Source organism: Perlucidibaca sp. (genome assembly GCF_057084925.1).
In genome coordinates, this window is record NZ_JBXMRC010000003.1 from 111,512 (window position 1) to 169,182 (window position 57,671).

The window sequence follows — 57,671 nt, forward strand, 5'->3', positions numbered from 1 at the left end:
CCAGCTTTTTGGTGTCTGCGTGGCCTGAGGCTTTTGCGAAGGCAATGCTGGCATCGATGTCGGCAAAAACTTGAGCGTCGGGCACTTTGGCGACGACCTGCGACAAAATCTCGCCAATATCGGTCATTTTTGAAACATCACCTTGGCGAGCGAATAACTCCGGTGCAATGGCGTAGTAACCCATTTTTGCGAGACGTCGGCAAATATCCTTGATGTGCTCATGCACGCCAAAAATCTCTTGAATTACCACGATGGTCGGGTGTTTCCCCGGTTTGGCTGGCATGGCGCGATAGGCCGGAATATGTCCCCCCGTAACCGGAACGCTGACTTCACCGGCGACTAAGCCACGTGAGCTGGTGGTGATGGCTTGTGCCATGAGAGGAGTGGAAGCCAGCGCAAAGCCGGTCGCCAGCGAGGTCACTAAAAAGCCGCGACGACTGAGCTGATTGGAATCGGAGGCTAGGGTGTTTGTGGCTTGTTTCGCATTCGTTGCCTGAAAGTCTAAGGGCTTTAAACCGTAGTGATTGAGTTTCATGAGGGCTTCCATTAAGAGTCATAAAGTAGTACTGACAACTTAGGGCGAAGCCTCCACAAAAACAACTACACGAATAGCGCAAAGCGGGTGGCTTGCTTGCGGCGTTTGTTTTGCTAGAGTCGCCGTATCGTCAATAGAAGAAAAAAATCCCATGCTCACTCGCTTAGCTGGTTTCCTTATAGTCTCCGTGCTCATGTTGTCTGGTTTGTGGTGGTTTTGGCCGAAACCAGAGCAAGTGGTTGCCGCCGCTGATACACCGATGGCGGCTCCGGGGCTAGTGATTCAATGGCAGGTTGCTCAGGGGCAGCGCGTCTCTGGGCCGGCGAAATTTGCCGTGCGCGTAGGGGAAACCATTACGTTGGAAGTGGGCTCAGATCGAAATGACAAACTGCATGTCCACGGCGATGACCTCACGCTGCCTCTGCTTGCCGGCAAAAATATGCGCATGGAGTGGACGCCCAAGCACAGTGGCCGCTTTGAGATTGAGCTGCACGACAGTGATACTGTGCTAACACAAGTGGACGTTTTGCCGCGCTAAGCCGACTCAAACCAGAGGGATTTGAGCCAGCTGTTTTGATCGTTAGGGCGTGACGATATTGAAGCTGCCATTGGGCTGATGAAACAGTGCAAAAAACCTCACCAGATCCACTCGGCTGCCTTCAACTTGAAGGTCGTCCGAGAGCAAGGTGTCGTTGAGGCCGGCTTTGCCCATGATCATTTTTAAGTATATGTCGCGCGTCAGCTTCAGCGTAGCCGTGGCATTGGCATCAGTGCCCGAGCGGTGATGCAGCACCGCATTTTTGATCTGCAGCGCATAGCTCTCGCCACTGTCGGTAAAGACAAAGTTCACCTTCAGCACCTTGCCCTCGGCTTTGTCCGCTTTCAATCGGGCTGCCATGGCCTCGAGAAAACGCGGGATTGGCGTATTGCGCAGCAGCTCTTGCGTGCTGCTCATATCCAGAACCTTTTCCGGCTTGCCGTGGCGCAGCTCATACGCTCCCGTCAAATAGGCATCGCGCCAAGGTGCCGACTCCGATTGATAGCCCAGTTGGTCGTAGGTATGCGCGAGCAGAGCCTTGGCTTTGGCGTGACCGGGCTCGGCAAACACTAAGTGATTCAGCACTTCAGCGGCCCAGCGGTACTCGCCGGCATCCACACTCTGCTGCGCTTTCTTCAGCACCTCATCAGCGCCTCCCATGAATTCCACGTATTTTTTGGCGGCACTTTCGGGCGGCAGGGGGTTGAGGTTGGCAGGATTGGCGTCGTACCAACCGAAATAGAATTGATAGACGGCCTTAGTGTTGTGCGCCACGGTGCCGTAATAACCTCGGCTGGAGAACACGCTATTGAGGCTGGCGGGTAGCTTTACCTCCTCAGCGATCTCACGCGGGGTATAGCCCTGCAGGGCAAGGTGTAATGTCTGGTCGTGAATGAACTTAAACGTGTCGCGCTGGGTTTCCAGCAAGGCTTGTACCCGCTCTTTTCCCCACACCGGCCATTGGTGCCCGCCAATATAGACCTCAGCATCGCTAAACAGTGTGAGTGCCTCTTCCAAATAGTCACTCCACTTAAGGGCGTCACGCACTTTGGCACCGCGAAGGGTGTAGAGGTTATGCAGGGTGTGAGACGCCAGCTCAGCGCCGAAGAATGCCTTCATGTCGGGTGAATAAAAGGTCATTTCAGCAGGGGCTTCGGACGCCGGCGTATTCTGAAAAATAAAGCGCAGACCATCGATCGTCAGCTCTTGCTCCGTATGGGTAATCAGCTCAGTGGGTGCCAAAATACCTACCGTGCCATAGGCCGTGCCTTTGCCAAGACCAGTGTCGATGTGGCCGCGCGGCGTATGCGCCAGATTCTTGCCATACATGTACATGGAGCGGCGCAGCATGGTGACGCCCGCCAGCACGTTTTCGCTGGTGGCCTCTTCCATAAAGCCCGTTGGCGCGATCACACGTAATTTCTGCTGACGGGCCTGCTCTGCCGTGACAATCCCCAGCACGCCACCGAAGTGATCAACATGGCTATGGGTGAAAATCACCGCAACGATCGGTTTAGCGCCTAAGTGTTGGCGAGCGAAAGCAATGGCACGGGCGGCCGTTTCTTTGGCCGTGAGAGGATCCACAATGATCCAACCTGTGCGCCCTTCAATAATCGTCATGTTGGAAATGTCATAGCCGCGCAGCTGATACACACCGTCGCGCACCTTGAACAAGCCATGAATATTATTGAGCTGCGCCTGTCGCCACAGGCTCGGGTTCACTGAGTCGGGAGCGGGCCCTTTAATGAAGTCATAGCTGGGCATATCCCACACGATGCTGCTGCCCTCTTCGGTGGTGTGCAGCACCCTCAGCAGCGGATCGCGGGCAATGAGGCCGCGCTGAGCATCAGCAAAATCCTGCTGGTCGGTGAAGTCGAGTTGCTTGAGCACACTGGCGTTGGCCTCGCGGGTGGCGGCCGTTGCTGGCGTGTGGCCTTGGGCATCGGCATCAGATGCCAGGGGTACGTTGTCGCAGGCGGTAAGCGTGAGGGTTAGCAAAAGGGCGTAACAGCCCCGAGACATGTGTCGTACGTGATTCATGATGTTTCTCGTGTGTAGACGTAGCGGCTCAGAGGGCTGCTCGCCTTTTCTTTTTATAGTGGCCGGCTGAGACTAACCGCTTGTGGGCTAGCGGCCAAGAAAAACCCGCCGAGCGTTCACTGGGCGGGTTTCAGGTGTTTCCCGGATGGCTCCGGACTTTCATTTGGTGGAGATGGCGGGGATCGAACCCGCGTCCGCCAGCACTCTACCCTCGGATCTACATGCTTAGTCTTCTCTATTGATTTAACCCGACACGGCCCGAGAGACAGGGCATGGAAGGCGATCCTCTAGGGTTTTAGCGACGTAACACGAGGCGGGTTACGAAGCGATCCGGTATTTTTTGCGCTGACCGCCCCCGCATACCGGCATGCAAGTTTGGTCATAAGCCGGGATTAGGCGGCTAGTGCGTAGTTTTCGTCGTTTGCGACTATTTTTTTGGAGCGTTGATTTAGGAGAGACATTCCACTCTCCGCATGCACCTGCGGGCTTCATAACCAGCGTCGAAGCCATGTCATCCCCAGAGCAGGCGTAGTGTGCGCTTACGGTTGGCTATTGTCACTAGCCTTGCCGCCGACCGCTGGGTCATTTACTGTTCGTGCTCTTAAAATAAGAAGAGATGCCATGATGCGTCCATCACGTTTACTTCCATTTTCCGTCCTGAGCGCCGTTTTAGCGCTGACCGCCTGCGGTTTTGGCGACGACAGTTCATCCAGCGGCGCTGCGCCGCGCACCGGCAGCTACGATGCGCGAATCGTGCGCACGCAAATGGGCATCCCACACATCACCGCCAATGACTTCGGCAGCCTTGGCTACGGCCAGGCCTATGCCTTCGCCGAAGACAATCTCTGCGTCATGATGGAAGACTTCATCACCAGTCGCGGCGAGCGCGCCCGCTACTTCGGGGCTGATGGCAGCTATCGCATCGAGCCTAATGGCTCCGTGGCGGACAATATCTCCAGCGACTTTTTCTGGAAATTCATGCTCGATGATGCTGCTTGGCAGCGCACGCGCAACAAAACTGAGCCGCAATTTCGCGAGTTAGTGACAGGTTATGTCGCTGGTTTCAATCGCTACATCGCTGAGCTGAAAGCCGGCAAGCATCCGGGGCGTCACGCCGCGTGTGCCAAGGGCGAGTGGCTGCAGCCGATTGTCGATGCCGACATGTATCGTCGTTTTGTGCGCTTGTCGATTCTGGCCAGCAGCTCGGTCTTTGTCAGCGAGATCGCCAATGCCCAGCCGCCGGCCATCCCGCCAAGTGCCAGTGCCAGTGCCAGTGCCAGTGCCGCGCGCAGCAATGCCAAGCCAGCTCAGCGTCTGGCCTCGCTGAATGCACGAAAGCGAGCGTTGGCAAAGGCTCCGGGTCCGTTTGCCGACCTGCAGCAGAAGGATCGCTTCGGTAGCAACATGTACGCCATCGGCAAGAACGGCAGTGCTAGTGGCCAGCCGATTGTTTTTGGTAATCCGCATTTCCCGTGGCGCGGCACCGAGCGACTCTATATTTCGCATAACACCATCCCGGGCAAACTCGACATCATGGGCTCGTCGCTTTACGGCGTACCCGCCGTCCTCATTGGCTTTAATGACAAGGTGGCGTGGAGCCACACGGTATCCTCGGCCTACCGCTTTACGCTCTATGAGCTGAAGGTCAATCCGTTGAAACCCACGCAGTACCTCTACGAGGGCGGTCTGCGTGACATGACGGCGGTGCCGCTGAAGGTACAGGTCAAACAGGCGGATGGCAGCCTCAAGGAAATGACGCGCACGCTGTACAAGAGCCATTTCGGCCCGATGATTACCCTATCCGCATCGGGTGTGCCCATCCTGCCGTGGGCCAACGGATTGGCGTATACCTTGCGCGATGCCAATTACGAGAATGATCGTCTGATTAACCAGTTTGGACGCTGGAATATGGCGAAGAGCCTGGATGACTTTATCGGCTTACACAAATCCATTCTCGGTGTGCCTTGGGTGAACACCGTCGCAAGCGGCCCGAATGGCCGCGCCTATTACGGCGATGTCACGGTGGTGCCGCATGTCACCGATGCGCAAACCACTGCCTGTAGTACATCGCCATTGGTTCCGGTTATTGGCCAAGTCGCGCCAGGGTTGCCCTTACTCGATGGCTCACGCGCGGCCTGTGAGTGGGGTTCGGATGCAGATGCCCCGGTGCCCGGCATCTTTGGCGGTAAAAACCTGCCCACGCTGGTCCGCGACGACTATGTGCACAACTGCAACGACAGCTATTGGCTGACCAACCCGAAGGCACCAATCACCGGCTTCAATCGCATTATCGGCGATGAAGGTACGACGCGCTCGCTGCGCACGCGTCTGTGCATTCTGCAGGCCGAGCGTCGCCTTGCAGGCACGGATGGTCGCCCTGGCACCACCTTCACCATTCCGGTCCTGCAAGATATTGTGCTGTCCAGCCAGATTTACTCGGTCGAGATTGCTCGCAAGCAGGTGCTCGAGAGCCTGTGCACGCAGCCGCTGCTGATCGGCAGTGCCGGGCCGGTGGCCGCAGCCGATCAAGCCGCTGCCTGCGCCGTGCTGACCAAGTGGGATGGCAAAGACAATCTGGCCTCGGTCGGCAGCCATGTCTGGCGCGAGTTCTTTCGTCGTGCCGTCGGCAATCTCGGCGGCCTGCCCGTGGGGCTGCCGGCCACGCCGCTGACCAGTATCTGGCGGAATGCCTTTTCAGCCAGTGATCCGGTAAATACGCCGAACACCCTCAATACCACTAACTTGCAAGTTCAAATGGCCTTTGCTGATGGCATTGCGGCGGTGAAGGCGAGTGGCATCCCGTTCGATCGTCCGCTGGGTCAGATTCAGTATTCTGGCGTGCAGAAGAATTCGCGTATTCCCGTTTTCGGCGGTGAAGGTGACGTCGGTGCGTTCACAATTGTGTCGACACAAGGTGAGAACTTGACCAAAGAGGGCTATGGGATTGTTTACGGCAACAGTTATATTCAAACCGTGACTTGGGATGCCCAAGGTCAGCCTCACGCTGAAGGATTTATTACCTATTCGCAGTCCACTGATCCGGCCAACCCGCACTACGACGACTTCACCAAGGCCTATAGCCAGAAGCAATGGCAGAAGTTTCCGTTCAGCGCAGCGGACATTAGCAAGCAAAAAATTTCCGAGCTGCGTTTGCAGCAATAACCTGAGAACCTGATATGACCACGATCCAACAAGCCTTTGATGCCCAGCGTGACACCGCTCTGCGCCTACGCCAATCAACACTGGCCGAGCGCAAAGCGAAAATCCTGAAACTGCGTGACGCCATGCTCAAGTATCAAGAAGAAATCGTGCAGGCAGGTTGGGCCGACTTCCGCAAGCCAGCGGCTGAAGTGGATCTCACCGAGGTGCTGCCGGTCGTGGCCGAGGCTAATGATGCACTGCGTAATCTCAAGTCTTGGATGAAGCCTCAGGGCGTCTGGCCATCGCGCATGATGATGGGCACCAAGGGTTATATTCAGTACGAGCCCAAGGGTCGCTGCCTGATCGTGTCGCCGTGGAACTATCCGGTGAACCTCAGCCTCGGCCCGCTGGTCTCCGCCATTGCTGCCGGTAACACTGCCATCATTAAACCATCGGAGATGACTCCGCATGCGGCGGCCATCATCAGCAAGATCGTGCGTGAGGTGTTCGATCCCAGCGAAGTCACTGTGATTGAGGGCGATGCCCCTGTTGCGCAGGCGCTGCTGGAACTGCCTTTCGATCACATCTTCTTCACCGGTTCGCCGGCCATCGGCAAGGTCGTCATGGCGGCGGCAGCTAAGCACCTGACCAGCGTCACGCTGGAATTGGGCGGCAAGTCACCGACCATCGTGGATGAAACAGCGGACATTGAGCTGGCGGCGAAAAACATCCTCTGGGCCAAGTTCACCAATAATGGCCAGACCTGTATCGCCCCCGACCATATTTATGTGCATGAAAAGGTGCGTGGCGCTTTCGTCGATGCCTGTGCGCGTGTACTCAAGGATGTCTACGGCGCCAACCCGCAAGCCAGTGATTCGCTGGCACGCGTCGTCAACTCGCGTCATACCAGTCGTATTGGGGCCTTGCTGGAAGATGCGGTGGCGCGTGGGGCAAAAGTGCTGGCTGGCGGCCAGACGGATATGGGCGACAGCTATATCGCCCCGACCTTGCTCGGCGATATCCCGGCCGATGCCCTAATCATGCGCGAGGAGATTTTCGGGCCGTTGTTGCCGGTAATTTCATTCACCAATCTGGATGAGGTGATTGCGCGCATCAACGCCGATGCCAAACCGCTGGCGTTGTATGTCTGGAGTCGTAACGAAGCCAACATCAAGCGTGTCATGCAGCAAACCACCTCCGGCGGTGCTTGCATCAACCATTGTGTGGTGCAGTTCCTGCACGGCAATCTGCCGTTCGGCGGCGTCAACAACTCCGGTATAGGCAGTGCTCACGGCCATCACGGCTTTAAGACCTTCTCGCATGAGCGCGCTGTGGTTCGTACCCGCATTATGCTGGCGAAAATGTTCTTCCCGCCCTACACGCCGTTCACGCGCAAGCTAATTTCGATCTTCCTAAAGACGGTCTAGACACGGGTCCGCCTGCCCCGCTCGCATCTTAGCGAGTGGGGCAGGCATGGTGTCACTTAGCCTTTGTCTCTCATGATGCGGCCCTTCTCGCGAGCCCAGTCACGATTCTTTTCGGCATCGCGTTTGTCATGCAGCTGCTTGCCTTTCACCACAGCGATTTCGAGCTTGGCGCGGCCGCCGCTCCAATACATCGACAGCGGCACGCAGGTGTGGCCCTTCTGCTGAATATCGCCAATGAGGTTGTTAATTTCCCGACGATTGAGCAGCAGTTTACGCGTCCGTGTGGGGTCAGCAACAACATGGGTTGATGCCGCCAACAGCGGTGTGATGTGAATGCCTATGACCCATGCTTCGTTATTCTTCAGCAGAATGTAGGCATCGGTGAGGTTGCACTTGCCCGCGCGAAGTGACTTCACTTCCCAGCCGAGCAGACAAAGTCCCGCCTCGAACTTTTCTTCAATAAAAAACTCGTGACGGGCACGTCGATTTTGCGCGATGGTCGCAGGGGATGTTTTAGGCTTACTCATGGCGCAGGATTATAGGCGCATTGACGCGCTTGTATACGCGTCAAGCAGTGCCGACAATAGCGATCATTTCACTTTCAGGATTAACCGGAATGCGTGCGACGAATGAATCGCCAGCTTGGCAGCGTAGTGGGCAATTAGTCGCGCTGATGCTGGCATTGAGTATTGTGTTTGTGCCACTGCAAGGCGCTTCGTGGCTCTTAGTCTTAGTTGGATTTTTGCTGGCGGGTCTGCCCTTGCTGCTCGCCGAGCAGGCACTGGCGGTGCGCGCCAAGCAAGCCTCCATTGCCGGCATGCAGATACTCACTCGCGAGTCAGATGCGCCGCGCTACTGGCGCGCCTTGGCCTATAACAACCTCGCACTCAGCGTGGCCCTGAGTGCGTTATTGGCAGTGGCCAGCGGCTTGTTAGCCACACAGGCCATTCAGACACTTTGGCAGCCTGTGACGGCCACCTTGGGTTTGGCCTCTTCTGCAGTGCCAGCGGGTGGCGCACTGTGGCCGGTGATGACCTTAGTGTCAGTTCTCATCGCCTTGGGCCGCAGTTTCCGTACTGTGCCCATGGTGCTCTGGCTGGTGGTTTTTGCCGCACTGATCGCTTTGTTGCTGGCGCAAATGTTGCAACACCAAACCTTGCCGCTCACCACGGACTTGCCCATGTTGATGGGTTTGACGCAAGCAGAAGGTACGCGTGCCAGTCTCCTCGCTGGTGCACTGATGGGGGCGGCGGGTATAGGTGCAGCCGCCGCGTTGCGCGCGCAGTACGGCGCAATGAGCTCCATTGCCGCACGCTGGGGATTTGCGCTGGTCTTGGTCTTAGGTTTTCTGGCGCTTCATCACGGTAACTGGTGTGCCGTAGCGGCCCTGCTGGGCGTCACTGTCACGCAATTAGCGTTAAGTGCGAGTCTTGCGCCTGCATTTGCTGAGGCCAATGCCCGTCAGTTGCCGGCACTGGCTGCACCCGTGCTGGTAATTATTCCCGTGACCTTGTTGGCGGAGTCTATTTGGTTGTTTAGTCGTGGCGATACGTTGGCCGTACTCAGTCAGTATTTGGCCTATGCCGTGGCGTTAAATCTGTTGGTGTTGTCGCTCTACACGGGCTGGGTCATGAAGATGAGCCATCTGCGTAAGGCGGTGAATTTGCCGTCCGAGTTGCTCTACAACGTGTTGCGCATTGCCTTGCGTTGGTTGGCGCCCGTTACGCTGCTGCTGGCCGTAGCTTACGCACAGGCTTGGCTTTAATGCGCATTGAAGTCGCTTACGCCCGCCCGGATCGTCAGTTTCTGCTCGAAATGGAGCTGCCGGAAGGTGCCACGCTGAGTGATGCGGTGACGGCAGCCAAGTTGCATGAGCAATGCCCTGAGCTATCAACAGATGGACTAACGGTAGGCGTGTGGGGGCAAGTCGAGAAGTCGCCCGAAAGCCGTGCGTTGAAAGAGGGTGATCGCGTAGAAATTTATCGTGCGCTGACCATCGACCCCATGGCTGCTCGCAAGGCGCGTGCTGACAAAGTGCGTCAGCAGCGCGCCAAAGCCGGCAGTATTTAGGGCTGGATTTCTGGTGGCAGTGTAACGTCCGAGCCTGGCTTAACGGTGGTTTCTGCAGGGCGAGTATCGGCCGGAGTGATTTTGTTCTGTTCTTGGCTGGCTTGCTCGCGAACCGTCGTGTCATTCGCACGCACGGCGCTATCTTGGCTGCCGGGCAGTGAAGTATTTTTTACAGGCAAGTCGCCCGCAAGCTCCGTGCGTAACACCACGCCATCGGCAAAAAATACGCTAAAACGACGGTGCGGCACGGGGCTCAGCTTGCTTTCTTTGGCATAGGTGCCAGGAATGAAGCGATAGGTGTAATCCCACCGGCTGGGATTAAGGGTGTCGGTAATCAGCGGCGTGCCCAGAACATAGCGAACCTGCGCAGGCGTCATTCCCGCCTTAATCTGATCGGCCTGTTCTTTCGTGACGGTTTGACCTTGCACGATGTCGATACGGTAGGCGGTAAACAGATTTTTGCAGCCGCTGGTGGCGAGTGTTGCGGTGGCAACAGTCGCCAGCATTACGGCAGTCATTAGCTTTCGTTGCATGGGCCGACGGCTCCTTAGTCAAATTAGGTGTCAATGTTCGGTCAGAATCGATCTGAAATACCGGAGGCGAGTGGTAATGCCATCCTCGGTCGCGTCGCGCTATCATACGGCATCACCCGCTCAGAGATGAATTCATGTCGATCAGCAATAACGAATTGCGCAAAGCAGGTCTCAAGATTACCTTGCCTCGTGTGCGAATCCTTGAATTGCTCGAGAGTTCGCCCGTTCATCACCTCAGTGCTGAAGATGTTTATAAGGCCTTGCTTGCTGCTGGTGAGGATGTGGGTTTGGCCACTGTCTATCGTGTCCTAACGCAGTTTGAGGCGGCGGGCATTGTAGAGCGCCATCATTTTGAGGGTGGCCACTCGGTCTTTGAGTTGAAAGATGATGAGCACCATGACCACATTGTCTGCACCGATTGCGGTCGTGTCTGTGAGTTCCACGACGATGTGATTGAGGCTAGGCAAATCGCCGTGGCGGAGTCGCTGGGTTTTAGTTTGACAGGGCACTCTTTGCATCTTTACGGCAGCTGCTTAAAAGACGGCTGCTCGGGCAAGACCGGCGACTAAGTCGCCAGTCCCTCGTTCTCCACATCTAGGCCTCCAGCATGGTGGCCGCGTGTCGGCGGGTTTCATCGGTAATGGTGATGCCGCCCGACATACGCGCAATTTCTTCGATACGCTGCTCATGCGAAAGCGCCACCACAGTGCTGTGGGTATTGCCGTCACTAACGCGTTTCTCTACCCGTAAATGCTGATGCCCTCGGGCCGCGACTTGGGGTTGATGCGTAATGCTAAAGACCTGAGCGTGCTCGCCCAAAGCGCGTAGTAATCGACCAACCACTTCAGCAATGCCCCCGCCAATCCCCACATCGACTTCATCAAAGACCATGACCGGGACGGGCGAATGGCGTGCGTGCACGACTTGAATGGCGAGCGAGAGTCGCGATAACTCACCGCCCGAGGCCACTTTTGCCAATGGCCGGAGCGGCTGACCCGGGTTGGCACTGAACAGAAACTCAATGTCATCAAGCCCATGGAGATTGGGTTTGGCCAGCGCGGTCAGTGTTAACTCGAGGCGTGCATTGCCAAGGCCGAGACCATGAAGGAAGGCTTGAATTTCGTCACAAAAAGCCACGGCAGCCGTTTGACGCTGCTGACGCAAGGCGGAGGCATTATGCATAAACGCCTGTTCGGCTTCGCGGGCGTCTTGTGCCAGTTGCGCTAAATCTTGTGCCTCGCGTAGCGACTGGCACTCCGCGTGAAGTTGCTCGGCCACGTGCACAAGCTCTTGCGGCGTGACGCGATGTTTACGTGCCAGCTGATGGCAATGACTCAGGCGCTGTTCCAGTTGTTCGAGCTCGCCGGGGCTGGCGTCTAAATCGTCGAGAAAGTGGCGTAAGCCGGGGCTGGCTTCCTCTAACTGAATCAGCGCACCCTGCAAAAGCTCGACCGCGCTGCCGAGTGCGGGCGCACGATGAATGTGGCTTTCCAGGGTTTTAATGGCGCGTTGCAAGAGTCGTGCAGCCGTGTCGCCATCGCCCTCGGTCATGAGCGTGAGGGCCAATTCGCCGTCTTGCTGAAGACTGCCGAGGTGCGCCAAGGTGTCATGCCGCTGCTCTATGCTTTCGTATTCGCCCGCGCTGAGACCGAGCTGATCCAGCTCCTTTAATAGGTGCTCAACAATCTCCAGGCGCGCACTTTGGGCCGCGCCGGCGCTCTCGGCTTGTTTCAGCTTGTCGCTAGCCGTTTGCCAGTGGCGGAACTGCGCAGCCGTTTCCTTCGCCAGTTCGGTGAGGTTGGCGTAGCTATCGAGCATGTGGCGATGGCTGTCTTTACGCAACAGAGTCTGGTGTTCGTGCTGGCTGTGTATATCAATGAGTAGTTCGCCGATGTCGCGTAGATCGCCGAGCGTGGCGGGGCGGCCATTAATATAGGCGCGTGAGCGACCGTCTCGGGTAAAGGTGCGACGCAGCGTGCATTCTTCGCCTTCATCCAGCTCGCGAGCGAGCAACCATGACATGGCGGCGGGTAGGTGGCCGACGATAAAGAGCGCGCTGACATCGGCACGTTCAGCGCCGCTACGCACAACTCCGCCATCGGCGCGATCGCCTAAACAGAGACCTAGCGCATCCATGAGAATGGATTTACCTGCACCGGTTTCACCCGTAATCACCGAAAAGCCACGGGAAAACTCCAGCTCCAAGTTTTCAACAATAGCGAATTGACTGATTTTGAGCAGGCTCAGCATGGCGACGTTCCACAAATGACATGGCCTAATCATAGGTCAGGCGGGCGTGCTGCGCGACGCACTGTGGAGGAGTTTTTTTGGCCTCTCTGCATTCGACTGAAAATTCACCCTTGAAATTCATGGCGGCAATCTCCACTAGTGCAACATGGCTATAAATGATGCCGTTTGCGCATGAGGAGATTAAGAAATGACTGATTCCAGCCAAGAGCAGGGTGTTGAGCCAACGCAAGAGCCGGTCCAAGCGGCGGTAGATGCAGTGATTGAGGCAGCACCTGCGGTGGATTTAGCGGCGCGCGTCGCCGAACTTGAAGGCTTGTTGAGAGACCAGCAGCTGCGCTCGCAAGCCGAAATCCAAAACATTCAGCGTCGTGCAGAGCGTGATGTTACCCATGCGCACAAATTTGCGCTGGAGAAATTTGCCGGCAGCCTGCTGGAAGTGGTTGATAACCTCGAGCGCGCTCTGGGCTCCGTGCCCTCTGAAGAGCCGGCGGTAAAGGCGCTGCAGGAAGGCGTCAGCCTCACCCATAAATTATTCAGTGACACCCTGAAGCGATTTGCGGTGGAAGCAGTGGACCCGCTGGGCGCGCCTTTCGATCCTGAACAGCATCAAGCGGTATCCATGCAGCCTTCAGCAACGGCTGAGCCAAATACCGTAACCGCCGTCTTCCAGAAGGGCTACACCTTGTCGGGTCGCTTATTGCGTCCGGCCATGGTGGTTGTGGCCACGGCGGGCTAAGCATTCGTTTTCGGATGCGCCCTTGAAATGGACGCATCCACCCACATATCAAAAGCAAGCGGTTAAATAACCAGCGCAATTTATTGGAGAGCATCATGGGCAGAATTATTGGCATCGACCTCGGCACCACCAACAGCTGCGTCGCCATCCTCGAAGGTGACAAGGTCAAGGTCATCGAAAACTCGGAAGGCGCACGCACCACGCCGTCCATCGTCGCCTACACCGACAATGAAGTGCTGGTCGGTGCCGGCGCCAAGCGCCAGGCCGTGACCAACCCGAAGAACACGCTGTTCGCGGTGAAGCGCCTGATCGGCCGCAAGTTCAAGGACGACGTGGTCCAGAAAGATATCAAGATGGTGCCCTACAGTATCGTGGCCGCCGACAACGGCGATGCCTGGGTGGATGTGAAGGGCGACCGCAAGGCGCCACCGCAGATCTCCGCCGAAGTGCTGAAGAAGATGAAGAAGACCGCCGAGGACTACCTGGGCGAGCCGGTCACCGAAGCCGTCATCACCGTGCCGGCCTATTTCAACGACAGCCAGCGCCAGGCCACCAAGGATGCCGGCAAGATCGCCGGTCTGGACGTGAAGCGCATCATCAACGAGCCGACCGCAGCTGCGCTGGCCTTCGGCATGGACAAGAAGGAAGGCGACCGCAAGATCGCCGTCTATGACCTCGGTGGCGGCACCTTCGACGTGTCCATCATCGAGATTGCCGAAGTCGACGGTGAGCACCAGTTCGAAGTGCTGTCCACCAACGGCGACACCTTCCTAGGCGGCGAAGACTTCGACCTGCGCCTGATCGACTATCTTGCCGACGAGTTCAAGAAGGATTCGGGCATCGACCTGCACAACGATCCGCTGGCCCTGCAGCGTCTCAAGGAAGCTGCTGAGAAGGCGAAGATCGAGCTGTCGTCGTCCACGCAGACCGAAGTCAATCTGCCCTACATCACCGCCGATGCCACCGGCCCCAAGCACCTCAACGTCAAGGTCACCCGCGCCAAGCTGGAGGCCCTGGTCGAGGATCTGGTCGCCCGCACCATCGAGCCCTGCCGTGTGGCCTTGAACGATGCTGGCCTGAAAATTTCCGATATCGGCGACGTCATTATGGTGGGTGGTCAGACCCGTATGCCACTGGTACTGGAGCGTGTAAAAGCGTTCTTCGGTCAGGAGCCACGTCGTGACGTGAACCCAGATGAAGCCGTGGCCATTGGCGCTGCCTTCCAAGGTGCGGTGCTGTCCGGCGATGTGAAAGACGTATTGTTGCTCGACGTGACACCGCTGTCCCTCGGCATCGAAACCATGGGCGGCGTCATGACGGTGCTCATCGAAAAGAACACCACCATCCCGACCAAGAAGCAGCAGGTGTTCTCCACCGCTGACGACAACCAGTCGGCGGTGACCATCCACGTGCTGCAGGGCGAGCGCAAGCAGGCCGCGCAGAACAAGTCGCTAGGTCGCTTCGACCTCGCCGACATCCCGCCGGCGCCGCGCGGCATGCCGCAGATCGAGGTGACCTTCGACATCGACGCCAACGGCATTCTTAATGTCGGTGCCAAAGACAAGGCTACCGGCAAGGCGCAGAGCATCATCATCAAGGCCAATTCCGGCCTGACCGATGCCGAAATCGAGCAGATGGTGCGTGACGCTGAAGCCAACGCCGAAGAAGACAAGAAGTTCTCCGAGCTGGTCGACGCCCGCAACCAGGCTGATCAGCTGGTGCATGCCACCAAGAAAACACTGACGGATCTCGGTGACAAGGCTACGGCTGAAGAGAAGGCAGCGGTCGAAGCCGAGATCGTCAAGGTCGAAGAGGCCATCAAGGCCAACGACAAGGACCAGATCGACGCGGCGGTTGAAGCGCTCAGCAACGCTTCCATGCCGCTGATGCAGAAGCTCTACGCCGATCAGGCTCAGGCTGGCGGTGCCGAAGGTGCGCAGTTCACGGACGCTGCTGCCGGTGCCGGTCAGGCTAAGCAGGACGACGGAGCCGTGGATGCCGAGTTCGAAGAAGTGAAAGACGACAAGAAGTAAGTCTTTCAGCGACTTCACGATGCAAACGCGGGGACTTCCCCGCGTTTGCGCATCCAATCTTTGTAAATAGCAACGATTGCAAACCAGCTGAAACGGGCGCGCTGCCCCAGGGGTCAACATGGCCAAGCGTGATTTTTACGAAGTCCTCGGTGTCGCTAAAAACGCCACCGACGACGAAATGAAGAAGGCGTATCGCCGACTTGCAATGAAGTATCACCCGGACCGTAATCCGGACAATAAAGAAGCGGAAGAGAAGTTCAAGGAGGCCAACGAGGCCTACGAGATGCTCACCAACGCCGACAAGCGCGCCGCTTACGACCGTTACGGCCATGCCGGTGTCGACCCTAATATGGGTGGCGGCGGTGGTGCTGGCGGCGCGGGCTTTGGCGATATTTTTGGCGACGTCTTCGGCGATATTTTCGGCGGCGGTGGTCGTGGTGGTCAGCAACGCAGCAATCGCGGCGCTGACCTCGGCTACACCATTGAGCTGGATTTGGAAGAAGCGGTGCGTGGCACCAAAGCGCAGATTCGCGTGCCGACCATGGTCGAGTGCGAGCCTTGCGATGGCTCCGGTGCGAAGAAGGGTACCAGCGCAACGCAATGCCGTACCTGTAATGGCAGCGGCCAAGTGCGCGTGCAGCAGGGCTTCTTTGTCATGAGTCAGACCTGCCCGACCTGCCATGGTCGCGGTAAAGTGATTCCAAGTCCGTGCTCCAGCTGTCATGGCGAAGGTCGCGTGCGTAAGCAGAAGACGCTGGAAGTGAAGATTCCGGCGGGTGTGGATACGGGTGATCGCATTCGCTTAACCGGTGAAGGCGAGGCCGGTGCTCACGGCGGGCCAGCAGGCGACCTGTATGTGCAGGTGTCGGTGCGCGATCACCGCATCTTTAAGCGTGATGGTGCGGATCTGTATTGTGAAGTGCCCATTGATTTCACCGTGGCCGCACTCGGGGGCGAAATTGAAGTGCCCACGCTCGATGGTCGCGTGAAATTACGCATTCCGGATGGCACCCAGACTGGCAAGTTGTTCCGCCTCAAGGGTAAGGGTGTGAAGCCGATTCGTTCGCATGCGCCGGGTGATATGCTCTGCCGCATCGTCATCGAAACACCGGTGCACTTGACCGCCAAGCAGAAAGACCTGCTCAAGGATTTCCAGGCATCGCTCGATGGCGAAGACCGTAAGCAATCGCCGAACAAGGAATCGTTCCTGAGCGGCGTGCGTAAATTCTTTGACGAGATGACGAAATGACGCGAATCGCTGTCTGTGGCGCCGGTGGGCGCATGGGTCGTGCCCTGATAGCTGCTGTACATGCGGCCGAGGATGCGACGCTGACCGCTGCCGTCGAGCGCGCTGAGTCGTCGCTGATTGGTGCCGATGCCGGTGAGCTGGCCGGCATCGGTCGCCTCGGCGTGACGCTGGCGGGCAGCCTGGCGGAGGTCATTGACCAGTTTGATGTGGTTATCGACTTCACCGCACCGGCAGCCACTGTTGCGCATCTGGCGCTGTGCCAGGCCCACGGCAAGGCCATCGTCATCGGTACTACCGGCCTCAATGACGAACAGAAGCAGCAAGTCAGTGCAGCGGCTGCGCAAGTGCCGGTGGTCTACTCCGGCAACTACTCCGTGGGTGTTAACGTCAGCCTCAAGCTGCTCGAAATGGCCGCCAAGACTTTTGGCGACACGGTCGATATCGATGTGCTGGAAGCGCATCACCGGCACAAGGTCGATGCCCCATCCGGCACGGCGCTGATGATGGGCGAGGCCGTTGCTGGCGCGCTCGGCCGAGATCTCAAGGATGTCGCCGTCTATGCTCGCGAAGGCCACACCGGCCCGCGTGAGCGTCAGCAGATCGGCTTCCAGACCCTGCGCGGCGGCGATACCGTGGGCGATCACACCGTGTTCTTTTTCGGTGAAGGCGAGCGCGTTGAGATTCGTCATGTCGCCACCAATCGCGCTAACTTCGCCGTTGGTGCCGTACGTGCCGCGCTGTGGGCGGCGGCAAAAGCGCCGGCTCTGTACGATATGCGCGATGTGCTTAACCTAAAGTAAGCATGCATGGGGGTGTGTACCTGCAGTCAGGGTTGGACAGCGGGGCCACTTCCGCGTAAAATCGCCGCTCAAATCGTGCCTGTGCGCAACACTGCTGAAATAGGCAGCCTAAAGCGAGAAGGAGTTCCTCTTCCTCGCTTTTTTTGCGCGCACGCCTAGCCCATTACTCTGCTCGGAGGTCGGTTTGAGCCAGCCAGCCATTCTCGCTCTGGAAGACGGTAGCGTTTTTCGGGGTCGTTCCATCGGTGCCGCAGGGCAATCCAGCGGTGAGGTCGTTTTCAATACGGCCATGACCGGTTATCAAGAAATTCTTACTGATCCTTCGTATTGCCAACAGATGGTCACGCTGACCTACCCGCACATCGGCAACACCGGGACTAACCCAGAAGATGTTGAGTCGACTCAAGTCTGGGCTGCTGGCCTGATCATCCGTGATCTTCCGCTGTTGGCCAGCAACTGGCGAATGACTGAGACCTTATCGGATTACCTCGTGCGCAACGGCGTGACCGCCATTGCCGATATCGATACGCGTCGCCTGACGCGAATTCTGCGTGAAAAGGGTGCTCAGAATGGCGCCATCATCGCCGGGCCGGCCGCTGCTGCCGAAGGTGCTGTCGAGGCTGCGCTCGCTGCCGCCCGCGCCTTTCCGGGTCTGAAGGGCGCCGATCTCGCCAAGGTGGTTTCGGTCACGGACAAGTATGAGTGGACCGAAGGCAGCTGGACCCTGGACAAGGGCTATGTCACGCCAACGGCCGCCCCTCAGTTCAAGGTTGTCGCCTATGACTTCGGCGTCAAGCACAACATCCTGCGCTTGCTGGCGGATCGCGGCTGCGAAGTGACCGTGGTGCCTGCGCAAACGTCGGCAGCCGATGTGCTGGCGATGAGCCCGGACGGTATTTTCCTGTCTAACGGCCCTGGTGACCCCGCACCGTGTGATTACGCCATTGCCGCCATTGCCGAGTTCCTGAACACCGATATTCCGGTTTTCGGTATCTGCCTTGGCCATCAACTGTTGGCACTGGCTTCCGGCGCCCAGACTCTAAAGATGAAATTCGGTCACCACGGTGCCAACCACCCGGTTCAAGATATCGACTCCGGTCGCGTCATGATCACCAGTCAGAACCATGGTTTCGCGGTCGATGAAGCCTCGCTGCCAGCAAACCTGCGCGTTACCCACAAGTCGCTGTTCGATGGCTCGCTGCAGGGTATTCATCGCACCGATAAGCCCGCGTTCAGCTTCCAGGGTCACCCCGAAGCCAGCCCCGGCCCGAACGATGCGCAACCACTGTTCGACCATTTCATTGAATTGATGCAGGCCCGGAAATAAGTCATGCCAAAGCGTTCTGATATTCAAAGCATTCTCATCATCGGCGCTGGCCCCATCGTCATCGGCCAGGCCTGCGAGTTCGACTACTCCGGTGCCCAGGCCTGTAAGGCGCTGCGCGAAGAGGGCTACCGCGTCATCCTGGTGAACTCGAATCCCGCCACCATCATGACCGACCCGTCCATGGCCGACTCGACCTACATCGAGCCGATCACCTGGCAGACCGTGGCACAAATCATCGAGAAAGAGCGTCCGGATGCGCTGTTACCGACCATGGGCGGCCAGACTGCGCTGAACTGCGCGTTGGCGCTGGATAAGGAAGGCGTGCTCGCCAAGTTCAATGTTGAGCTGATCGGTGCTTCGAAAGAGGCCATCCGCATGGCCGAAGACCGTCGCTTGTTCGACCAGGCCATGCGTCGCATCGGTCTCGAGTGCCCGCGAGCCGGCATTGCTAACACCATGGAAGAGGCCTTTGCGGTTCTGGAAACCACCGGTTTCCCGTCCATCATTCGTCCGTCCTTCACCATGGGCGGCTCGGGCGGTGGCATCGCTTACAACCGTGAAGAGTTCATCGAAATCTGTGAGCGTGGTTTTGATCTGTCACCGACGCACGAGCTGCTGATCGATGAGTCGCTGATCGGCTGGAAAGAGTACGAGATGGAAGTCGTGCGCGACCGCAATGACAACTGCATCATCGTCTGCGCCATCGAAAACTTCGACGCCATGGGCGTGCATACCGGCGACTCGATTACCGTCGCGCCGGCGCAGACCCTGACCGACAAAGAATACCAAATCATGCGCGACGCCTCGTGCGCCGTGCTGCGTGAGATCGGTGTAGAGACCGGCGGTTCCAACGTACAGTTTGGTATTAGCCCGAAAGACGGTCGCATGGTCATCATCGAGATGAACCCGCGTGTATCGCGCTCGTCCGCGCTGGCCTCCAAGGCCACGGGTTTCCCGATTGCCAAAGTTGCCGCCAAGCTCGCCGTCGGCTACACGCTCGATGAACTCAAGAACGACATCACCGGCGGTCGCACGCCAGCCTCGTTCGAGCCGTCCATCGATTACGTTGTTACCAAGATTCCGCGCTTCAACTTCGAGAAGTTCCCACAGGCCGAGCCGCGTCTGACCACGCAGATGAAGTCGGTCGGTGAAGTCATGGCCATTGGCCGTACCTTCCAAGAGTCGTTGCAGAAAGCGCTGCGCGGCCTGGAAGTCGGAGTTGACGGTTTCACACCCAAACTGGATCTGAGTGATGCCGAGGCTGAAGCCAAGCTCCGTAACGAGCTGTCGAATCCGGGGCCGGATCGTATTTGGTACATCGGTGATGCCTTCCGTATGGGTCTAGGCTTGGATGAAGTCTATCGCCTGACTGGCGTAGACAAGTGGTTCCTGGTGCAAATCGAAGACCTGATTAAGTCAGAAGCTGACGTGGCCCGTATCGGCTTTGCTGGCCTGGACTACGACACGATGTGGGGCTTGAAGCGTAAAGGCTTTTCCGACGGCCGCCTGGCCAGTTTGATTGGTGTGTCCGAGAAAGAGCTGCGCACGCGCCGCTGGAGCCTGGGTATCCGTCCGGTCTACAAACGTGTTGACACCTGCGCGGCTGAGTTCGCCACCAGCACCGCTTATATGTACTCGACCTACGAGGAAGAGTGCGAAGCCAATCCGAGCAGCCGTGACAAGATTATGGTGCTGGGTGGCGGTCCGAACCGCATTGGTCAGGGCATTGAGTTCGACTACTGCTGCGTGCACGCGGCCCTCGCCATGCGCGAAGATGGCTACGAAACCATCATGGTCAACTGCAACCCGGAAACCGTGTCCACCGACTACGACACCTCTGACCGCCTGTTTTTCGAGCCGGTAACGCTGGAAGATGTGCTCGAAATCGCGGCGCTGGAAAAGCCCAAGGGCGTCATCGTGCAGTACGGCGGCCAGACGCCGCTGAAGCTGGCGCGTGCACTTGAAGCGGCCGGTGTGCCCATCATCGGCACCTCGCCGGATGCTATCGACCGTGCCGAAGACCGTGAGCGTTTCCAGCAGATGGTCGAGCGCCTGAACCTGCTGCAGCCACCGAACCGTATCGCGCGTTCGGCTGAAGAGGGCCTGCTGCTGGCCTCGGAAGTCGGCTATCCGCTGGTCGTGCGCCCGAGCTATGTGCTCGGCGGCCGAGCCATGGAAATCGTCTTCAACGATGCCGAGCTAGCGCGCTACCTGCGCGAAGCCGTGCAGGCCTCGAACGAGTCGCCGGTGCTGCTCGACCGCTTCCTCGATGACGCCATCGAAGTCGACGTTGACTGCGTCAGCGATGGCAAGGATGTCGTCATCGGCGGCATCATGCAGCACATCGAACAGGCCGGCATTCACTCTGGTGACTCTGCCTGCTCGCTGCCGCCGTACAACCTCTCGGCCGAGCTGCAAGACATCATGCGCGACCAGACCATTCGCATGGCGCGCGAGCTAGGCGTAGTCGGCCTCATGAACGTGCAGTTCGCGGTCAAGGGTCAGGATGTCTACGTGCTGGAAGTGAACCCGCGTGCCTCGCGCACCGTGCCGTTCGTGTCCAAGTGCATCGGCACTTCGCTGGCCAAGGTCGCTGCGCGCTGCATGGCCGGCATGTCGCTGGCCGATCAGGGCTTCACGAAAGAAATCATCCCGCCGTACTACAGCGTGAAAGAAGCCGTATTCCCGTTTGCCAAATTCCCTGGTGTCGACCCCATCCTTGGCCCAGAAATGAAGTCCACGGGCGAAGTTATGGGCTCCGGCGCCACGTTCGCTGAGGCCTTCCATAAGGCCGTGCTAGGCTCCAACGAACGTCTGCCGAATGGCGGCCGTGTGTTTTTGTCCGTGCGTGATTCGGACAAGGTGCATCTGCCGCGTATCGGTCGTGAATTGGCAGATTTGGGCTTCGAACTGGTTGCCACCAGTGGTACACAGCGAGAGCTGGAAGCGGCTGGCATTGCCTGCCGTCGCATCAACAAGGTCACCGAGGGCCGTCCGCATGTCGTCGACATGCTGAAGAATGGCGAGATCAGCTTCATCATCAACACCACCGAAGGCAAGCAGGCGCAGCAGGACTCGTTCTCGATCCGCCGCAGCGCGCTGCAGGGCAAGGTCTACTACACGACCACGCTCAGCGGTGCGGACGCGGTCTGCCAATCCTTGCGTTCTAAGGATGCGCTGACGGTTCGCCGTCTGCAGGACATGCATGAGGGTATTGCGTAATGCAACGCTATCCGATGACGGTGCAGGGCGCAGAAGCCTTAAAAGCCGAATTGAATAAGCTGAAGGGCACGGATCGCCCCGCGGTTACGGCGGCGATTGCGGAAGCGCGTGCGCACGGCGACTTGAAAGAAAACGCCGAATATCACGCTGCTCGCGAGCAGCAGGGCTTTATTGAAGGGCGTATTCAAGACATTGAAGGCAAGCTCAGTAATGCCCAGATCATCGACATCACACAGATGACCAACAATGGCAAAGTCATTTTTGGTGCAACGGTGGATATTGAGAACGTTGAAACGGGAGAAGCAAAGACATATCAAATCGTTGGTGACGATGAGGCGGACTACAAGATTGGTAAAATCTCTGTGAACTCGCCGATTGCACGCGGTTTGATCGGCAAGGTAGAAGGCGACGCCGTGATGATTGAAACGCCGGGTGGTCGCGTTGAATATGAGGTTATTGCGGTTCGATATGTGTAACTGAGGCCGCAAAAAAAACGCCCTCAAGTGAGGGCGTTTTTTTTAGTCTTTATGACCATTTCCGTGGCCATGGCCATGTCCATTACCAGAATGGCCGCGATCCTTGTGCTTATGTTTGCGGTACTCAGGTACATAGACGTTGTTATACCAGTTGTCCTGTACGAAGTAGACCGGTGTGCCGCAGGCACCATATTGGCGGCAATGTTTGCGCCAGTTCTTTGCATGGCCACGCGGGACATGAAGATACATCGGCTGACGAGCCACTTGAACGGGCTGAATGACCACGGGTTGGCTGTAAATCAAGGCAGGCCTTGAGTACTGATTGCCAATGTCGATTTGGCCATAAAAGCCAGGTTGGCCAATGCTGACAGATACGCCTACATCCGCCGCAAAGAGCGGCGTTGAAGCGAGTAAGATCACAGCAGCGAATAGTTTTTTCATGTTGCTTCTCCGTTAGGTAATTTGACTAACGAAGGTGTGGAGCATTGGTTGACAGTCGGTGAGATACTGCCTAAAAGCATGGCTAACAAAAAAAGAGGATGAACCGATGCGCAGTGAGTCAGAATTTTTGGCCGAGTACGCCAAAAGCCACCGAAACAGAACCAATCAGATCGTCCATATTTTTTGTGTGCCACTCATTTTTTGGGCCACCTTAGGGCTGTTCTGGCTCATTCCACTCGGGCATCTAATTCCGGGTATTCCAGAGGCGTATCATCCTTGGGTCAATGTCGCGACATTGGGCGCATTACCAGTCATGGCGTTTTATATGCGTCTATCTCTCTGGAGTGCAGCCACAGGCCTAATTTGGTTGGCTATTAGCTTTGCGCTCATCGTTTGGATGGAGCAAGCACAGCTGCCCATGTTTGCGATTTTTGTCGCAACGTGGGTGGCAGCTTGGGCCGTGCAGTTCTGGGGGCATAAAGTCGAGGGTGAGAAACCATCATTTGCTGATGATTTGGTTTTTTTGCTCATTGGCCCGTTGTTTGTGCAGCAAAAGCTACAGCGCGGACTGTGATCCGCGTAGAGATTTAGCCTGTTACGCGCAGCAGGTTCGACAACTTAGGGTCGGGCTTGCGAGCCGCGCGGTAAAGCAGCGCCAGCTTCCCAATAATTTGAGCCACTTCGGATTTTGTTGCGTTAGCAATTTCTTCAATCGCAGCCAAGCGAGCGGCGCGGTCTTCACCGCCCACACGGACCTTGATGAGTTCGTGATCTTCAAGGCGAGCATCAATTTCCGCGATGACCGCTTCAGTGAGTCCATTGCCGCCGAGTAGAACCACCGGGTTAAGGTGGTGACCAATTTGGCGAAGTCGTTTTTTTTCAGCGGTAGACAAGCTCACAATAAACCTCAAATGACGCTGGTCCGAGCGCAAATCCAGCCGTAAGCACGGTTTGTCAGGAAATGCGGGCGGGTTTCTGGTAAAAAGGATGCTTAGTTTAGCCTGTTGAGGCGGACGAGTTCGTTTTTTTTGCAGGTTAGCCTGCGGTGAGATATGGCCACAAAGATTACCAACCACAAACTGAGCGGTAGCAGCAAAGTTTGGATGCGTGAACACCTCGATGATCATTACGTTCAGCGTGCCTGGAAAGACGGATATCGCTCGCGAGCCAGTTATAAACTGCTGGAAATTCAAGAGAAAGATAAGCTGATTAAGCCCGGTATGCGGGTTTTGGACTTGGGCTCTGCGCCCGGCGGATGGTGTCAGGTGGCCGGAAAAATCCTCGGTGACCGGGGTTGTGTGGTTGCGACAGACATTCTGCCCATGGATGCTTTGCCTGATGTAACCTTTGTTCAGGGTGATTTTCGTGAAGACAGTGTGCTCGACGAAATTATGGCAGCGTTAGGGGATAAGCCAGTTGACCTTGTAATTTGCGATATGGCCCCCAATATGTCTGGTAATAACTCAGTAGATCAGCCGCGTGCGATGTATCTCTGTGAGTTGGCACTTGATATGGCGGTGCGAGTGCTTAAGCCAAATGGTGCGTTCCTCGTTAAGGTCTTTCAGGGAGAAGGCTATGAGGAGTACCGGCACATGATTCGTCAGCACTTCCCGGTGCTGAAGGCGCGTAAGCCTGATGCCTCTAGAGCGCGTTCACGCGAAGTCTATTTGGTGGCTACGGGTTTTAAGCCCTAATTTTTTTGAGCCTGGGAGGTTCGTGATAATGAATGATATCGCCAAGAACTTAGTGGTTTGGTTGTTGATTGCCGGCGGCCTTATGTTTGCTTTCGGCAATTTCAACAAGGCCAAGCCCGCTCAGGCTATGTCCTATAGCGAATTCCTCGCCGCGGTAGATGCGGGTGAAATTAAGCAGGTTCGTATTACGCCAGACACGATCTCGGGTGATCGCGCCAGTGGTCAGCGTTTCGATGTGGTGCGTCCGCCGATTCAAGATCCTGACCTGATGAATCAATTGCTCAAGCAAAATGTCGCCATCGTGGGCGCGCCAGCTGAGCAGCAGGGCCTAGTGTCGCAGCTCTTGGTAGCCGCTTTCCCCATCCTCTTGATGGTCGGTTTGTTTATGTTCCTGTCCCGCAAGATGGGTGGCGGCATGGGTGGCGGGCCGGGTGGTCGTGGCAATCCGATGTCGTTTGGCAAGTCGCGTGCGCGTCAGCTCAGTGAAGATCAAATCAAGGTCACATTCGCTGATGTGGCGGGGTGCGATGAGGCCAAGGAAGAAGTCAAAGAGGTCGTAGAGTTCCTGCGCGATCCGGGCAAGTTCCAGCAACTCGGCGGACGTATTCCACGTGGCATCCTCATGGCAGGTCAGCCAGGCACGGGTAAAACGCTGCTGGCTAAAGCGATTGCAGGCGAAGCGAAGGTGCCGTTCTTCTCCATTTCTGGCTCAGACTTCGTTGAAATGTTTGTTGGCGTGGGCGCTAGCCGTGTGCGCGACATGTTCGAAGAGGCCAAGAAGCAATCCCCATGCATTATTTTCATCGATGAAATTGACGCAGTGGGTCGTCATCGTGGCGCCGGCATGGGCGGTGGCAACGATGAGCGCGAACAAACCCTGAACCAGTTGCTGGTAGAAATGGATGGCTTCGAGGGCAACGAAGGCGTCATCGTCATTGCTGCTACCAACCGCCCCGATGTGCTGGACTCGGCACTCTTGCGTCCAGGTCGCTTCGATCGCCAGGTTGTTGTGGGTCTGCCGGATATCCGTGGCCGTGAGCAGATTCTGCGGGTGCACATGCGCAAAATTCCGATGGCAGGCGATGTGGATGCATCAACCCTTGCGCGTTCAACGCCGGGCTTCTCGGGCGCTGATTTGGCTAACTTAGTCAATGAAGCGGCCTTGTTCGCTGCACGCAGCGATAGCAAGCAAGTCTGTATGAATGACTTTGAGAAGGCCAAAGACAAAATCATGATGGGCGCTGAGCGCAAATCCATGGTGATGTCGGATAAAGAAAAGCTCAACACGGCCTATCACGAAGCGGGGCATGCCATTGTCGGTCGCTTAACGCCTGAGCATGATCCGGTCTACAAAGTGTCGATTATTCCGCGTGGCCGCGCCTTGGGCGTCACCATGTTCTTGCCCGAGGAAGATCGTTACTCCATTTCCAAGCGCGGGATTGAAGGCAATATTTGTTCATTGTTCGGCGGCCGTATTGCAGAAGAGCTGACACTGGGTGTGGATGGTGTCACCACGGGCGCGAGCAACGACATTCAACGAGCCACTGAGTTGGCGCGCAATATGGTCACCAAGTGGGGCTTATCCGAAAAGCTCGGCCCCTTGCTGTATGAAGAAAATGAAGCCGAAATGTATGGTCGCCCGGGTGCTCGGGGCAATATCTCGACGCAAACGGCGATTGATATTGACGTGGAAATGCGCGCCATCATTGATCGTTGCTATACGCGCTCGAAGCAATTGCTGGTCGACAATCGGGACATCCTCGATGCCATGGCAGCGGCTCTCATGCAGTATGAAACCATTGATTCCGATCAGATCGATGATTTGATGGCGCGCGTACCGGTCCGTACCCCTCGCGGTTGGAGCGACAGCGACAAGTCGGGTGGAAGCCCAACAGTAAGCGCCACTAAAGCGGAGTCTGATGTAGTGGGCGAGCCTGCTGCAGACGCGGTTTAAACGTTAATGTCATGCCCCGTCTGCGCCTTTGTGCAGGCGGGGCATCGTCTTTTCTGAAAGTACAACATGACGATACTCCACTGTGGTTCGCGCACCATTTCCCTGCACACGCCTGTCGTTATGGGCGTGCTCAATGTCACGCCAGACTCCTTTTCGGATGGAGGGCGTTACACGCAGCGTGATGCCGCTTTGCGTCAGGCGGAGGCCATGTTGGCGGAAGGCGCGCACATTATTGATGTCGGTGCTGAAAGCACGCGGCCGGGTGCCAAGCCGGTGACCCTGGCCGAAGAACTGGATCGTTTATTGCCTGTGGTAGAGGCCATTGCCGCGAATGTTGATGTCATTATTTCGGTGGATACCTCAACGCCGCAGGCCATGACAGAGGCTGCGCGCTTAGGTGCGGGACTGATCAATGATGTGCGCGCGCTCAGGCGCGAGGGTGCAATGGCGGCTGCGGCGAGTACGGGCTTGCCCGTCTGTTTAATGCACATGCAGGGCGAGCCAGACGCGATGCAGGTGTCGCCAAGCTATCAGCACGTAGTGGCTGAAGTGAGCGCATTTTTGCACGAGCGTATTGAGGCCTGCCTGCGCGCCGGTATTCGTCGAGAGCAGCTAATTTGCGACCCGGGTTTTGGTTTCGGCAAGAGTCTTGCGCACAATTTACGTTTGTTGGCGCAGTTTGATGAACTTCAAGCGCTGGCCTTGCCGCTATTGGTTGGGGTGTCGCGTAAATCCATGCTGGGTCAGGTATTGAATGGAGCTCCGGTGATGGCGCGACAAGCGGCCGGATTGTCCGCCATGCTCTTGGCGGTTGATCGAGGCGCGCGTATTGTTCGTACCCATGATGTGGCGCCAACCGTTGAGGCATTGATGCTCTGGCAGGCACAAAAAAATTATCAAAAGGATGATGTATGAGCAGAAAGTACTTTGGCACGGATGGTGTTCGCGGCTTAGTGGGGCAGTACCCCATCACTCCAGATTTTGCGTTGAAGTTGGGTTGGGCGGCAGGTCGTGCCATGGCGTCGCAGGGCAACGCATCGGTTGTGGTAGGCAAAGATACACGCTTGTCCGGCTATGTTTTTGAGTCGGCACTGGAGTCGGGATTGTCTGCGGCGGGTGTCAGTGTGCGTTTGCTCGGGCCAATTCCAACGCCAGCAGTGGCACATCTCACGCGCGCCTTCCATGCGAGCGCGGGCATCGTCATTTCGGCTTCGCACAATCCTTATTACGACAATGGCATTAAATTTTTTGGTGCGGATGGTAAAAAACTGCCTGATGCCGTCGAGTTAGACATCGAAGCGTGGATGGATCGGGAGATGGTCATCGATAAGCCCGACCAGCTCGGTAAGGTGATTCGTCAGGAGGATGCTCGAGGTCGATACATCGAGTTCTGTAAGTCGGCCCTGCCATTCAGTATGTCGCTGCAAGGATTGAAGATCGTCGTTGATGGCGCTCATGGCGCCACGTATCAAGTTGGCCCGGCCGTATTCGCAGAGTTGGGCGCAACGGTCATTAAGCATGCTTGCGAGCCCGATGGTTTGAACATTAACCATGAAGTAGGTTCCACGCACCCTGAGGGGTTGCAGGCGCGGGTTCTAGCCGAAAAAGCCGATCTTGGGATTGCCTTTGATGGCGACGGCGATCGCATTGTTATGGTGGATCATCAAGGCACCCTGGTAGATGGCGATGAGCTGATTTACTTGATTGCTAGGGAGCGACTGCGCGCTGGCAAAGTGGTGGGCGGCGTGGTTGGCACACTGATGAGCAACTTCGGCATGGAGAAAGCAATCCAAGCCCTAGGCTTAGAGTTTGTTCGCGCTAATGTCGGAGATCGCTATGTTATGGCGGCATTGGAGAGTCGCGGTTGGACGCTCGGCGGCGAGGCATCGGGTCACATAGTGTGTTTGGATAAGGCCACCACCGGCGATGCCATTGTGGCTGCCTTGCAAGTATTGGCCGCGATGATCGGCAGCGGTAGGTCGCTTGCGGAACTCAAGGCGGGTATGACTAAGTACCCGCAAGTGCTTATTAATGTGCGCTTGGCGGAGAAAATCGATATCAAAACAGTGCCAGCTATTCAAAAAGCCGTGGCCTTGGCTGAAGAGAAACTGGCAGATCAAGGGCGAGTGCTCTTGCGTGCGTCTGGCACGGAGCCACTGATTCGCGTCATGGTGGAGGGTGCTGATGCGGCTTTGGTGCAAGAATTAGCCGAAGAGTTGGCAGAAGTCGTTCGCAACTGCTTGTAAGCCTGCGAGAGCTTCGCTAGTATTGCCGACCTCGCGAGGCCGGCCTGCCAAGGAGTTAGATATGCGTCGCCCCTGGGTCGCTGGCAATTGGAAAATGAACGGATCGCAAGCTCAGGCTCAGGCGCTATTGAGCGAGTTGAGCGAGCTCCGTGAATTGAGCGAAATCGATGTGTGTCTAGTGCCGCCTGCACCGTATTGGTTGCAGATTAATGATGCCGTTAAAGGCGGCTCATTACGGGTGCTGGCGCAAACGGTTTCAGAGTATGACTCTGGGGCTTACACCGGCGAATTATCGTCGGCGATGTTGAAAGACTGTGGTGTGTCGGGTGCGCTGGTTGGGCACTCTGAGCGTCGTCAGTTGTATGCTGAAAATGATTATGTCGTGGCCGCAAAATTTAAGGCACTACGGCAAGCCGGGCTGAGTCCAGTGTTGTGTGTGGGCGAAACGCTCGCTGAGCGAGAAGCTGGCGAAACATTGTCGGTGGTGTCGCGGCAGTTGCTGGCCGTGCTGGAGTCGCAAGGTCCAGAAGCATTAGCGAATGCAGTGCTGGCTTACGAGCCGGTCTGGGCAATTGGTACGGGCTTAACGGCCTCTCCGATTCAGGCGCAAGCGGTACATGTCTCGTTAAGGGCAGTTGTTGCCGCCTTTGATGCAGATTGTGCGGCAGCGCTGAGAATTGTGTATGGCGGTAGTGTTAAGGCATCGAATGCGCAAGGTTTGTTTGCGATGCCAGATATAGATGGTGCATTGGTTGGTGGGGCATCCCTACAGGCCACAGAATTTTTAGCGATTTGCCGGGCTGCCCAGCAAGCGCTTTAACAGGGTAAGAAGATGGAAACGCTGGTTCTGGCCGTACACATATTGGTGGCAGTTGTCATGATTGCACTCATTTTGTTGCAACAGGGCAAGGGTGCCGAAATGGGCGCATCGTTTGGCTCTGGTGCTTCCGGTACGGTCTTTGGTAGCGCAGGTTCGGCAGGGTTCTTAACCAAGCTGACTGCAGGTTTGGCGCTGGTGTTTTTCCTGACCAGTTTGGGTTTGGCTGTTTATGCCAAGCAGAATGCGGCAAAAGCGGGGGCGTTTTTCCCTGCAGCAGCGGCGCCTCAGTCGGCTCTGCCTGTGCTGCCTGAATCTGCCGTTGCGCCCGTTGCACCGTTGAATGCTGATCTGCCAACGTCCTCAAAATAAGCGTTGGAAGTTCGATAGGGGCGAAAGCCTCAAAAAAGCCCGGAGGCGGGTTTAAACACCGACATGCGGAAGTGGTGAAATTGGTATACACGCAGCCTTGAGGTGGCTGTGCCTAACGGCGTGGGGGTTCAAGTCCCCCCTTCCGCACCAATTTAAAGCTTGTTTTGGCATCAGTCCCAAATGAGTCGTAAATACCGGCATCGCCGGTGGCGAAAAGGTTTGACAAGTCCGTGTCAGATCCGTACAGTTCGCAACCTCTGATGCGGGGTGGAGCAGTCAGGTAGCTCGTCGGGCTCATAACCCGAAGGTCGTTGGTTCAAATCCAGCCCCCGCTACCACATTCGGACTTTGTAAAAAAGCCCACGCTTAAGTGGGCTTTTTTATGGGTCCTGCGGCAGGTATCTTCGGGTGCTGTGGCTGCCGATACCGTGGGCGATTCGCCCACTTTTTGTTTCTGGCGTTTGGGTTTTGCGAAGTGTCTTCGCGACGCGAGCGCATGACGGGGGAGAGGGGCCGACATGGCAATCTCGAAGAAAGTCGAAGATCTAACAACGTTGCTCGAGCCAGCGGTAGCGGCTTGTGGTTTCGAGTTGTGGGGTCTTGAGTTTTTTCAGCAGGGAAAACATTCCGTGCTGCGTCTTTTTATTGAAACCGAACGCGAGGAAGGTGTTGGCATTGATGACTGCTCGACGGTGAGCCATCAGGTCAGTGGTGTGCTCGATGTTGAAGATCCCATCAGTGGTGAGTACACCCTGGAAGTATCTTCACCAGGCTGGGATCGTGCACTGTTCAAGCCGGCGCATTACATTCGTTTCATCGGTGAAGAAGTAAACGTGCGGTTGACGGCGCCTATTCAAGGTCGTCGCCGTTTTAAGGGCCATATTCAGGCGGCAGATGAAGTGCAGCTGTCGTTGCAAGTGGAGGGTGTGCTGGTGCAGATTCCTTTCGTGAGCATCGACAAAGCCAACATCGTGCCTAATTTCTGACAAGAACAAATGATCACGCAGGTCGAATCATGAGCAAAGAAATCCTGTTGGTAGTGGACTCCGTCAGCAACGAGAAAGGTGTTGCGCGCGAAGTCATTTTCGAGGCTTTGGAGCAGGCGCTGGTTGCTGCCACCAAGAAGCGTTTTGACACCGACGAAATCAATATTCGCGTCGTGATCGATCGCCGCACGGGTGAGTATTCGACTTTCCGTTTCTGGGAGGTCGTTGCCGATGAAGACCACGAAATTCCTGCGATGCAGCTGGCAATTAGTGATGTCGAAGAAAAGGGCTTGAAGCTCGGTGATATCGTTGAGGAGTCTGTTCCTTCCATTGAGTTTGGTCGTATCGCGGCGCAAACAGCCAAGCAAGTCATTGTGCAGAAAGTGCGTGAGGCTGAGCGTGCGCTCGTGGTTGACGCTTACCGTGATCGCATTGGCGAGATTCTCTCGGGTACGGTCAAGAAAAGTACACGTGATGGCATGATTGTTGACCTCGGAGCAAACGCTGAAGCCTATTTGGCCAAAGAAGAGATGCTGCCGCGCGAAAACTTCCGCATGGGGGATCGCGTGCGTGCCGTGCTCTATGCTGTGAATAGCGAAGGCCGTGGTGCTCAGCTTTTGTTGTCTCGTGCCAGCCCTGAAATGCTGATTGAATTATTCCGCATTGAGGTGCCGGAAATTGGCGAAGAAATTATCGCCATCCGTGCTGCGGCGCGTGATCCGGGCGTGCGCGCCAAGTTGGCTGTGAAGAGCAACGATCACCGCATTGATCCGCAGGGCGCATGTATTGGTATGCGCGGTTCGCGCGTGCAAGCCGTATCGGGTGAGCTCGGTGGTGAGCGTGTCGATATCGTGCTTTGGGATGATAACCCTGCACAGTTCGTGATTAACGCGCTGCAGCCAGCTGAAGTGTCCTCGATCATTGTTGACGAAGACAGCCACAGCATGGACGTTGCCGTTGAGGAAGATCAGCTTGCCATGGCCATTGGTCGCGGTGGCCAGAACGTACGCTTGGCGTCGGACCTGACCGGCTGGCGTTTGAACGTGATGACCGTTGCTGATGCGCAAACCAAGCAAGAAACCGAAGCCCAGAAGTTCGTTGATTGTTTTGTGGCTGACCTGGGTGTGGATGACGATATCGCCGGCATTCTCGTTAATGAAGGCTTCACCACGCTCGAAGAAGTGGCCTACGTGCCTCTGGAAGAGTTGCTGGCCATTGAAGATTTTGATGAAGACCTGGTAGAGGCGCTGCGTCAGCGCGCCAAAGACGCACTGCTGACCAAGGCGCTGGTGTCGGAAGAAGGTGCGAAAGAGCCTGCTGACGATCTGCTGGCAATGGAAGGGATGGAGCGCAAGCTGGCATTTGCTTTGGCTGCTCGCGGCATCGTGACCATGGAAGACCTGGCTGAACAAGCCATTGATGATATTGCTGATATCGAAGGCATTACGCCTGAGTCGGCAGCCCAATTGATCATGAAGGCGCGTGAGCCCTGGTTCAACTGAACCTTGGCCACCTCTTTTGCAACGGAGAACCACGCCCCATGGCTGATGTAACTGTCAAACAACTCGCCGAAACTGTCGGTCGTTCAGTCGATGTGCTGCTCGCGCAAATGCGCGACGCTGGCTTGTCGCACACCAATCCTGATGCTGCTGTGTCTGATATTGAAAAGCAGCAGCTGCTGTCTCACCTGAAGCGTGAGCATGGCGAAGCTGCGGGTCAGCCGCAGAAAATTACCCTGCAACGTAAGACGGTGAGCACACTGAAAACGGCTCCCGTGACCGGCGGCAAAGCCAAAACGGTTAACGTTGAAGTCCGCAAGACAAAAACCTATGTGAAGCGCTCCTTGCTCGAAGAGCAAGAAGAGTCGACACGTGAAGCCGAAGAGCAAGCGCGCCTGGCCGCCGAAGAAGCCGTTCGTAAAGCCGAAGCTGAACGTATTGCGGCTGAAGAAGCTGTTCGTCGTGCCGCAGAAGAGGCACGAATTGCTGCCGCGGAAGAAGAGGCTCGTAAGGCTGCTGAAGAAGCACGTAAGCAGATGGGTGGCGATGCAAAAGATAGCCGCAAGCTCAGTGTGCCCAAGGTCGATGTCAAGAAATTAGAGACACCGGAAGAGCGCGCACGTCGTGAAGAGCAGGCAGCTAAAGAGCGTGCCGCGGAAGATGCTCGTCGTCGTCAAGAAGAAGCTGCACGAAAAGAAGCGGAAGAAAAAGCTAGCCAAAAAACATTAGAACAAGCGCGTCGCATCGCCGAAGAACTTGCCGGACGTGCACAGACAGTTGCACCAGTAGCCGACACGCCGCTGGCTCGCGGTCTGGTGGGCGTCGCGTATGAAGATTCGTTCGCTCGCGAAGATCGTGAAATTAAGCGTGGTACATCGACGCCAACTCGCACGGCCAAGAAAGGTCCGAAGAAGCGCGAAGAACAGACCTTCCGTCCAGTTCAGCGCACGTTAACCAGTGCCCTTTCCAAGAAGCATGGCTTCGAGAAGCCCGTTGAGAAACAGGTTTACGAAGTCAGCATTGGTGAGTCGATTGTGGTGAGTGACTTGGCCCAGAAGATGGCTAAGAAAACTCGCGAAGTGATTCGTGTGCTCATGAAAATGGGCGAAGTGGTCACGGCCGATCAAGTGATTGATCAAGCCACTGCCGGTCTAGTAGTTGAAGAAATGGGTCATGCGCCTAAGTTCGTCAGTGAAACCGCGCTGGAAGATTCGTTGATGGACTCTATCGTTCGTCATGGCGATGCCAAGACACGTGCGCCTGTTGTGACCATTATGGGTCACGTTGACCACGGTAAGACCTCGTTGCTCGACTACATCCGTCGCGCCAAGGTTGCTGCCGGTGAAGCGGGCGGTATTACGCAGCACATTGGCGCATACCACGTTGAAACGCCACGCGGCATGATTACATTCCTCGATACCCCGGGCCACGCCGCATTCACTGCGATGCGTGCGCGTGGTGCCAAGGCGACCGATATTGTGGTGCTGGTGGTGGCTGCGGATGATGGCGTGATGCCACAAACGGCAGAAGCCATTGATCACGCTCGCGCATCCGGTGTTCCACTGATTGTTGCCATGAACAAGGTCGACAAAGAGTCCGTGGACTTTGATCGCGTGCTCAGTGAGCTGTCTGCCAAGCAAGTTATTTGTGAAGAGTGGGGCGGTGATACACAGGTTGTGAAGGTGTCGGCGAAGACCGGTTTTGGTATCGACGAATTGCTCGAAGCCATCCTGATTCAAGCTGAACTGCTGGAGCTAACCGCCGTCTCTGAAGGTCCAGCACAAGGTGTTGTGATCGAGTCGCGCATTGATAAGGGTCGTGGTGCGGTAGCAACCTTGCTCGTGCAGAAAGGCACCCTGAAGCAGGGTGACTTGGTACTGGCGGGTACGCTCTACGGTCGTGCCCGTGCCCTAGTCGATGAGAATGGTAAGCAGGTTAAGTCGGTAGGCCCGTCCATGCCGGTTGAGATTCTTGGTCTGCCGGATGCGCCAGGTGCTGGCGATGAGTTCCTCGTCGTCGCCGATGATCGTAAGGCCCGTGAAGTCGCAGACTTCCGTATTGCTCGTGATCGTCAGGCGCGTATGGATCTGGCCGAAAGCATGAAGCTGGAAAATCTGTTTGCCAACATGGGCAAGGCAGAAGTGGCATCGGTCAATATCATTCTTAAAACCGATGTGCGTGGTTCCTTGGAAGCACTCACGGCTGCACTTAATGACCTCAGCACGGACGAAGTCCGCGTTAAGATCGTTAGCTCGGGTGTCGGTGCGATTGCTGAATCTGATGTGGCCTTGGCCGAATCGACAGGCTCCGTCGTCTTGGGCTTCAACGTCCGTGCCGATAACGCGGCCCGTGCGAAGTGCCAGAATGATGGTATCGACCTGCGTTACTACAGCATCATTTATGAATTGATTGATGATGTGCGTGATGCCATGTCTGGTCTGCTCACACCTGAGCGTCGCGAAAACATTGTGGGTATGGCCCAGGTTCGTGAAGTGTTCCATTCATCCAAGTTCGGCTCTGCCGCTGGTTGCATGGTGCTCGAGGGCAGCCTGTTCAAGAACAAGCCGATTCGCGTGCTGCGTGAAGATGTGGTGGTGTTCCAGGGTGAACTGGAGTCACTGCGCCGCTTCAAGGAAGACGTCATGGAAGTACGTCACGGTATGGAGTGCGGTCTCGCGGTGAAGGGCTACAAGGACATCAAGGCGGGCGACAAAGTCGAAGTCTACGAAGTTCAAATTATCAAGCGCAGCTTGTAAGAGGCCGACTGAGTGAGTCAACGCACGCAACGCATGGGCGACCAAATCCAGCGCGATCTCTCCGACCTGATTCGTCAGCGTCTGCGAGATCCGCGTTTGGGCATGGTGACAATTTCAGCCGTGAAGGTTAGCCCAGACATGGGCTACGCCGACATTTACGTCACCATCCTCGGTAAGACCTTGGATGAGGCGCCGGATGAGGGCATTGCGATTCTCAATGCCGCGTCGGGCATTCTCCGTGGCGAACTCGGCCGCGGTTTACGCACGCGTATCGTGCCGCATTTACGTTTTCACCATGACGTGGTGGTGGCGCGTGGCAATCGTATGGCAGCCTTGATTTCGCAAGCGGTGAAAGATGATGCCGAGCGTGCTGAGTCTGCGCCACAAGCAGACACTGCCGATCACAAAGACGGTTCGGCGACCTGAGTCTGTCTTGAGTAAGCCTCGTCGCCCTAAACGTCCCATCGATGGTGTGCTGTTGCTGGATAAGCCACAGGGCATGACATCGAATCAGATCCTGCAGTGGGTCAAGCACCGATACCAAGCTGAAAAAGCGGGGCATACAGGCAGTCTTGATCCGTTGGCGACCGGTGTGTTGCCGATCTGCCTAGGCGAAGCCACCAAATACTCTCATTACCTGCTCGAAGCCGACAAGAGCTATCGAACGCGCCTCCGTTTTGGTCAACGTACCAATACCTCAGATGCCGATGGCGAGGTTGTAGAAGAGCGCCCCGTTCCTGTCATCACGCCAGAATCTCTAGAGCAGATATTGGCGCGCTTCCGTGGCGACATCATGCAGATTCCCTCGATGTTTTCGGCGCTCAAGCAGGACGGTCGTCCACTCTATGAGTTGGCACGTGCCGGCATTGAAGTGGCACGTGAAGCGCGGCCTGTGACGATTTTCTCACTGACTTTAAATGCCCTCGAGCCGCCCTTTGCCGAGTTGACCGTGTGCTGCTCTAAGGGCACCTATATTCGCAATCTGGTGGAAGATATTGGCGAGGCAATAGGCTGTGGCGCACATGTGGTTGAGTTGCGCCGTTTGTCGGCGGGCCCGTTCGATTTAACTCAGGCGGTGACAGCCGCTGAAATTGAGCTGCTGGAGCCTCAAGGCTTTGCGGCTTTAGATGCGTTATTGCTACCGCCATGGTCCGGTTTGGCCGATTGGCCCCGGGTGGAGTTGAGCGAAAGTTCAGCGTATTATCTGCGCCACGGTAATCCGGTGCGGGCTTCTGGCCTGCCAAGCGAAGGCTCAGTGCTGATTTTTCAGGTTGAAGCCGGATGCGAAGAATTTCTCGGGATTGGCTTTGTCGATGATGACGGCATGCTGGCTCCCAAGCGTTTGTTGAAGTCATCGTACTAACAAACGTGTGCACAACCCCTTTGGGGGATGTTGGCGCGGACTGCAGAGAGGCGCGGTCTGTCGCTGTTCTAATGGCCTCTCAGAAGGAGTAATACCATGGCCCTTACGGTCCAAGACAAAGCTGCGATTGTTGCCAAGTTTGCCCGTTCAGCCGGTGATACCGGTTCTTGTGAAGTTCAAGTTGCGCTCCTCAGCGCCAACATTGATGACCTGCAAGGTCACTTCAAGGCGCACAAGCATGACCACCACTCGCGCCGCGGTCTGATTCGGATGGTTAACCAGCGTCGTACGCTGCTTGACTACCTGAAGCGTAAAGACAGCACACGCTACAGCGCGTTGATCCAGGAACTGGGTCTGCGTCGCTAAGCGGAACACTCTGGGAGCGGCTTGCCGCTCCCAGTCTTTTCAGCCATCAGAAATGTTGGTTGGTCACAGGATGTGACATGTCGGCCGTCATGGGAGAGGCTTCTAACACCTGCGCTACATCAAGGTTTGCTCAGCTGTTAGGGGCCTCCGATGACAATCTTGTAAGTATCGGAAAATTAGGGATTGCCATGGGGCAATCCGCAGAGGAAAAGCATGTTCAATATCGTACGTAAAGAATTTCAATTTGGTCAGCAGACCGTCACCCTGGAAACGGGTCGCGTTGCACGTCAAGCAACGGGCGCTGTTATCGTCACCATGGGTGGCGTACAGGTTCTCGTTGCAGTCGTCGGTGCTAAGAAAGCCAAACCAGGTCAGGATTTTTTCCCACTGACCGTAAACTACCAAGAAAAAACCTATGCAGCCGGCCGCATTCCCGGTGGTTACTTCAAGCGTGAAGGTCGTCCTTCAGAAAAAGAAACCTTGACCTCGCGCCTGATTGATCGCCCAATTCGCCCGCTGTTCCCAGAAGGCTTTGTGAATGAAGTGCAGGTCACGGCAACTGTGATCTCCACTGACAAGTTGCAGGATCCCGATATTGCCGCGCTGCTGGGCACGTCAGCAGCCTTGGCTATTTCCGGTCTGCCATTTAATGGTCCGATTGGTGCCGCACGCGTCGCCTACATCAATGACGAATACGTACTGAACCCCAGCTACGAGCAGCTGAAAACCTCCGATTTGGATCTGGTGGTTGCTGGTACGCAAGGTGCCGTGCTGATGGTTGAATCCGAGGCAAAGGAACTGAGCGAAGATCAAATGCTCGGTGCCGTGCTCTTTGGTCACGACGAAATGCAAGTGGCTATTGAAGCCATCAAGGCATTCGCGGCTGAAGTCGGTACGCCGCGCTGGGAGGTGACACTGCCCGCAGTGAATGCTGAGTTGAAGGCGGCTCTCAAGGCGGCTTTTGAAGCGCAGATCTCGGAAGCCTATACGATTCGCGAAAAGCAAGATCGTTACACACGCTTGGATGCCATCAAGGTAGCCGCTATGGCGCAGTTCGCCACAGAAGATGGCGCTGCCGATGATCTCGAAGACCTGTTTGAAGACCTGAAGTATCGTACGGTTCGAGACAATATTCTGTCCGGCAAGCCTCGTATCGATGGTCGCGACACCCGCACGGTGCGTGCACTCGACATCCAGACGGGTGTTCTGGGCAAGGCTCACGGTTCAGCATTGTTCACCCGTGGAGAAACCCAAGCATTAGTCACAGCCACGCTGGGCGGTACACGCGATGCCATGATGATTGATGCCCTTGAAGGCAGCTACACCGACAACTTCATGCTTCACTACAACTTCCCCTCCTACTCGGTAGGTGAAACGGGGCGTGAGTCCGGCCCTAAGCGTCGTGAAATTGGCCATGGCCGTTTGGCGCGTCGCGGCGTGTACCCTATGCTGCCCTCGTCCGATAAGTTCCCGTACGCCATTCGCGTGGTATCGGAAATTACGGAATCCAACGGTTCCTCCTCGATGGCTTCGATCTGCGGCGCTTCGTTGGCCCTGATGGATGCCGGCGTGCCGATGAAAGCACCGGTCGCAGGTATTGCCATGGGTCTGGTGAAAGAAGGCGAGCGCTTTGCCGTTTTGACCGACATCTTGGGCGACGAAGATCACCTGGGCGATATGGACTTCAAGGTGGCCGGCTCGGCAAATGGCGTCACTGCGTTGCAGATGGACATCAAGATCGAAGGCATCACTGAAGAAATTATGGAAGTGGCGCTGGGCCAGGCTCGTGAAGCCCGCCTGAATATTCTCGGTCAGATGAACCAAGTACTGGCTCAGTCCCGTGCCGAAGTGAATGCCAACGCCCCGACGTACGCCACCATCCAGATCAGCACGGACAAGATTCGTGATGTGATCGGTAAAGGCGGCGCCATGATTCGCAGTATCTGTGAGCAGACCAAGGCGAGCATCGACATTGATGACTCTGGCTTGGTTCGTATCTACGGCGAAACCAAAGGCGCCACGCAAGCGGCGCTGGCTCGTGTTCAGGAAGTCACTGCTGAAGTTGAAGTGGGTGCGGTTTATGAGGGTACGGTAGCTCGTATCGTCGATTTCGGCGCCTTCATCAATATTCTGCCAGGCACAGATGGTCTCGTGCACATTTCGCAAATCGCTCATGAGCGCGTTGAGAATGTCACCGACCATTTGAAGGAAGGTCAGGTTGTTAAGGTCAAGGTGCTTGATGTTGACCAGCGCGGCCGTATTAAGCTGTCCATTAAAGAGCTAATTGAGTCTTAATAAGCTTGTCCGTTGGGGGCTAACACTAGCCTCCAACGGCATTTGTAAAGAGTAAAAAAAACCACTGAACGGTTGCTCTAAGAGCTTCTATCTTGACAGTGCTTGGTGGTATCTTTTGCCCGTCCTGTCAGCAAGTGCTGACACGCTTTTGCTGCATCCATAACAATAATGCGCCTAAGCGTCACAATAATAATCAACTCAAGGAGAAAGACATGAGTGGCTCCAGCCTACTCCGTCGCGGTTTCGCCGGTGCCATCATTGGCGCATCCGTTCTGCTCTCCGCCTGCGATCCGCTGGCGTTTATCAGTAACCAAACCCTGCGCTTCGTTGAAAAGAAGCTCGTTCCACCCATGATCAAAGACACCGATTACCTGATGGCTTGCCAGTCGGGTGTTGCGGTTACGCCGCTTCTGATGGCGACCGAAAATCTGGGTGCTGATGCCAATCAGTTGGGCACACTGCTCTACACCACCGCAGCACTGTGTGCTGAAACCGTGGCCTTCGATAATGAGCTGCGCTATCTGCGTGCCTCGCGCGCCGGTAACGTAGAAGAAGCTCAAGACGCACGTATCGCGCAAAAGCGCTTCGCCGAACTTGCCGCTCGTCGTCAGCTCAATGCTTACAACCGCTTCGTGACGTACTACGAGAAGCGCTACGAAATCAAAATTGGCGAAGAATGCACTGACTTCTACAAAGATTTCGATGAGTTCGTCTATATGCTCGGCCTCATCACTGGCCTGCAGGCGGTTCTCAACGACATCACCGCTCAGCAAGCTGTAGGTGTGCCGCTCGATATCGCTGCAAAAGCCGAACGTGCATTCTCTTGCTTGGATAACAAAAAGTGGTGGGGTGTACCGGTTGCCGCACGCGCTGTGATCTGGAACGTACTGCCAGGCTTAGATGAAGGCAAAGATGTTTGGGGTGCCTTCAATGCCTCCATGGCATTGGGTGAGGCCGCTGGCGTTCGTTTGCCGCACGCCATGTATGCGCTCTCTGCCGTTGGTAAAGATGATAATGCCCGCGTTCGCGATGCCATTCGTCGCTTCACTGCCGTGAAAGAAGACTTCAAGCCGAACACTCAGTATGGCTTGGTAGACAGTCTGGCGGGCTTCATTGTCTTGTCCTTGTCCGACAAGCTTTGGACGGAAGGTGCAGGTACCCGTACGCCACCCGGTAGCTTAGGCAAATTCTGGGATGAAAAAGTGGAAGCGCCAGAGGGCGTTGACGTCGGTGACCTGCTCTAACACTTTGTGAACTTTATAGGGCTCATGACGTTCAACGTCTAGAGCCCTACATTCGGCTTAAAATTGATAAAACAGAGGGAACTCAAATGCGTAAGTTAAACCTACTAGCAGCATCCGTATTTGCGGTGACTGCAACGTTTTCGATGCAAGCGTCAGCAGCAAACAAAGTGTGTGTGTTCGACATCCTCGGTGCACAAGGTGATGTCACCGGAATGATGAAGGACTACGCTCTTGCCGCTAAGGGCATGGGCGGTCAAATTGAACTGAAAACCTACACCGACGAACGTACTGCCGCCGAAGACTTCAAGGCAGGGCAATGCGATGGCGTTATGTTGACAGGTCTGCGTGGTCGTCAATTCAATGATTTCACTGGCTCGCTCGACTCCTTGGGTGCAATTCCATCGAACAAGATCATGGAGAAAGCCCTAGCAACATTGGCTAATCCAGCACTCGCGCCAAAAATGGTTCAAGGCAAGTATGAAGTAGCCGGTATTGCACCTGCAGGTGCCGCCTACCTGTTTGTGAAGGATCGTTCGATTAATAGCGTCGAAAAGCTCGCCGGTAAGAAAATCGCCGTATTTGATTACGACAAATCACAAGCCAAGATGGTTCAGAAGATCGGGGCACAGCCTGTCTCCTCGGATATCACCAACTTCGCTGCTAAGTTCAATAATGGCGCTGTAGATATCGTTGCAGCACCTGCATTGGCCTATAAGCCACTGGAAATGTACAAGGGCCTGGGTAAGAACGGAGCCATCGTGCGCTTTCCCGTCGTACAGCTGACGTTCCAGTTGATTATCAACAAGGATAAGTTCCCCGCTGGTTTTGGTCAGAAGTCACGCGCTTACTGGAATTCGCAAACGCCACGTGCAATGGGCATTGTGACCAAGGCTGAAAAAGATATTCCAGCCGGCGTCTGGATGGATCTGCCAGAGAAAGACAAAGACGGTTATATCGTGCTACTGCGTGATGCACGTATTGCCCTGACCAAGGAAGGTATCTACAACCCATTCACCATGAAAGTCTTGAAGAAGACTCGTTGTTCGGTGAATGGTGCTGATGCCGAATGCTCGCAGAATCTCGAGTAATTTGAGCCATAGTGAAATGATCGCCAGGGTCTAAAAAGGCTCTGGCGTTTTCATTCTTCAAGGAAGCTAAAAATGAATAACAAGCCGCTCTTCCTCAACCGCAGTGGATTGGAATGGTTTTCCAGTCTGCCGGTGCTGTGTTTACTGTTGTTGACACTGATCATTGGTACCGGGGAAATGTTCCACGGTCAGCTTTTGCGCATGGGCGAACGCATGTTCGGTGACCCAGCCAATAATGTTCAGTACTTTATGTTGCGTGCCGATCCGACTAAGCCGGATTGCGACCCCAACATGGATATCGATGCGGCTGTTGCCGCCCAGGCAGCAGCACCCGCAGCTGTCTCAGATGATCCGCTAGATGCACTCTTTGCTTCAGAGCCGCAAGATCCTGCGGCTATTCGTGACTCAATGGAAAAAGCCAAGGCGCTTTGCATTGAGAAAAACACGATGTATGAAGGCATCGTTAAAAATATTACGCCGAAAGTAAAAGCATTCCGTGCGATTGAAACGGGCTTCTTCGGTATTTTTAAATTTGGTACCGAAAACCGACCATTGCTTTTATTGGTGATGTTTGCAATTGCAGCGGTAACGACGACGCTTGGTACGCATCACATTGGTTTGCGTCCACCGCGCTATAAAAAGGACTTTCCGATTTATGGCGCGTCCATGGTTTTGGCTAACGGTCTGGCGCTTTTCTCCAGCTGGTACTACTACAACAATGTGCTGCTGAACTCGGGTATCCCAATTGAAAAACCCCTGCTGAACTACATCATGATCGGCCTGTTTGCAGTACTGACAGCGATCAGTGTTTTCAAGCTGGTGCGTCCGCCTGTAGATGCTGAAGAGGGCGGCAGCTGGGGCTTGGCAACGTTGTCGATACCGTTGTATGCCTTCATGGCCATTACTTCATCCATCACATTCTTGGGCGAAGGCCACATGGCTGGTCTGGCCATTTACTTGGGTCAGTTGCTTGAATATTCAGGTATTTTCTTGAACTTGGCGCTTTATATCTGGGCGGGTATGTTGCTGAAGCAGACTCGTGTTGTGCACTTGTTCATGGATGTTGTGCGTCCTTTCAAGCTCTCACCAGAAACGCTGACGTGGGTCATTCTGATCGCAGCTGCCATCCCCACGGCGTATACCGGTGCCTCCGGTATCTTCGTTATTGCCGCGGGTGCCATCGTTTATAAGGAAGTGCTGCAGTCGGGTGCCCGTCGTCAATATGCGCTGGCAGCTGCGGCCATGTCCGGCTCGCTGGGCGTGGTGCTGCGTCCTTGCTTGCTGATTGTGCTGATTGCTGCGCTGAACAAGCAAGTTACCACCAATGAACTTTATGGCTGGGGTGTGTCGGTATTCTTGCTGACGTCGACCATTTTCTTCCTGTTCTCCTTGTATCTGCGTGAAGGCGTCAGCGAGAAAACCAATCTAGGTGAGGCGCTGCGTGGCGCTGCGCGTGCGCTGGTGCCGGTGTCTCCATACATCGTCATCGTGGTTGCCGTAGTTCAGGGCTACCAGTATTTCCTGGATACCAAGCTGGACGAATTCACTGCACCTGTCATGTTGCCGGTGATCATGTTGTTCATCGTCATCTTTGACAAAATGCGTCGTGAGCCGAAGGCCGTGGCCGTCATCAACAATCCGGAAGCCGAGCGTCGTGTCGGTCTGGAAGGCGCAGTTCGCTTCGCTACCAACGAGACCATTGGTCACATCGGTGCACTGATCATGTTGATGGCACTGTCTGTTTCGGTCGGTGGCGTCATCGAGCGTTCCGGTATGATGGAAAGTGTTCCAGCCGATCTCGGCAACATCTGGCTGGCGCTGACCATTCTGATGGGTACGCTGATTTTCATCGGCATGATCATGGATCCGTTCGGTGCCGTGATTTTGGTGTCGGCGACCATCGCGCCTATTGCCTACAGCAACGGTATTGATCCGATCCACTTTTGGATGATCGTGCTCACAGCCTTCGAGCTTGGCTATTTGTCGCCACCGGTGGCGCTGAATCAGCTCTTGGTTCGTATGGTTGTCGGTGAGAAGGTGATGGATGAGGCGGACGCTGAAGTCGCCCATAAGAGCTTCTACTATCGCTATGAGCGCTGGATCCTACCAGTCGTTGTGATGGCGATTGGTTTGTTGACTGTGGTTTACGGTGGTCAGCTGCTGGTTCAGCATGGCGCTGAATGGCGTGCATCTTTGGATGCAATGCTGGGTGGCTAAGTTGTTCTAAGTAATAAAAAGCCGACCTCAGGGTCGGCTTTTTATTGGGCGTCATTTCATTCAGTAAATTTGGGGCAATAAAAAAGCCGGCATTTAGCCGGCTTTTCCGTAGCGACGTGTTTAGGCGACTTGCACAGGAATCGCGTTAGCACTATGGCTAACAGAGTTATCAATGTTGCAATAAACTAAACGAGGCTCAAAGCTGGCTAGCTCTGCCTGTTCAAATTGTGCATAAGTACAAATAATAACGCGATCACCTGGCTGAGCCTTGTGAGCAGCTGCACCATTCACGGAAATCATTTTCGAACCAGACTCAGCGCGGATAGCGTAAGTGGTAAAACGCTCACCGTTAGCGACGTTATAAATCTGGATTTGCTCGTATTCACGAATGCCAGCTAAATCCAGTAGGTCGCCGTCAATCGCGCACGAACCCTCGTAATCTAACTCGGCATGAGTCACACAGGCCCGATGTAGCTTGGCTTTGAGCATGATGCATTGCATGAGCGTTACCTCCGCACAGCAGTAAACAGGGGCGAGAAAGCTAACATTAACCGTTGGCTCCCCGCGGGCGCGCCATTTTGCCGCAAGATGACTCGCGGTTCAATCATTGTCCTGAGACAAATCACAGGAATACCTACGTGATTAGGCTAAAGAAAAGGCTAGATTGTCGATTAGGCGCGTTTTGCCAAGGTATGCGGCAACCAAAATGACAAGATCTGAGTCGCTTTCTTTAGCAGAATCGAGATTCGCCGCGCGAATTTCCACATAGTCTGTCTTGAATCCGCATTTGTTTAGGTGCGAGCTCGCTGCGTGAGCTAAAGAAGCATAATCACGCTGGCCACTTAAAATGGCGGACTGAAGCTGCGTTAGGGTTTGATAAATCAATGGTGCTTTCTCGCGTTCATCATTAGAGAGATAGCCATTGCGTGAGCTGAGTGCGAGGCCGTCGTCCGCACGATGGGTGGGTATGGCAATAATGTTGGTGGGGATGCAAAGCTCTGTGACCAGTCTGCGAATGACAGCGAGTTGCTGGTAATCCTTTTCACCAAAAAGGGCCATGTCTGGCTGAATGATGTTCAAGAGCTTAGTGACGACAGTGGCAACGCCAGTGAAGTGGCCTGGGCGAGATGCACCGCATAAGAACTCCGTGATGCCTGCCACTTGCACAGTAGTCGCCTGCTGACGGCCATCGGGATACATTTCTTCCGCATTGGGCGCGAATAAAATATCACACTCTGCTTCGGCTAATAGGTTGGCATCGCTATCGAGAGTGCGCGGATAGCTGGCAAAGTCTTCATTCACGCCAAACTGCGTAGGATTGACGAAAACGCTGCTTACCACAAAGTCTGCACGACGCTTGGCATTGAGAACGAGTGCGATATGGCCGCTGTGTAGGTTGCCCATCGTGGGTACAAATGCGATAGATTTTCCGGCTTTGCGCGCTTGATTTAACGCGGCTCGAACGCCTTGAATGGTGTTTTCAATCTTCATAACGGATGGCTTTCCTGCGAATTATTGCCTGCGAATTATTGAAACGTGTGCTCTTCGGCGGGGTAGTGCCCGTTTTTTACGGCTTGAACATATGCTTTGAAGGCGCCCTCAATGGTGCCGTCGCCGCTCGCCAAGAAGTCTTTAACAAACCGAGCTGGCTTTCCGGCATGTAAGCCCAGCATGTCATGCATGACCAAAACTTGACCGTCGCAATTCAGGCCTGCCCCAATACCTATCACTGGGATGTGGAGTGCTTGTTGAACACGCGCTGCCAGGGAGGCCGGGACGCACTCTAAGAGCAGCATGACGGCGCCTGCGGCCTGCACGGCTAAGGCATCGTCTAGTAATTGCTGCGCGGCGGCATCATCTCGGCCTTGCACGCGATAGCCACCCATCACGTTAACCGATTGCGGTGTTAAGCCGAGGTGAATGCAAACCGGGATGCCGCCACGGGTAAGTTGCGTCACGGTTTCGGCTAGCCAGGCTCCGCCTTCAAGCTTGACGAGGTGTGCGCCTGCACGCATTAGCAAGGCAGCGTTAGTCAGCGCAGTCTCTAGGCTGGCATAAGACATAAAAGGCATGTCTGCCATGAGCAGGGAGACTTGATTGCCGCGGGCAACCGCCGCCGTGTGATAAGCCATATCTTCAATGGTCACGGGAAGTGTGGAGGTGTGGCCTTGAAGTACCATGCCAAGCGAATCACCAATCAAAATCACTTCGACTTCTGCACGCGCCATAGCCGCTGAAAAAGTTGCGTCGTAACAAGTGAGGACAGAAAACTTTTTGCCGGTCTGTTTTAGGTTCCGAAGCGTATTCATCGTAATGGCTTTCATTAGCAGCTCCTTGAGTGCAGGCGAAGTTCATTGCAGGCCGTGTCCCAGCGAGGGTCAAGCCAGCGTGAAATAATCTGTGTGCTCAGCTTAGGGTCTTCAAGGCGAGTTGCAATATTCAGTTGAGAAGGCCAAGCCGTTTCTGATTGCACATCCAATAAGGGCAGTAGCACAAAGGCACGGTGCCATAACTCCGCATGGGGAACGGTTAGGCGACTATCTTGAATCGCCTCCTGATTAAATAGAAGGATATCAAGGTCTAGTGTGCGAGCGCCCCAGCGAATATCACGGACGCGCCCCGCCAGTTGCTCTTGTTGCTGCAGCACGTCCAGTAGTGCCCATGCATCTAGTGCGGTATTGAGCAACATCACGGCATTGGCATAGTCCGGCTGGCCTTCTGGTCCAATAGCGGCACTGCGATACAATTTCGACGCAGCCACGAATTGACAATCGGGATGGCTAGATAAAGCCTTGGCGGCATCGATAAGCGTCGCTACAGCATCGCCGAGATTGCCACCCAGGCCGATGGCGCAGCGATGGTTAAACATTGTTGTTGGGCTTGCGCCGACGCTTTTTCTTGGCTGCCGCTGGCTTATCGTCCAAGGCGCGAGCCATTTCGGCGCGTAGGCCGGGGTCGGCATCTTGCCAGCGTGTCCACCACGCACCCATGCCCGAGGTCTCCTCGCCGGCTAACTCGCGCAAGACTAAAAAGTCATACGCGGCTCGGAAGCGTTCACTTTGTACGGTGGCTTCAATTTGACGTGGGCGCGGTTGTTCCAGCTTAGGCTGCATTTCCCAAATGTCACGAATGGCTTGGCTGATGTGACGAGGGATAGCGGTGCGTGCGTGCTGAATGGCGAGCACCTGCTGGCTAGCTTGCTGCCAGGCGGGAACCGGTGGGATACCATTAGTTTGAAGCGCTTGCTGACGATCCTGGACAACGCCCCACAGCATAGCGGCATAAAAGAAGGCTGGGTTAATGCCTTTGCCTTCTGCTACGCGTTCATCGGTGCTTTCCGCTGTGAGCTGCCAAAGTGTGTCGTTGGGGAAAAGATCAGCTTCAGGGAACAAGGCATCGAATAGCCCGAACTCGTGTAATAAGTCGAGAACAGGCAAGGAATAGCCTGCTGAAAAAAGCTTTTGGCACTCATCGTAGAGTCGGTGTGAGGACACATCTTCCAGTAAGTAGGCTAGCTCAGAGATGGCTTGTGCAGTGTTTTCTTCGATCGTAAAGCCCAGCTTTCCCGCAAAACGAATGGCACGAAGCATGCGCACGGGATCTTCGCGATAGCGAGTAGTTGGGTCACCAATCAGCCTTAAGACACGCGCATTAAGGTCTTTCATGCCATGGGCAAAGTCCCATAAGCTAAAGTCGGCGATGTTGTAGTAAATGGCATTGATGGTGAAGTCTCGACGCGCAGCGTCTTCTTCAATATTGCCCCAGACATTGTCGCGGAGGATCAAGCCTTCAGCGTTTGTTTTGGCATTTTGTGCATCGCCTTCACTGTGATGTGCTCGGAAGGTGGCGACTTCAATGACCTCTCGGCCCCAACGAACGTGCGCTAAACGAAAGCGCCGGCCAATGATCTGGCATTGATTGCCAAACAATTGCTTGACCTGCTCTGGGGTTGCACTTGTGGCGATATCGAAGTCTTTGGGTTGCATGCCCAATAGCACGTCGCGAACACCCCCACCAATCAGAAAGGCTTGATAGCCACCATCATGAAGCCGATACAGGGTTTTCACAGCAACGCTACTGATATCACGGCGGGAGACAGCATGATGGTCTCGCGGAATGATCACGGGCTTTAAGCGACTAATGGTTTTGCCGCGTCTACGCCAGCGATCCAACCAACCTTTCAACATACATGCACTCGGTAAAAAACAATGTGCGCGGATGATAGCAAGATTGAGCAGTAACTGTGCAGGGATTGAAGGCTTGGGGGAGGAGGCAATGCGGGAGGGGTTACCTCCCGCGGTCGCTGAACGGTGCGTGGCTTATGGCCATCTTATTATTCGAGGCATGAGTTATTTTTGTTGCCTGAGCATCCTGGCATTTGCAACCCAGCGTCCGGGCCGGTGCATTTTTGGATGCTTCCTCTAATGGGAAGCTGTGCGAGATTTTTTTTTGTTTTTCTCGCTGATAATCAATAGCACGGCGCGTGCCAACTATCGGAAATTTTATTTAACAATATAATCAATGACTTGAATACCTGTCACTTGTCGGATTGATGAAGTGAGTAGGCGCTCATGTTACTTGGGTAACACTCTTGTGTAGTTGGGTAACGAAATGGCTAGACCGGCTCGCTGCCGCGCTTACGCGGTATGCCCAGTCGCTGGCGTCGTTCCCACAAGGTTTTACGGCTAATACCCAGCTTCTGTGCAAGCTCTGTTTCCGACATTTGATCCTGATGCTCGAGGACAAAATGTTGAAAATAGTCCTCAAGTGACAAACCGGCGGGTGGTTCCTGAGCCGAAAGTGCTTCGGTCACTAACGTGACCGCTTGTCGCGGAAAATCGATGGCCAACAATTCAGGCGAAATTTCAGGGCCTTCACAAAGAATGACCGCGCGCTCAATGGCATTTTCTAGCTCGCGAATATTACCGGGCCAATGGTAGAGACTCATGGCTGTGATGGCGGCGGAGCTGAAGTGCAGCGAGGTGCTGCCTAAGCGGCCAATGGTGCGTTTTAGTAACGCATGTGCAATGTCTAAAATATCGTCGCCTCTCTCCCTGAGCGGCGGTAAGTTCAGCTCAACCACGTTTAAGCGGAAGAACAGGTCCTCACGAAATTGACCCATGCTGGCCATTTGTTTCAGGTTGCGATGGGTCGCGGCGATCAAGCGCACATCAATAGTCCGCGACTGAGTGGCACCTAAGCGGCGGACTTCTTTTTCTTGCAAAAGTCGTAGCAGTCGAGCTTGAGCATCAAGGGGCAGTTCGCCGATTTCATCGAGAAAGAGTGAGCCGCCATCCGCGGCTTCCACTAAGCCTTTGCGGAGTTGTTGTGCGCCCGTAAAGGCACCTTTTTCATGGCCAAACAGTTCGGACTCAATTAGCGATTCAGGAATGGCCGCACAGTTCACGGAAATGAGTGGCGCTTGGCGTCGAGGGCTTTGCTCATGCAAGGCACGGGCAACGAGCTCCTTGCCCGTGCCCGATTCACCATGAATCAGGACGGTGGTGTTTAGCGGTGCGACGCGCGCTATGCGCCGATGCAGTTGCTGCATAGCCTCACAATTACCAATGATGCCGCTGTCGGGCTGACTAGCGGCCACGGTCATTTGCAGTGCAGCATTCTGGCGGCGTAAAAGGCGTTCACGCAGAATACGATCGATGGTCAACAGCATGTCGTCATGATCAAACGGCTTGGCGATGTAATCAGCAGCCCCCGCACGTACTGCATCGACGGCAGAACGAATGCTGGCAAAGCTAGTCATAATTAGAACCGGTGTTTCTTGTGCCTTAGAGATTAAAGAGATGCCCGCCGCACCAGGCAAGCGCAGGTCTGAAATGATGAGGGAGTAGCTGTCGAGCGGCGCACCGGCGAGGGCCTCCTCCACACTACCGGCGATACTCACTTGATATCCATGCCGCTCAAGCAAACGCTTTAGGCTGCTTCGAATGACGGCTTCGTCATCTACAATCAAGACATGGTTCACGACGAAGTATCCTCAGCTAACGCCGCGGGCGTACTCGCCCACGGTAATAGAATTTGCACAATCACGCCTTGCCCTTGATCGTAGTCACGTTTATCGATGAGTTGAATTCGTCCCTGATGCGCCTCAATGATGCCGTGAACGAGCGCGAGACCCAGGCCGGTGCCTTTCCCTGGCGGTTTGGTGGTCACGAAGGGCTCGAACAGGTTGGCGCGAATGTCGCCATCGGGCAGGCCATGACCGAAGTCTTCAATTTCGATACGAACATGGTTGCCATGTCGGGCGGCACGCATGATGACCAAGCCCTTTTGCGTGCTGGCATCGCGGGCGTTGCTTAATAAGTTAATAAACACTTGGCAAAGTCGCTGAGCATCGCCACGAACAAAAACGCTATCTCGAATTTGATTGTCGAACTCCGCAAAGCGCGCTTCTGGTGACAGCTTAAGCAGGTGAACAGCTTCGGCCATCACCGCAGCGAGCGGCACGGCTTCAAACTCGCCTCTTGCATGATGCTCACTGCGAGAAAAACCAACCAGACTCTGAACAATTCGGCTGACCCGCTGGGTCTGTTCCAAAATACTTTGTGCCGTTTCATGGACTTCGTGGTCTGTAGGGTATTCAGCACGTAAGTTTTGGGCCAGTGAAGCAATGCCCGTGATCGGGTTGCCAATTTCGTGGGCAACACCTGCCGCTAAACGACCAATCGCGGCTAAGCGTTCGGCATGTTGGAGGCGTGACTCGAGCTGGTGTAGAGCGCTGACATCTTCCATGACCAACACTTGACTGCCGGCAGCATCACCAATGACGGCGCGATGCAAATTTAACCAACGCACTTGGCCTTCAATTTCGATGCGTGTCCGCAGTTGCTGCGAGCTGGGGTTTAGCAAGAAATCAGCAAATAGGGTGCTCCAAGGTGAGGGCAGATCTTCGAGTCGCGCCCCGATCATTTGCGAGTCGGCGCAGTGCGTGATCTGCATCATGGCGTGATTCCAGCTCATGATTTCGAGGTCGCCGGCGAGGGTGCAAACCCCCAAGGGGAGGTCATGCAGAGTTTGTCGGTGAAAGCGACGGAGTACGTCCAACTCACCGGCTAAGCCAGACAGTTTGTCGCGATACTCTTCGAGTCGAAGCTCAATGTAGTGAATATCGTCGCCGGGCGCATTGGCTACGATTTTATGCGGTAAATGCTCATCCAAGAGTTCCTGCGCCATGCTGGGGCCGAGTAGGCCCGATAAATTCGCATTGAGTTGCTCGCGCAGTCGCCGTAGCGCGTAGGGTCTACGTTCATCGAGCTTTAGACCCAGGTCATGAAGCGCCATCTTCACTTCGCGTTCGGCTGTGACCGGGCCAAGCGAGGGCGAGAGGGCGGCAATAAAGGCTTCCGTAGAGTCCGCATTTAGGCCCCAGCGCAGCGGGCTACGCAAGTTGTCCACGGAGCAGGCCTCGGCGACCTCTTTGTCGTCGCCACTCTGCGCGCTTAATAGCGAGAAGGCCAACATGCAGCCAATATTGGCCAGCGTGGCGATTAAACCCATGGCTTGCCAGTGGCCTAGCTGATTACTCACTTCAAGGCCTAGCCAAATACTGGCGTCGAGCGCTGGCATAAAGAATGCTGGCAATGCGAGGGTAAAAAACCAAATAAGGATGCCTGCGGCGAGGCCTATGAGTACGCCAGTGCTGGTGGCGCGAGGCCAAAACAGTAATGCCAGCATGCTGGGTGCCAGCTGGATGGTGGCAACAAAGGACAGCATCGACATTTCGGTGCTGTCAGGGCGCAGTGCCGGCAGCCAAGACAGTAAGAAGGCGGCGGATGGAATGCAAATGATCAGTAGGCGCTGTTGGTTTAGCGTGCGTTCATAAAGGTTATCGCCCGTGGAAAGGCCGCTAATAGGCAGCAGGACGTGATTGAGCAGCATGTTGGCGAGCGCCAGCGTGGTCACAATCAAAATGCCACTGGAGGCCGCTAGCGTGCCTAGGAATAGAATGAGTGTCATCCACGGCGAGCCGGATTGTAGGGTGATGCCAAGGCTGTAATACGTGGCGGGTAGTTTGAGCTGCAAGGCTTCGCCGGCCCAAAGCAGGACCGGAATACCCAATGCCATGAGAAGGAAATACAGGGGCACGCCCCAGCTCGCAGTAACGAGGTCGCGTGGTTCGCGATTCTCGGTAAAAGCCATTTGGTACATGCAGGGAACGACGACCGCTGCAAAGAAAAACAGTAAGAGCAAGCTGTGCCAGTAACCGCCTTGCAGGGGTTGATACATTTGCTGCAGGGCTGCGGGGTTGCTTTGCAGCCATTGATTTAGGCCTTGCTCACCGCCCAAGACGGAAAAATATGCATAAGCCGAAACAGCCAGCATGGCAATGAGTTTGATTAAGGATTCAGCGGCAATAGCAACCACAAGGCCATCATGGCTCAAGCCACGACTATTGCGCTGGCGGGTACCAAAGAGCAGCGTGAAGCAGATAAGAACGGCGCAGAAAAAAGCGCCCATGCTGCGCGTGCTATGCCCGCCCGTCACAATAAAAACGAGATCCGCCATGGTTTGCATTTGTGCCGTTAGCAGCGGCATGATGCCCACTAAAATGGCTAGTGTGGCCGTGCTGCCAACACTTTGGCTGCGAAATCGGAAGGCCAGCAGGTCAGGTAACGAGTGTAATTGATGGGTTTTTGCAAGGCGCAACAGGGGCTGCAAGAACATGGGTGCGACTAAGAACGCGCCCGCAATGCCCATGTAAAACGCAAGAAAGTTATAGCCAAAATCAGCCGCGAATTGAACCACACCGTAGAAGCCCCATGAGCTGATAAAAACGCCAAGGGACAAGGTATAAACCGCAGGATGGCGAACCCAGCGCAGCGGAAACCAGCCTTTTTCACTGGCATGCGCCAGCAAAAACAACAGGCCAAGGTAGGCGACGCTGAGGCCAAATAAAGTGCCGGGGCTAAAGATCATTGAGGTCTCGGCTGCGAGCGATCCACAGGGCCAGTACGATCAGCAGCGCCCAGATCACAAAGGGGCGATACCACGCGCTGCCGTTGGCACTCCACCAGTCAATAACGATGGGTGACAGTAGAAAAGCGCCGGCGACAAACAAAAGAATTAGGCGATCAATATACATGCACGACCCCGTAAGCAGTGTTACGCAAGGTAACAGTTTTGCTGAATGCTGTCAGGATGCGGTATGCGCTCGGGATGCCAGTTTGCACACGCCCAGGCCAGTATTTCAGGCGGGGAGGCATGGAGAAGGGCGGACGCCGGCATTTGACCCAGCGCTGCTAAGGCATGCCACAGGTTACGACTGGGCGTATTCGGATTGAGCGCAGGCGCGAGGTTCTGTTTGGACAGCTTTTGCCCGTTGGCGGCAGTCACTAAGGGTAAATGCAGGTAGCTTGGCCGTGCAAAATTAAGGCATTGCATCAGCCAGCATTGGCGTGCGGTATTGTCGAGCAGGTCTACGCCGCGCACCACCTCGGTGACCTGTGAGGCCTCGTCATCCAAAACCACGGCCAGTTGATAGGCGTACAAGCCATCCCGCCGCTTTAAGACAAAATCCCCCACCTCTTGATGCAGTGAGCTAGTCAGTGTGCCCCTCAGCAGATCTTGAAACTGGATTTCACCGGCCATCTCTGTTCGCAAGCGCCAGGCGGTATCTGCGCTAGTGAGTGTTGCGCCGCGGACATCGCAGGTGCCGGTACAGAGGCTGCGCGACGTGGGGTAGTGATGTAGCCGTGCATGCTCAAGCAGCTGAGCCCGAGAGCAACGACACGGATAGATCAGGTCTTTGGTTAGTAGCTGCTGAAGTGCGGATTCATAAACTTCGCTACGCTGGCTTTGAAATAGCACGTGGCCGTCGTGCAGAAGGCCGTGTTGATTTAGCGTTTGCAGAATGTCGTCGCTGGCGCCGGGCTCGGTGCGTGGAGGGTCTAAGTCCTCGATCCGGACTAGCCATTGCCCGCCGTGTTGTTTGACGTGAACGTAACTGCCGACGGCAGCCAGTAAGGAGCCCGCATGCAACCGTCCCGTGGGGGACGGTGCAAAGCGACCAACCGATGCAGAGCAGATGGCATTAACCGCCGAGAAGTTGTTTCTCTTTGATTTCCTGCAAGCTCTTGCAGTCGATGCAGAGGGTGGCAGTGGGGCGAGCTTCTAGGCGACGAATACCAATTTCGACGCCACAGTCGTCGCAGTAGCCGTAGTCATCTTTCTCAATGCGCTCAAGCGTCGAGTCAATCTTCTTGATCAGCTTGCGCTCCCGATCGCGGGTGCGTAGTTCCAGCGAAAACTCTTCTTCTTGCGTGGCGCGGTCGTTGGGATCTGGCAGGCTGCCCGACTCATCTTGCATGTGGTGAACAGTGCGATCCACCTCTTGCATGAGCTCTTGTTTCCAAGCGATCAAAATGTTGCGGAAGTGGTCACGCTGGGGGGGCGACATATAGTCTTCGCCCTTCACTTCTTTATAGGGAGCTAGACCATAAATTAAGCCATTTCCAACCACGGCTTTCTTTTTGGCGCTGCTTGCGGGTTTTTCGCTGGTGCGGGTAGCCATGTTCATCTCTCAAAAAGCAATCAGGAATCTATAACAGAGGCTACGGAATGGCGCAAACGCTCTCTGCTTAATTAGTCGTACTGGCGCTATCGGCCACGTAAATTTCGCCGTCTTCAATGCGAATGGGAACGGGCAACAAGGCCTCGCCATGGCAAGGCCCTGAAACGCATAGGCCGTCTTCCACTTGAAACAAGGCGCCATGATTGCTGCACACCAAATAGTGTCGTTCGCAATCCATGAATTCGTCGGGATTAAACTCCAAGTTGATGCCTAAGTGTGGGCAAATATTTTGCCAGGCATACACATTGGCATCCCGCAGCACCAGAATCACCTCTCCGGCGGGTGAGCGAAAGCTCCGCCCAACATTCTCTTCTAGCGCATTCAGTGCGCAAAGTCGGAAGCTCATGCGGATGCCTCTAGCAGTTCGCGGTACTGACTAAGGGCGAGCCGCGGGCCATATTGACTGACGACGGCGCTGGCGGTTTTTAATGCCAAGCGTGTGCTCTGTTCAAGTGTCCAGCCTTGGCTGAGGCCATGAAGCACAGCGCCAGCAACGCTATCGCCCGCGCCGAGAGTATCAATCGCTTTAGTGGGAATGGCTGGGAGCTCCAGAATGGCGTGTTGCGTCCAGGCCCAAGCACCTTCAGCGCCGCGAGTTAATACGCCGGTTTGAGCGACGGCACGTAAGGCGGTCAGAGCAACATCTAGGTCGTCGCTGTTGGCGAAGGCTTTAGCTTCCCATTCATTGCAAAAAAGCAGGTCCACGCCATCACCCAGTAACTCACGCAACTGGGGTTGGAAGTACTGAACCATGGCAGGGTCTGAGAACGTGAGGGCAATTTTCGCACCCGCTGCTCGTGCTTCTTGACGAGCCAAGGCAACGGCTGCGCGAGCGCTCGCCGAGGTGCTTAAATAGCCTTCGATGTAGAGCCAACGACTAGCGCGTAAGGCTTCAAGGTCTAGTTCGTCGGTCGATACATCAGCGGTAATGCCGAGGTAGGTATTCATGGTGCGTTCGCTGTCGGGTGTGACCATGACCACGCATGTGCCGGAAACACCATCAGGACGCTGTTCTTTCAAGTTGGTGCTAACTCCAGCCGCCAGCAGATCTTGGCGATAAAAGTCGCCGAGGCTGTCGTTAGCGACTTTGCAGCTATAAAAGCAGCGGCTGCCAAAGGCGCTGGCGGCAATAATGCTGTTGGCCGCAGAGCCACCACAGGCCTGTTTTTCGCGGCTGTGCTGAGTATCGAGCACGCTGAGTAGGCGGGCTTGCGCATCGGCTTCGGCTAAGGTCATGACACCTTTCTCAACGCCGAGCTGTTGTAGCACGGTATCTTCCACGCGATATTCAAGATCGACCAAAGCATTGCCTATGGCGTAAACATCAAAACGCGTTGTCATAAGTCTCTCTTTATTTAGCGGTGGAAAAACGCCAGCATTATAGAGACGCTGCGAGGGAACGCCATCCCGCAAATTACCGCAGGTGCTCAGCAATCGTTACAATCACATCACTTTTTGTTTATGAGTGCTGAACATCGTGTCTAAACCCCGCAGTCTTTGGCAGCGCATCCAGCCGGCTATCGTGCTTTTAATGATGCTTGTGGCGTTGATCACACTGGTGGGTGGGGGTGCTTATGTGATGCACCTGAATGACATTGTTCGAGAAAAATTTGAAGGCAAGCGTTGGGCAATTCCGGCCAAAGTATTCGCAAGACCACTGGTTTTACAGGTGGGTCTGCCGGTAAGTCTCAGCGAAGTGAAAAGTGAGCTGTCAGCACTCAACTACCGAGAGCTGACCGGAGCACCAACCCCTGGCACCTACTCGCAAGTCAATGAAACCCTCTATTTGCATACCCGAGGCTTTGCCTTTGCGGAGCAGCAACGGGTACCAGCCCAAGTGCTGCGCCTACAGTTTAGCGATCAACGCATCAGCTCTCTGGCCAGCACGCTGCCCAGTGCCAATGGCAGTGTGCAACTTGAGCCCATGGTGATTGGCGGGATTTACCCGAGTCAAAATGAAGATCGCGTGCTGATTCAGCTGAAGGAAGCGCCCCCGCATTTGGTGGACGCCTTAATCGCAACCGAAGACCAACGCTTTTATCATCACATTGGCATATCTGTGCGCGGCATTATGCGTGCCGTGTGGGTCAATTTCACCAGTGGGGCCGTGCGTCAGGGGGGGAGTACACTGACACAGCAGCTGGTGAAAAACTTCTACCTAACCGACGAGCGCTCGCTGCGGCGTAAGGTGAATGAAGCGCTGATGGCGATGCTGTTGGAATGGCATTACGAAAAGAATGAAATTCTCGAAACCTACCTCAACGAAGTGAATCTCGGGCAGCAAGGGTCGCGCTCTGTGAACGGCTTCGGGCTGGCGGCACAGTATTATTTTGGCCAACCCATTGCTGAGTTGTCCTTGCCGCAAGTGGCATTGCTTGTGGGTATGGTGAAAGGTCCGTCTTATTACAACCCGCGACGTCAGCCCGAACGTGCGCGCGAGCGCCGCAATATCGTGCTGGATAACTTGTATCGCGAAGGGTTTATTAGCGCGCCTATTCGCGATCAGGCGATGCGTATGCCGCTGGGTGTGATTGCGAAGCCCACGGCTGCCAGCAATGTGTACCCCGACTTTCTCGATTTAGTGCGGCGTCAGCTGCGTGAAAGTTATCAGCCCGAGGATTTAAGCAGCCAAGGCTTGCAGATTTTCACCACCTTAGATCCGCGTATGCAAAATGCGGCGGAGCGCGCGCTGGCGAGCACCATTGAGCGTCTACGCGGTCAGGGCCGCAGCCTAACTAAGGTCGAAGGTGTGGTGGTCGCCGCAGATAATCAAACCGGTGAATTGCGGGCGCTGGTCGGTGGCTCCGGTACCTTTACTGGCTACAACCGAGCCATTGATGCGTCGCGCCAAGTCGGTTCGCTGCTCAAGCCGCTAATCTATCTGACGGCCTTGGGTACGGGGCAATACACGTGGGCTTCTCCGGTGGATGATGGACCCGTTGATGTGGTCAGTGATGGCGGCAAATTGTGGCAGCCGCAAAACTACGACCAGCAAAGTCATGGCACGGTAACGCTACAAAGTGCATTAGCCCACTCCTATAACCAAGCGTCTGTTCGTCTCGGTATGACATTAGGTTTGCCAGCGTTTATGCAAACTTTGCAGCAGGTCGGCGTGAAGGTGGATAGCAAGCCTTACCCATCACTGCTGCTGGGTGCCTTGAATCAAACGCCGATGCAGGTGCTACAGCTGTATCAGACCTTGCTGTCTGGCGGGGTGCGCGCCCCGTTACAAAGTATTGTGGCTGTCTTGGATGCTCAAGGCCGCCCCTTGCAGCAGTTCGTTAGCGAACGCCAACAAATCATTGACCCCGCAGATGCCTACTTACTGCATTACGGCATGCAGCAAGTGATGCGTCAGGGCACGGGTG

Annotated in this window: 50 protein-coding genes, 2 tRNA genes and 1 other RNA gene (2 of these 53 running past the window's edge); 33 read left to right on the plus strand and 20 right to left on the minus strand. The window is 55.4% G+C overall.

The window, feature by feature from the left end; all coding sequences use genetic code 11:
* Nucleotides 1–535 carry the 5' portion of a dienelactone hydrolase family protein gene (locus AC14IB_RS01095; RefSeq protein WP_484230154.1) on the minus strand. 380 nt of this gene lie to the left of the window's left edge, so the window shows 535 of its 915 coding nt (coding positions 1–535); its start codon is at nucleotides 533–535; its stop codon lies beyond the left edge, outside the window.
* A 151-nt stretch (nucleotides 536–686) separates the two neighbouring features.
* Here AC14IB_RS01095 and AC14IB_RS01100 point away from each other — a divergent pair, with 151 nt between their 5' ends.
* A complete protein-coding gene (locus AC14IB_RS01100) occupies nucleotides 687–1,073 on the plus strand; it encodes a hypothetical protein (protein ID WP_484230155.1) in 387 nt (128 codons plus the stop codon).
* A 42-nt stretch (nucleotides 1,074–1,115) separates the two neighbouring features.
* Here AC14IB_RS01100 and AC14IB_RS01105 read toward each other — a convergent pair whose 3' ends face one another.
* Nucleotides 1,116–3,113 carry an alkyl/aryl-sulfatase gene (locus tag AC14IB_RS01105; RefSeq protein ID WP_484230156.1) on the minus strand — a complete coding sequence of 666 codons (1,998 nt, stop codon included), beginning with the start codon at nucleotides 3,111–3,113 and terminating at the stop codon, nucleotides 1,116–1,118.
* A 164-nt stretch (nucleotides 3,114–3,277) separates the two neighbouring features.
* Nucleotides 3,278–3,632: a transfer-messenger RNA gene (gene ssrA / locus AC14IB_RS01110) on the minus strand.
* 102 nt (nucleotides 3,633–3,734) lie between these two features.
* Here ssrA and AC14IB_RS01115 point away from each other — a divergent pair.
* Both AC14IB_RS01115 and AC14IB_RS01120 read left to right on the plus strand, forming a co-directional pair.
* Complete coding sequence (locus AC14IB_RS01115; protein ID WP_484230157.1) at nucleotides 3,735–6,275, plus strand: penicillin acylase family protein; 2,541 nt, start codon at nucleotides 3,735–3,737, stop codon at nucleotides 6,273–6,275.
* Between the two features lie 14 nt (nucleotides 6,276–6,289).
* Entirely contained in the window at nucleotides 6,290–7,681 is a 1,392-nt protein-coding gene (locus tag AC14IB_RS01120; RefSeq protein ID WP_484230158.1) for an aldehyde dehydrogenase family protein, read from the plus strand.
* Between the two features lie 56 nt (nucleotides 7,682–7,737).
* On the opposite strand, the gene smpB is transcribed toward AC14IB_RS01120, so the two are convergent.
* The gene (gene smpB / locus AC14IB_RS01125; protein WP_068857458.1) at nucleotides 7,738–8,208 is read right to left on the minus strand and encodes an SsrA-binding protein SmpB; all 471 of its coding nucleotides are present in this window, start codon (nucleotides 8,206–8,208) and stop codon (nucleotides 7,738–7,740) included.
* An 89-nt stretch (nucleotides 8,209–8,297) separates the two neighbouring features.
* On the opposite strand from smpB, the gene AC14IB_RS01130 reads away from it, so the two are divergent.
* Nucleotides 8,298–9,446: a hypothetical protein gene (locus AC14IB_RS01130; protein ID WP_484230159.1), complete on the plus strand. Its 1,149-nt coding sequence runs from the start codon at nucleotides 8,298–8,300 to the stop codon at nucleotides 9,444–9,446.
* Complete coding sequence (locus AC14IB_RS01135) at nucleotides 9,446–9,751, plus strand: RnfH family protein (RefSeq protein WP_484230160.1); 306 nt, start codon at nucleotides 9,446–9,448, stop codon at nucleotides 9,749–9,751. Before AC14IB_RS01130 ends, AC14IB_RS01135 begins: the two co-directional genes overlap by 1 nt.
* On the opposite strand, the gene AC14IB_RS01140 is transcribed toward AC14IB_RS01135, so the two are convergent.
* Entirely contained in the window at nucleotides 9,748–10,284 is a 537-nt protein-coding gene (locus AC14IB_RS01140; RefSeq protein ID WP_484230161.1) for an outer membrane protein assembly factor BamE, read from the minus strand. The genes AC14IB_RS01135 and AC14IB_RS01140 overlap by 4 nt on opposite strands.
* Nucleotides 10,285–10,418: 134 nt before the next feature.
* Here AC14IB_RS01140 and fur point away from each other — a divergent pair, with 134 nt between their 5' ends.
* Nucleotides 10,419–10,853: a ferric iron uptake transcriptional regulator gene (fur, locus tag AC14IB_RS01145; protein ID WP_484230162.1), complete on the plus strand. Its 435-nt coding sequence runs from the start codon at nucleotides 10,419–10,421 to the stop codon at nucleotides 10,851–10,853.
* A gap of 25 nt (nucleotides 10,854–10,878) precedes the next feature.
* On the opposite strand, the gene recN is transcribed toward fur, so the two are convergent.
* Entirely contained in the window at nucleotides 10,879–12,534 is a 1,656-nt protein-coding gene (gene recN, locus AC14IB_RS01150; protein ID WP_484230163.1) for a DNA repair protein RecN, read from the minus strand.
* Between the two features lie 187 nt (nucleotides 12,535–12,721).
* Between recN and grpE the strand changes: the two genes are divergently transcribed.
* From grpE to greA, 7 genes are all read left to right on the plus strand, one after another.
* A complete protein-coding gene (gene grpE / locus AC14IB_RS01155; protein WP_484230164.1) occupies nucleotides 12,722–13,270 on the plus strand; it encodes a nucleotide exchange factor GrpE in 549 nt (182 codons plus the stop codon).
* Between the two features lie 95 nt (nucleotides 13,271–13,365).
* Nucleotides 13,366–15,303: a molecular chaperone DnaK gene (dnaK, locus tag AC14IB_RS01160; RefSeq protein WP_484230165.1), complete on the plus strand. Its 1,938-nt coding sequence runs from the start codon at nucleotides 13,366–13,368 to the stop codon at nucleotides 15,301–15,303.
* A gap of 118 nt (nucleotides 15,304–15,421) precedes the next feature.
* Nucleotides 15,422–16,552 (plus strand): molecular chaperone DnaJ, encoded by a 1,131-nt coding sequence (gene dnaJ, locus AC14IB_RS01165; RefSeq protein ID WP_484230166.1) that lies wholly within the window; start codon nucleotides 15,422–15,424, stop codon nucleotides 16,550–16,552.
* Nucleotides 16,549–17,352, plus strand: a complete 804-nt coding sequence (gene dapB, locus AC14IB_RS01170; RefSeq protein ID WP_484230167.1) for a 4-hydroxy-tetrahydrodipicolinate reductase — start codon at nucleotides 16,549–16,551, stop codon at nucleotides 17,350–17,352. Before dnaJ ends, dapB begins: the two co-directional genes overlap by 4 nt.
* 184 nt (nucleotides 17,353–17,536) lie before the next feature.
* On the plus strand, nucleotides 17,537–18,679 hold the full coding sequence (gene carA / locus AC14IB_RS01175) for a glutamine-hydrolyzing carbamoyl-phosphate synthase small subunit (protein WP_484230168.1): 1,143 nt from the start codon (nucleotides 17,537–17,539) through the stop codon (nucleotides 18,677–18,679).
* 3 nt (nucleotides 18,680–18,682) lie between these two features.
* Nucleotides 18,683–21,901: a carbamoyl-phosphate synthase large subunit gene (carB, locus tag AC14IB_RS01180; RefSeq protein WP_484230169.1), complete on the plus strand. Its 3,219-nt coding sequence runs from the start codon at nucleotides 18,683–18,685 to the stop codon at nucleotides 21,899–21,901.
* Complete coding sequence (greA, locus tag AC14IB_RS01185) at nucleotides 21,901–22,377, plus strand: transcription elongation factor GreA (RefSeq protein WP_068857443.1); 477 nt, start codon at nucleotides 21,901–21,903, stop codon at nucleotides 22,375–22,377. Before carB ends, greA begins: the two co-directional genes overlap by 1 nt.
* A gap of 42 nt (nucleotides 22,378–22,419) precedes the next feature.
* On the opposite strand, the gene AC14IB_RS01190 is transcribed toward greA, so the two are convergent.
* Nucleotides 22,420–22,818 (minus strand): hypothetical protein, encoded by a 399-nt coding sequence (locus AC14IB_RS01190; RefSeq protein ID WP_484230170.1) that lies wholly within the window; start codon nucleotides 22,816–22,818, stop codon nucleotides 22,420–22,422.
* 106 nt (nucleotides 22,819–22,924) lie between these two features.
* Here AC14IB_RS01190 and AC14IB_RS01195 point away from each other — a divergent pair, with 106 nt between their 5' ends.
* A complete protein-coding gene (locus tag AC14IB_RS01195; protein WP_484230171.1) occupies nucleotides 22,925–23,392 on the plus strand; it encodes an Mpo1 family 2-hydroxy fatty acid dioxygenase in 468 nt (155 codons plus the stop codon).
* A gap of 13 nt (nucleotides 23,393–23,405) precedes the next feature.
* On the opposite strand, the gene yhbY is transcribed toward AC14IB_RS01195, so the two are convergent.
* Nucleotides 23,406–23,717: a ribosome assembly RNA-binding protein YhbY gene (gene yhbY / locus AC14IB_RS01200; RefSeq protein ID WP_484230172.1), complete on the minus strand. Its 312-nt coding sequence runs from the start codon at nucleotides 23,715–23,717 to the stop codon at nucleotides 23,406–23,408.
* 153 nt (nucleotides 23,718–23,870) lie between these two features.
* Between yhbY and rlmE the strand changes: the two genes are divergently transcribed.
* From rlmE to AC14IB_RS01290, 18 genes are all read left to right on the plus strand, one after another.
* On the plus strand, nucleotides 23,871–24,512 hold the full coding sequence (gene rlmE, locus AC14IB_RS01205; RefSeq protein WP_484230173.1) for a 23S rRNA (uridine(2552)-2'-O)-methyltransferase RlmE: 642 nt from the start codon (nucleotides 23,871–23,873) through the stop codon (nucleotides 24,510–24,512).
* A 28-nt stretch (nucleotides 24,513–24,540) separates the two neighbouring features.
* Nucleotides 24,541–26,466 carry an ATP-dependent zinc metalloprotease FtsH gene (gene ftsH / locus AC14IB_RS01210; protein WP_484230174.1) on the plus strand — a complete coding sequence of 642 codons (1,926 nt, stop codon included), beginning with the start codon at nucleotides 24,541–24,543 and terminating at the stop codon, nucleotides 26,464–26,466.
* A gap of 66 nt (nucleotides 26,467–26,532) precedes the next feature.
* Nucleotides 26,533–27,381, plus strand: a complete 849-nt coding sequence (folP, locus tag AC14IB_RS01215; RefSeq protein ID WP_484230175.1) for a dihydropteroate synthase — start codon at nucleotides 26,533–26,535, stop codon at nucleotides 27,379–27,381.
* Entirely contained in the window at nucleotides 27,378–28,712 is a 1,335-nt protein-coding gene (gene glmM / locus AC14IB_RS01220; RefSeq protein ID WP_484230176.1) for a phosphoglucosamine mutase, read from the plus strand. The genes folP and glmM overlap by 4 nt, the downstream gene beginning before the upstream one ends.
* Before the next feature lie 61 nt (nucleotides 28,713–28,773).
* A complete protein-coding gene (gene tpiA, locus AC14IB_RS01225) occupies nucleotides 28,774–29,532 on the plus strand; it encodes a triose-phosphate isomerase (RefSeq protein ID WP_484230177.1) in 759 nt (252 codons plus the stop codon).
* A 12-nt stretch (nucleotides 29,533–29,544) separates the two neighbouring features.
* The gene (gene secG / locus AC14IB_RS01230) at nucleotides 29,545–29,901 is read left to right on the plus strand and encodes a preprotein translocase subunit SecG (RefSeq protein WP_484230178.1); all 357 of its coding nucleotides are present in this window, start codon (nucleotides 29,545–29,547) and stop codon (nucleotides 29,899–29,901) included.
* Between the two features lie 65 nt (nucleotides 29,902–29,966).
* Nucleotides 29,967–30,051: transfer RNA gene (locus AC14IB_RS01235), tRNA-Leu, on the plus strand.
* Between the two features lie 111 nt (nucleotides 30,052–30,162).
* Nucleotides 30,163–30,239: transfer RNA gene (locus AC14IB_RS01240), tRNA-Met, on the plus strand.
* A 186-nt stretch (nucleotides 30,240–30,425) separates the two neighbouring features.
* A complete protein-coding gene (gene rimP / locus AC14IB_RS01245) occupies nucleotides 30,426–30,887 on the plus strand; it encodes a ribosome maturation factor RimP (RefSeq protein ID WP_484230217.1) in 462 nt (153 codons plus the stop codon).
* Nucleotides 30,888–30,916: 29 nt separating this feature from the next.
* The gene (gene nusA, locus AC14IB_RS01250; protein WP_484230179.1) at nucleotides 30,917–32,389 is read left to right on the plus strand and encodes a transcription termination factor NusA; all 1,473 of its coding nucleotides are present in this window, start codon (nucleotides 30,917–30,919) and stop codon (nucleotides 32,387–32,389) included.
* Nucleotides 32,390–32,427: 38 nt separating this feature from the next.
* Entirely contained in the window at nucleotides 32,428–35,142 is a 2,715-nt protein-coding gene (infB, locus tag AC14IB_RS01255) for a translation initiation factor IF-2 (RefSeq protein ID WP_484230180.1), read from the plus strand.
* Nucleotides 35,143–35,154: 12 nt separating this feature from the next.
* Nucleotides 35,155–35,568, plus strand: coding sequence for a 30S ribosome-binding factor RbfA (rbfA, locus tag AC14IB_RS01260; protein WP_484230181.1), 414 nt, complete (start codon nucleotides 35,155–35,157; stop codon nucleotides 35,566–35,568).
* 7 nt (nucleotides 35,569–35,575) lie between these two features.
* Nucleotides 35,576–36,505 carry a tRNA pseudouridine(55) synthase TruB gene (truB, locus tag AC14IB_RS01265; protein ID WP_484230182.1) on the plus strand — a complete coding sequence of 310 codons (930 nt, stop codon included), beginning with the start codon at nucleotides 35,576–35,578 and terminating at the stop codon, nucleotides 36,503–36,505.
* A 96-nt stretch (nucleotides 36,506–36,601) separates the two neighbouring features.
* Nucleotides 36,602–36,871: a 30S ribosomal protein S15 gene (gene rpsO, locus AC14IB_RS01270; protein ID WP_068857430.1), complete on the plus strand. Its 270-nt coding sequence runs from the start codon at nucleotides 36,602–36,604 to the stop codon at nucleotides 36,869–36,871.
* A gap of 213 nt (nucleotides 36,872–37,084) precedes the next feature.
* The gene (gene pnp / locus AC14IB_RS01275) at nucleotides 37,085–39,166 is read left to right on the plus strand and encodes a polyribonucleotide nucleotidyltransferase (RefSeq protein ID WP_484230183.1); all 2,082 of its coding nucleotides are present in this window, start codon (nucleotides 37,085–37,087) and stop codon (nucleotides 39,164–39,166) included.
* Nucleotides 39,167–39,378: 212 nt separating this feature from the next.
* Nucleotides 39,379–40,410: a hypothetical protein gene (locus tag AC14IB_RS01280; RefSeq protein ID WP_484230184.1), complete on the plus strand. Its 1,032-nt coding sequence runs from the start codon at nucleotides 39,379–39,381 to the stop codon at nucleotides 40,408–40,410.
* An 86-nt stretch (nucleotides 40,411–40,496) separates the two neighbouring features.
* Nucleotides 40,497–41,498, plus strand: coding sequence for a putative solute-binding protein (locus AC14IB_RS01285; RefSeq protein WP_484230185.1), 1,002 nt, complete (start codon nucleotides 40,497–40,499; stop codon nucleotides 41,496–41,498).
* Between the two features lie 72 nt (nucleotides 41,499–41,570).
* Entirely contained in the window at nucleotides 41,571–43,715 is a 2,145-nt protein-coding gene (locus tag AC14IB_RS01290) for a TRAP transporter large permease subunit (protein WP_484230186.1), read from the plus strand.
* Between the two features lie 120 nt (nucleotides 43,716–43,835).
* On the opposite strand, the gene panD is transcribed toward AC14IB_RS01290, so the two are convergent.
* The 12 genes from panD to AC14IB_RS01350 form a co-directional block, all read right to left on the minus strand.
* A complete protein-coding gene (gene panD, locus AC14IB_RS01295) occupies nucleotides 43,836–44,216 on the minus strand; it encodes an aspartate 1-decarboxylase (protein ID WP_484230187.1) in 381 nt (126 codons plus the stop codon).
* A 141-nt stretch (nucleotides 44,217–44,357) separates the two neighbouring features.
* Entirely contained in the window at nucleotides 44,358–45,206 is an 849-nt protein-coding gene (panC, locus tag AC14IB_RS01300) for a pantoate--beta-alanine ligase (RefSeq protein WP_484230188.1), read from the minus strand.
* A 35-nt stretch (nucleotides 45,207–45,241) separates the two neighbouring features.
* Entirely contained in the window at nucleotides 45,242–46,039 is a 798-nt protein-coding gene (gene panB / locus AC14IB_RS01305; protein ID WP_484230189.1) for a 3-methyl-2-oxobutanoate hydroxymethyltransferase, read from the minus strand.
* Nucleotides 46,039–46,584 (minus strand): 2-amino-4-hydroxy-6-hydroxymethyldihydropteridine diphosphokinase, encoded by a 546-nt coding sequence (gene folK / locus AC14IB_RS01310; protein ID WP_484230190.1) that lies wholly within the window; start codon nucleotides 46,582–46,584, stop codon nucleotides 46,039–46,041. The genes panB and folK overlap by 1 nt, the downstream gene beginning before the upstream one ends.
* The gene (gene pcnB, locus AC14IB_RS01315; RefSeq protein WP_484230191.1) at nucleotides 46,577–47,902 is read right to left on the minus strand and encodes a polynucleotide adenylyltransferase PcnB; all 1,326 of its coding nucleotides are present in this window, start codon (nucleotides 47,900–47,902) and stop codon (nucleotides 46,577–46,579) included. The genes folK and pcnB overlap by 8 nt, the downstream gene beginning before the upstream one ends.
* Nucleotides 47,903–48,330: 428 nt before the next feature.
* Nucleotides 48,331–49,698 (minus strand): sigma-54-dependent transcriptional regulator, encoded by a 1,368-nt coding sequence (locus AC14IB_RS01320; RefSeq protein ID WP_484230192.1) that lies wholly within the window; start codon nucleotides 49,696–49,698, stop codon nucleotides 48,331–48,333.
* On the minus strand, nucleotides 49,695–52,649 hold the full coding sequence (locus AC14IB_RS01325) for an ATP-binding protein (RefSeq protein WP_484230193.1): 2,955 nt from the start codon (nucleotides 52,647–52,649) through the stop codon (nucleotides 49,695–49,697). Before AC14IB_RS01325 ends, AC14IB_RS01320 begins: the two co-directional genes overlap by 4 nt.
* A complete protein-coding gene (locus tag AC14IB_RS01330) occupies nucleotides 52,639–52,815 on the minus strand; it encodes a hypothetical protein (RefSeq protein ID WP_198341579.1) in 177 nt (58 codons plus the stop codon). The genes AC14IB_RS01325 and AC14IB_RS01330 overlap by 11 nt, the downstream gene beginning before the upstream one ends.
* Nucleotides 52,816–52,835: 20 nt before the next feature.
* Nucleotides 52,836–53,831, minus strand: a complete 996-nt coding sequence (gene gluQRS / locus AC14IB_RS01335; RefSeq protein WP_484230218.1) for a tRNA glutamyl-Q(34) synthetase GluQRS — start codon at nucleotides 53,829–53,831, stop codon at nucleotides 52,836–52,838.
* Nucleotides 53,764–54,243, minus strand: coding sequence for an RNA polymerase-binding protein DksA (gene dksA, locus AC14IB_RS01340; protein ID WP_484230194.1), 480 nt, complete (start codon nucleotides 54,241–54,243; stop codon nucleotides 53,764–53,766). Before dksA ends, gluQRS begins: the two co-directional genes overlap by 68 nt.
* Before the next feature lie 67 nt (nucleotides 54,244–54,310).
* Entirely contained in the window at nucleotides 54,311–54,649 is a 339-nt protein-coding gene (locus tag AC14IB_RS01345; RefSeq protein ID WP_484230195.1) for a Rieske (2Fe-2S) protein, read from the minus strand.
* Nucleotides 54,646–55,644, minus strand: coding sequence for an adenosine kinase (locus tag AC14IB_RS01350; protein WP_484230196.1), 999 nt, complete (start codon nucleotides 55,642–55,644; stop codon nucleotides 54,646–54,648). Before AC14IB_RS01350 ends, AC14IB_RS01345 begins: the two co-directional genes overlap by 4 nt.
* Before the next feature lie 136 nt (nucleotides 55,645–55,780).
* Here AC14IB_RS01350 and mrcB point away from each other — a divergent pair, with 136 nt between their 5' ends.
* Nucleotides 55,781–57,671 carry the 5' portion of a penicillin-binding protein 1B gene (gene mrcB / locus AC14IB_RS01355; protein ID WP_484230197.1) on the plus strand. It continues 422 nt past the right edge of the window, so the window shows 1,891 of its 2,313 coding nt (coding positions 1–1,891); the start codon lies at nucleotides 55,781–55,783; its stop codon lies off the right edge, out of view.

Bases quoted from the DNA above. Each gene is read 5' to 3' on its own strand.
- AC14IB_RS01100 (WP_484230155.1), top strand. From the start codon at position 687: ATGCTCACTCGCTTAGCTGGTTTCCTTATAGTCTCCGTGCTCATGTTG.
- AC14IB_RS01105 (WP_484230156.1), bottom strand. From the start codon at position 3,113: ATGAATCACGTACGACACATGTCTCGGGGCTGTTACGCCCTTTTGCTA.
- AC14IB_RS01115 (WP_484230157.1), top strand. From the start codon at position 3,735: ATGATGCGTCCATCACGTTTACTTCCATTTTCCGTCCTGAGCGCCGTT.
- AC14IB_RS01120 (WP_484230158.1), top strand. From the start codon at position 6,290: ATGACCACGATCCAACAAGCCTTTGATGCCCAGCGTGACACCGCTCTG.
- smpB (WP_068857458.1), bottom strand. From the start codon at position 8,208: ATGAGTAAGCCTAAAACATCCCCTGCGACCATCGCGCAAAATCGACGT.
- AC14IB_RS01130 (WP_484230159.1), top strand. From the start codon at position 8,298: ATGCGTGCGACGAATGAATCGCCAGCTTGGCAGCGTAGTGGGCAATTA.
- AC14IB_RS01135 (WP_484230160.1), top strand. From the start codon at position 9,446: ATGCGCATTGAAGTCGCTTACGCCCGCCCGGATCGTCAGTTTCTGCTC.
- AC14IB_RS01140 (WP_484230161.1), bottom strand. From the start codon at position 10,284: ATGCAACGAAAGCTAATGACTGCCGTAATGCTGGCGACTGTTGCCACC.
- fur (WP_484230162.1), top strand. From the start codon at position 10,419: ATGTCGATCAGCAATAACGAATTGCGCAAAGCAGGTCTCAAGATTACC.
- recN (WP_484230163.1), bottom strand. From the start codon at position 12,534: ATGCTGAGCCTGCTCAAAATCAGTCAATTCGCTATTGTTGAAAACTTG.
- grpE (WP_484230164.1), top strand. From the start codon at position 12,722: ATGACTGATTCCAGCCAAGAGCAGGGTGTTGAGCCAACGCAAGAGCCG.
- dnaK (WP_484230165.1), top strand. From the start codon at position 13,366: ATGGGCAGAATTATTGGCATCGACCTCGGCACCACCAACAGCTGCGTC.
- dnaJ (WP_484230166.1), top strand. From the start codon at position 15,422: ATGGCCAAGCGTGATTTTTACGAAGTCCTCGGTGTCGCTAAAAACGCC.
- dapB (WP_484230167.1), top strand. From the start codon at position 16,549: ATGACGCGAATCGCTGTCTGTGGCGCCGGTGGGCGCATGGGTCGTGCC.
- carB (WP_484230169.1), top strand. From the start codon at position 18,683: ATGCCAAAGCGTTCTGATATTCAAAGCATTCTCATCATCGGCGCTGGC.
- greA (WP_068857443.1), top strand. From the start codon at position 21,901: ATGCAACGCTATCCGATGACGGTGCAGGGCGCAGAAGCCTTAAAAGCC.
- AC14IB_RS01190 (WP_484230170.1), bottom strand. From the start codon at position 22,818: ATGAAAAAACTATTCGCTGCTGTGATCTTACTCGCTTCAACGCCGCTC.
- AC14IB_RS01195 (WP_484230171.1), top strand. From the start codon at position 22,925: ATGCGCAGTGAGTCAGAATTTTTGGCCGAGTACGCCAAAAGCCACCGA.
- rlmE (WP_484230173.1), top strand. From the start codon at position 23,871: ATGGCCACAAAGATTACCAACCACAAACTGAGCGGTAGCAGCAAAGTT.
- ftsH (WP_484230174.1), top strand. From the start codon at position 24,541: ATGAATGATATCGCCAAGAACTTAGTGGTTTGGTTGTTGATTGCCGGC.
- folP (WP_484230175.1), top strand. From the start codon at position 26,533: ATGACGATACTCCACTGTGGTTCGCGCACCATTTCCCTGCACACGCCT.
- glmM (WP_484230176.1), top strand. From the start codon at position 27,378: ATGAGCAGAAAGTACTTTGGCACGGATGGTGTTCGCGGCTTAGTGGGG.
- tpiA (WP_484230177.1), top strand. From the start codon at position 28,774: ATGCGTCGCCCCTGGGTCGCTGGCAATTGGAAAATGAACGGATCGCAA.
- secG (WP_484230178.1), top strand. From the start codon at position 29,545: ATGGAAACGCTGGTTCTGGCCGTACACATATTGGTGGCAGTTGTCATG.
- nusA (WP_484230179.1), top strand. From the start codon at position 30,917: ATGAGCAAAGAAATCCTGTTGGTAGTGGACTCCGTCAGCAACGAGAAA.
- infB (WP_484230180.1), top strand. From the start codon at position 32,428: ATGGCTGATGTAACTGTCAAACAACTCGCCGAAACTGTCGGTCGTTCA.
- rpsO (WP_068857430.1), top strand. From the start codon at position 36,602: ATGGCCCTTACGGTCCAAGACAAAGCTGCGATTGTTGCCAAGTTTGCC.
- pnp (WP_484230183.1), top strand. From the start codon at position 37,085: ATGTTCAATATCGTACGTAAAGAATTTCAATTTGGTCAGCAGACCGTC.
- AC14IB_RS01280 (WP_484230184.1), top strand. From the start codon at position 39,379: ATGAGTGGCTCCAGCCTACTCCGTCGCGGTTTCGCCGGTGCCATCATT.
- AC14IB_RS01285 (WP_484230185.1), top strand. From the start codon at position 40,497: ATGCGTAAGTTAAACCTACTAGCAGCATCCGTATTTGCGGTGACTGCA.
- AC14IB_RS01290 (WP_484230186.1), top strand. From the start codon at position 41,571: ATGAATAACAAGCCGCTCTTCCTCAACCGCAGTGGATTGGAATGGTTT.
- panD (WP_484230187.1), bottom strand. From the start codon at position 44,216: ATGCAATGCATCATGCTCAAAGCCAAGCTACATCGGGCCTGTGTGACT.
- panC (WP_484230188.1), bottom strand. From the start codon at position 45,206: ATGAAGATTGAAAACACCATTCAAGGCGTTCGAGCCGCGTTAAATCAA.
- panB (WP_484230189.1), bottom strand. From the start codon at position 46,039: ATGAAAGCCATTACGATGAATACGCTTCGGAACCTAAAACAGACCGGC.
- folK (WP_484230190.1), bottom strand. From the start codon at position 46,584: ATGTTTAACCATCGCTGCGCCATCGGCCTGGGTGGCAATCTCGGCGAT.
- pcnB (WP_484230191.1), bottom strand. From the start codon at position 47,902: ATGTTGAAAGGTTGGTTGGATCGCTGGCGTAGACGCGGCAAAACCATT.
- AC14IB_RS01325 (WP_484230193.1), bottom strand. From the start codon at position 52,649: ATGATCTTTAGCCCCGGCACTTTATTTGGCCTCAGCGTCGCCTACCTT.
- AC14IB_RS01330 (WP_198341579.1), bottom strand. From the start codon at position 52,815: ATGTATATTGATCGCCTAATTCTTTTGTTTGTCGCCGGCGCTTTTCTA.
- dksA (WP_484230194.1), bottom strand. From the start codon at position 54,243: ATGGCTACCCGCACCAGCGAAAAACCCGCAAGCAGCGCCAAAAAGAAA.
- AC14IB_RS01345 (WP_484230195.1), bottom strand. From the start codon at position 54,649: ATGAGCTTCCGACTTTGCGCACTGAATGCGCTAGAAGAGAATGTTGGG.
- AC14IB_RS01350 (WP_484230196.1), bottom strand. From the start codon at position 55,644: ATGACAACGCGTTTTGATGTTTACGCCATAGGCAATGCTTTGGTCGAT.